Origin of the sequence: Pseudoruegeria sp. SHC-113, from assembly GCF_025376885.1 — a bacterium.
GTDB lineage: Bacteria > Pseudomonadota > Alphaproteobacteria > Rhodobacterales > Rhodobacteraceae > Pseudoruegeria.
Window position 1 is genome coordinate 1 of sequence record NZ_JAHUBR010000001.1, and the last position, 54142, is coordinate 54142.

At 64.4% G+C, this 54142-nt stretch carries 60 protein-coding genes and 1 tRNA gene (1 of these 61 cut by a window edge); 33 read left to right on the forward strand and 28 right to left on the reverse strand.

Annotation, left to right across the window (positions count from 1 at the left end; translation table 11 throughout):
• Positions 1 to 359: 359 nt before the first annotated feature.
• The 7 genes from msrQ to KVX96_RS00035 all read right to left on the reverse strand — a co-directional run bounded on the left by msrQ (position 360) and on the right by KVX96_RS00035 (position 5487).
• A complete protein-coding gene (gene msrQ, locus KVX96_RS00005; RefSeq protein ID WP_261191873.1) occupies positions 360 to 1004 on the reverse strand; it encodes a protein-methionine-sulfoxide reductase heme-binding subunit MsrQ in 645 nt (214 codons plus the stop codon).
• Entirely contained in the window at positions 988 to 1923 is a 936-nt protein-coding gene (gene msrP, locus KVX96_RS00010; protein ID WP_261191874.1) for a protein-methionine-sulfoxide reductase catalytic subunit MsrP, read from the reverse strand. Before msrP ends, msrQ begins: the two co-directional genes overlap by 17 nt.
• A gap of 234 nt (positions 1924 to 2157) precedes the next feature.
• Complete coding sequence (locus KVX96_RS00015; RefSeq protein WP_261191875.1) at positions 2158 to 2805, reverse strand: RluA family pseudouridine synthase; 648 nt, start codon at positions 2803 to 2805, stop codon at positions 2158 to 2160.
• Between the two features lie 42 nt (positions 2806 to 2847).
• Complete coding sequence (locus KVX96_RS00020; protein ID WP_261191876.1) at positions 2848 to 3231, reverse strand: GFA family protein; 384 nt, start codon at positions 3229 to 3231, stop codon at positions 2848 to 2850.
• A complete protein-coding gene (locus KVX96_RS00025) occupies positions 3228 to 3854 on the reverse strand; it encodes a LysE family translocator (protein WP_261191877.1) in 627 nt (208 codons plus the stop codon). The genes KVX96_RS00020 and KVX96_RS00025 overlap by 4 nt, the downstream gene beginning before the upstream one ends.
• Positions 3851 to 4312: a GAF domain-containing protein gene (locus tag KVX96_RS00030; RefSeq protein ID WP_261191878.1), complete on the reverse strand. Its 462-nt coding sequence runs from the start codon at positions 4310 to 4312 to the stop codon at positions 3851 to 3853. The genes KVX96_RS00025 and KVX96_RS00030 overlap by 4 nt, the downstream gene beginning before the upstream one ends.
• Positions 4309 to 5487, reverse strand: a complete 1179-nt coding sequence (locus KVX96_RS00035) for a thiolase family protein (protein ID WP_261191879.1) — start codon at positions 5485 to 5487, stop codon at positions 4309 to 4311. Before KVX96_RS00035 ends, KVX96_RS00030 begins: the two co-directional genes overlap by 4 nt.
• A 116-nt stretch (positions 5488 to 5603) precedes the next feature.
• On the opposite strand from KVX96_RS00035, the gene KVX96_RS00040 reads away from it, so the two are divergent.
• From KVX96_RS00040 to KVX96_RS00055, 4 genes are all read left to right on the forward strand, one after another.
• Positions 5604 to 5942, forward strand: coding sequence for an STAS domain-containing protein (locus tag KVX96_RS00040; RefSeq protein ID WP_261191880.1), 339 nt, complete (start codon positions 5604 to 5606; stop codon positions 5940 to 5942).
• A gap of 19 nt (positions 5943 to 5961) precedes the next feature.
• Positions 5962 to 6423, forward strand: a complete 462-nt coding sequence (locus KVX96_RS00045; RefSeq protein WP_261191881.1) for an ATP-binding protein — start codon at positions 5962 to 5964, stop codon at positions 6421 to 6423.
• A 329-nt stretch (positions 6424 to 6752) separates the two neighbouring features.
• The gene (locus KVX96_RS00050) at positions 6753 to 8333 is read left to right on the forward strand and encodes a gamma-glutamyltransferase family protein (protein WP_261191882.1); all 1581 of its coding nucleotides are present in this window, start codon (positions 6753 to 6755) and stop codon (positions 8331 to 8333) included.
• A gap of 2 nt (positions 8334 to 8335) precedes the next feature.
• A complete protein-coding gene (locus KVX96_RS00055) occupies positions 8336 to 8719 on the forward strand; it encodes a rhodanese-like domain-containing protein (protein ID WP_261191883.1) in 384 nt (127 codons plus the stop codon).
• Between the two features lie 6 nt (positions 8720 to 8725).
• Here KVX96_RS00055 and hspQ read toward each other — a convergent pair whose 3' ends face one another.
• Positions 8726 to 9052: a heat shock protein HspQ gene (gene hspQ / locus KVX96_RS00060; protein WP_261191884.1), complete on the reverse strand. Its 327-nt coding sequence runs from the start codon at positions 9050 to 9052 to the stop codon at positions 8726 to 8728.
• Between the two features lie 294 nt (positions 9053 to 9346).
• Between hspQ and KVX96_RS00065 the strand changes: the two genes are divergently transcribed.
• A complete protein-coding gene (locus tag KVX96_RS00065; RefSeq protein ID WP_261191885.1) occupies positions 9347 to 9928 on the forward strand; it encodes a lytic transglycosylase in 582 nt (193 codons plus the stop codon).
• Here KVX96_RS00065 and KVX96_RS00070 read toward each other — a convergent pair.
• The 5 genes from KVX96_RS00070 to KVX96_RS00090 form a co-directional block, all read right to left on the reverse strand.
• Positions 9925 to 10215 (reverse strand): hypothetical protein, encoded by a 291-nt coding sequence (locus KVX96_RS00070; RefSeq protein ID WP_261191886.1) that lies wholly within the window; start codon positions 10213 to 10215, stop codon positions 9925 to 9927. The genes KVX96_RS00065 and KVX96_RS00070 overlap by 4 nt on opposite strands.
• A gap of 107 nt (positions 10216 to 10322) precedes the next feature.
• Positions 10323 to 10925 carry a LolA family protein gene (locus KVX96_RS00075; protein ID WP_261191887.1) on the reverse strand — a complete coding sequence of 201 codons (603 nt, stop codon included), beginning with the start codon at positions 10923 to 10925 and terminating at the stop codon, positions 10323 to 10325.
• A gap of 65 nt (positions 10926 to 10990) precedes the next feature.
• A complete protein-coding gene (locus tag KVX96_RS00080) occupies positions 10991 to 13984 on the reverse strand; it encodes a DNA translocase FtsK (RefSeq protein WP_261191888.1) in 2994 nt (997 codons plus the stop codon).
• Between the two features lie 14 nt (positions 13985 to 13998).
• Positions 13999 to 15180, reverse strand: coding sequence for an aminotransferase class I/II-fold pyridoxal phosphate-dependent enzyme (locus KVX96_RS00085; RefSeq protein WP_261195341.1), 1182 nt, complete (start codon positions 15178 to 15180; stop codon positions 13999 to 14001).
• Positions 15181 to 15298: 118 nt separating this feature from the next.
• Complete coding sequence (locus KVX96_RS00090; RefSeq protein WP_261191889.1) at positions 15299 to 16630, reverse strand: amidase; 1332 nt, start codon at positions 16628 to 16630, stop codon at positions 15299 to 15301.
• 81 nt (positions 16631 to 16711) lie between these two features.
• Here KVX96_RS00090 and KVX96_RS00095 point away from each other — a divergent pair, with 81 nt between their 5' ends.
• On the forward strand, positions 16712 to 17935 hold the full coding sequence (locus KVX96_RS00095; protein WP_261191890.1) for an FAD-dependent monooxygenase: 1224 nt from the start codon (positions 16712 to 16714) through the stop codon (positions 17933 to 17935).
• Positions 17936 to 17938: 3 nt separating this feature from the next.
• Here the strand turns inward: KVX96_RS00095 and KVX96_RS00100 are convergent, their stop codons facing one another.
• Positions 17939 to 18598, reverse strand: a complete 660-nt coding sequence (locus KVX96_RS00100) for a YggS family pyridoxal phosphate-dependent enzyme (protein WP_261191891.1) — start codon at positions 18596 to 18598, stop codon at positions 17939 to 17941.
• Between the two features lie 115 nt (positions 18599 to 18713).
• A complete protein-coding gene (locus KVX96_RS00105; RefSeq protein ID WP_261191892.1) occupies positions 18714 to 19718 on the reverse strand; it encodes a porin in 1005 nt (334 codons plus the stop codon).
• A 269-nt stretch (positions 19719 to 19987) separates the two neighbouring features.
• On the opposite strand from KVX96_RS00105, the gene KVX96_RS00110 reads away from it, so the two are divergent.
• The 6 genes from KVX96_RS00110 to KVX96_RS00135 all read left to right on the forward strand — a co-directional run bounded on the left by KVX96_RS00110 (position 19988) and on the right by KVX96_RS00135 (position 26155).
• The gene (locus KVX96_RS00110) at positions 19988 to 20461 is read left to right on the forward strand and encodes a DUF3576 domain-containing protein (protein WP_261191893.1); all 474 of its coding nucleotides are present in this window, start codon (positions 19988 to 19990) and stop codon (positions 20459 to 20461) included.
• Positions 20462 to 20536: 75 nt separating this feature from the next.
• Complete coding sequence (gene leuS / locus KVX96_RS00115; RefSeq protein WP_261191894.1) at positions 20537 to 23086, forward strand: leucine--tRNA ligase; 2550 nt, start codon at positions 20537 to 20539, stop codon at positions 23084 to 23086.
• Complete coding sequence (lptE, locus tag KVX96_RS00120) at positions 23073 to 23561, forward strand: LPS assembly lipoprotein LptE (RefSeq protein WP_261191895.1); 489 nt, start codon at positions 23073 to 23075, stop codon at positions 23559 to 23561. Before leuS ends, lptE begins: the two co-directional genes overlap by 14 nt.
• Positions 23558 to 24580 carry a DNA polymerase III subunit delta gene (holA, locus tag KVX96_RS00125; protein WP_261191896.1) on the forward strand — a complete coding sequence of 341 codons (1023 nt, stop codon included), beginning with the start codon at positions 23558 to 23560 and terminating at the stop codon, positions 24578 to 24580. The genes lptE and holA overlap by 4 nt, the downstream gene beginning before the upstream one ends.
• Before the next feature lie 66 nt (positions 24581 to 24646).
• Positions 24647 to 25234: a glutathione S-transferase family protein gene (locus KVX96_RS00130; protein ID WP_261191897.1), complete on the forward strand. Its 588-nt coding sequence runs from the start codon at positions 24647 to 24649 to the stop codon at positions 25232 to 25234.
• A gap of 3 nt (positions 25235 to 25237) precedes the next feature.
• Positions 25238 to 26155 (forward strand): glutathione S-transferase family protein, encoded by a 918-nt coding sequence (locus tag KVX96_RS00135; RefSeq protein ID WP_261191898.1) that lies wholly within the window; start codon positions 25238 to 25240, stop codon positions 26153 to 26155.
• A gap of 3 nt (positions 26156 to 26158) precedes the next feature.
• Here KVX96_RS00135 and KVX96_RS00140 read toward each other — a convergent pair whose 3' ends face one another.
• Positions 26159 to 27331 (reverse strand): TIGR03862 family flavoprotein, encoded by a 1173-nt coding sequence (locus tag KVX96_RS00140; RefSeq protein WP_261191899.1) that lies wholly within the window; start codon positions 27329 to 27331, stop codon positions 26159 to 26161.
• Between the two features lie 66 nt (positions 27332 to 27397).
• Between KVX96_RS00140 and KVX96_RS00145 the strand changes: the two genes are divergently transcribed.
• Positions 27398 to 27697 carry an HNH endonuclease gene (locus tag KVX96_RS00145; RefSeq protein ID WP_261191900.1) on the forward strand — a complete coding sequence of 100 codons (300 nt, stop codon included), beginning with the start codon at positions 27398 to 27400 and terminating at the stop codon, positions 27695 to 27697.
• Between the two features lie 82 nt (positions 27698 to 27779).
• A complete protein-coding gene (locus KVX96_RS00150) occupies positions 27780 to 28145 on the forward strand; it encodes an STAS/SEC14 domain-containing protein (protein ID WP_261191901.1) in 366 nt (121 codons plus the stop codon).
• 21 nt (positions 28146 to 28166) lie between these two features.
• Here KVX96_RS00150 and KVX96_RS00155 read toward each other — a convergent pair whose 3' ends face one another.
• Together KVX96_RS00155 and KVX96_RS00160 are read right to left on the reverse strand one after the other, a co-directional pair.
• Positions 28167 to 28784: an enoyl-CoA hydratase/isomerase family protein gene (locus KVX96_RS00155; protein ID WP_261191902.1), complete on the reverse strand. Its 618-nt coding sequence runs from the start codon at positions 28782 to 28784 to the stop codon at positions 28167 to 28169.
• Positions 28781 to 29548, reverse strand: coding sequence for an SDR family oxidoreductase (locus tag KVX96_RS00160; protein WP_261191903.1), 768 nt, complete (start codon positions 29546 to 29548; stop codon positions 28781 to 28783). The genes KVX96_RS00155 and KVX96_RS00160 overlap by 4 nt, the downstream gene beginning before the upstream one ends.
• Positions 29549 to 29668: 120 nt before the next feature.
• Between KVX96_RS00160 and KVX96_RS00165 the strand changes: the two genes are divergently transcribed.
• The 6 genes from KVX96_RS00165 (at position 29669) to lpxK (ending at position 36025) form a co-directional block, all read left to right on the forward strand.
• Positions 29669 to 31183 (forward strand): DUF2125 domain-containing protein, encoded by a 1515-nt coding sequence (locus KVX96_RS00165; protein ID WP_261191904.1) that lies wholly within the window; start codon positions 29669 to 29671, stop codon positions 31181 to 31183.
• A gap of 135 nt (positions 31184 to 31318) precedes the next feature.
• Positions 31319 to 32665 carry a TldD/PmbA family protein gene (locus KVX96_RS00170; RefSeq protein ID WP_261191905.1) on the forward strand — a complete coding sequence of 449 codons (1347 nt, stop codon included), beginning with the start codon at positions 31319 to 31321 and terminating at the stop codon, positions 32663 to 32665.
• Entirely contained in the window at positions 32652 to 33455 is an 804-nt protein-coding gene (locus tag KVX96_RS00175) for a 3'(2'),5'-bisphosphate nucleotidase CysQ (RefSeq protein WP_261191906.1), read from the forward strand. Before KVX96_RS00170 ends, KVX96_RS00175 begins: the two co-directional genes overlap by 14 nt.
• 79 nt (positions 33456 to 33534) lie before the next feature.
• Positions 33535 to 33780 carry a DUF4170 domain-containing protein gene (locus tag KVX96_RS00180; protein ID WP_261191907.1) on the forward strand — a complete coding sequence of 82 codons (246 nt, stop codon included), beginning with the start codon at positions 33535 to 33537 and terminating at the stop codon, positions 33778 to 33780.
• A 96-nt stretch (positions 33781 to 33876) separates the two neighbouring features.
• Positions 33877 to 35049 carry a 3-deoxy-D-manno-octulosonic acid transferase gene (locus KVX96_RS00185; RefSeq protein ID WP_261191908.1) on the forward strand — a complete coding sequence of 391 codons (1173 nt, stop codon included), beginning with the start codon at positions 33877 to 33879 and terminating at the stop codon, positions 35047 to 35049.
• Positions 35036 to 36025 (forward strand): tetraacyldisaccharide 4'-kinase, encoded by a 990-nt coding sequence (gene lpxK, locus KVX96_RS00190; protein WP_261191909.1) that lies wholly within the window; start codon positions 35036 to 35038, stop codon positions 36023 to 36025. Before KVX96_RS00185 ends, lpxK begins: the two co-directional genes overlap by 14 nt.
• On the opposite strand, the gene KVX96_RS00195 is transcribed toward lpxK, so the two are convergent.
• The 3 genes from KVX96_RS00195 to KVX96_RS00205 are packed head-to-tail and all read right to left on the reverse strand — an operon-like array spanning position 36022 to position 38357.
• Positions 36022 to 37143 carry a CaiB/BaiF CoA transferase family protein gene (locus tag KVX96_RS00195; RefSeq protein WP_261191910.1) on the reverse strand — a complete coding sequence of 374 codons (1122 nt, stop codon included), beginning with the start codon at positions 37141 to 37143 and terminating at the stop codon, positions 36022 to 36024. The two genes, lpxK and KVX96_RS00195, sit on opposite strands and share 4 nt — an antisense overlap.
• Positions 37140 to 37808, reverse strand: a complete 669-nt coding sequence (locus KVX96_RS00200) for a DsbA family protein (protein WP_261191911.1) — start codon at positions 37806 to 37808, stop codon at positions 37140 to 37142. Before KVX96_RS00200 ends, KVX96_RS00195 begins: the two co-directional genes overlap by 4 nt.
• A 12-nt stretch (positions 37809 to 37820) precedes the next feature.
• A complete protein-coding gene (locus KVX96_RS00205; RefSeq protein ID WP_261191912.1) occupies positions 37821 to 38357 on the reverse strand; it encodes a DUF721 domain-containing protein in 537 nt (178 codons plus the stop codon).
• An 81-nt stretch (positions 38358 to 38438) separates the two neighbouring features.
• Here KVX96_RS00205 and mutY point away from each other — a divergent pair, with 81 nt between their 5' ends.
• Both mutY and KVX96_RS00215 read left to right on the forward strand, forming a co-directional pair.
• Positions 38439 to 39488: an A/G-specific adenine glycosylase gene (mutY, locus tag KVX96_RS00210; protein ID WP_261191913.1), complete on the forward strand. Its 1050-nt coding sequence runs from the start codon at positions 38439 to 38441 to the stop codon at positions 39486 to 39488.
• 27 nt (positions 39489 to 39515) lie between these two features.
• A complete protein-coding gene (locus KVX96_RS00215) occupies positions 39516 to 40649 on the forward strand; it encodes an alkane 1-monooxygenase (RefSeq protein ID WP_261191914.1) in 1134 nt (377 codons plus the stop codon).
• 132 nt (positions 40650 to 40781) lie between these two features.
• Here the strand turns inward: KVX96_RS00215 and KVX96_RS00220 are convergent, their stop codons facing one another.
• From KVX96_RS00220 to KVX96_RS00230, 3 genes are all read right to left on the reverse strand, one after another.
• Complete coding sequence (locus tag KVX96_RS00220; RefSeq protein WP_261191915.1) at positions 40782 to 41891, reverse strand: site-specific DNA-methyltransferase; 1110 nt, start codon at positions 41889 to 41891, stop codon at positions 40782 to 40784.
• A 108-nt stretch (positions 41892 to 41999) separates the two neighbouring features.
• A complete protein-coding gene (locus KVX96_RS00225) occupies positions 42000 to 42623 on the reverse strand; it encodes a ribonuclease HII (RefSeq protein WP_261191916.1) in 624 nt (207 codons plus the stop codon).
• Between the two features lie 104 nt (positions 42624 to 42727).
• Entirely contained in the window at positions 42728 to 43204 is a 477-nt protein-coding gene (locus KVX96_RS00230) for a hypothetical protein (RefSeq protein WP_261191917.1), read from the reverse strand.
• A gap of 154 nt (positions 43205 to 43358) precedes the next feature.
• On the opposite strand from KVX96_RS00230, the gene KVX96_RS00235 reads away from it, so the two are divergent.
• The 3 genes from KVX96_RS00235 (at position 43359) to KVX96_RS00245 (ending at position 45547) form a co-directional block, all read left to right on the forward strand.
• Entirely contained in the window at positions 43359 to 43649 is a 291-nt protein-coding gene (locus tag KVX96_RS00235; RefSeq protein ID WP_261191918.1) for a hypothetical protein, read from the forward strand.
• Positions 43627 to 44325, forward strand: coding sequence for a transcriptional regulator (locus tag KVX96_RS00240; RefSeq protein WP_261191919.1), 699 nt, complete (start codon positions 43627 to 43629; stop codon positions 44323 to 44325). Before KVX96_RS00235 ends, KVX96_RS00240 begins: the two co-directional genes overlap by 23 nt.
• A gap of 187 nt (positions 44326 to 44512) precedes the next feature.
• Entirely contained in the window at positions 44513 to 45547 is a 1035-nt protein-coding gene (locus tag KVX96_RS00245; protein WP_261191920.1) for a LacI family DNA-binding transcriptional regulator, read from the forward strand.
• A 172-nt stretch (positions 45548 to 45719) separates the two neighbouring features.
• On the opposite strand, the gene KVX96_RS00250 is transcribed toward KVX96_RS00245, so the two are convergent.
• Positions 45720 to 46388 (reverse strand): DNA-3-methyladenine glycosylase I, encoded by a 669-nt coding sequence (locus KVX96_RS00250; RefSeq protein ID WP_261195342.1) that lies wholly within the window; start codon positions 46386 to 46388, stop codon positions 45720 to 45722.
• Positions 46389 to 46534: 146 nt separating this feature from the next.
• Here KVX96_RS00250 and KVX96_RS00255 point away from each other — a divergent pair.
• A tRNA-Arg gene (locus KVX96_RS00255) sits at positions 46535 to 46611 on the forward strand.
• A 10-nt stretch (positions 46612 to 46621) separates the two neighbouring features.
• On the opposite strand, the gene KVX96_RS00260 is transcribed toward KVX96_RS00255, so the two are convergent.
• Complete coding sequence (locus tag KVX96_RS00260) at positions 46622 to 47575, reverse strand: formylglycine-generating enzyme family protein (protein WP_261191921.1); 954 nt, start codon at positions 47573 to 47575, stop codon at positions 46622 to 46624.
• A 145-nt stretch (positions 47576 to 47720) separates the two neighbouring features.
• On the opposite strand from KVX96_RS00260, the gene KVX96_RS00265 reads away from it, so the two are divergent.
• From KVX96_RS00265 to KVX96_RS00295, 7 genes are all read left to right on the forward strand, one after another.
• Entirely contained in the window at positions 47721 to 48479 is a 759-nt protein-coding gene (locus tag KVX96_RS00265) for a DeoR/GlpR family DNA-binding transcription regulator (RefSeq protein ID WP_261191922.1), read from the forward strand.
• 87 nt (positions 48480 to 48566) lie between these two features.
• On the forward strand, positions 48567 to 49178 hold the full coding sequence (locus KVX96_RS00270; protein WP_261191923.1) for a ribonuclease D: 612 nt from the start codon (positions 48567 to 48569) through the stop codon (positions 49176 to 49178).
• Positions 49179 to 49196: 18 nt separating this feature from the next.
• Positions 49197 to 49820: an LPS export ABC transporter periplasmic protein LptC gene (locus KVX96_RS00275; protein WP_261191924.1), complete on the forward strand. Its 624-nt coding sequence runs from the start codon at positions 49197 to 49199 to the stop codon at positions 49818 to 49820.
• A gap of 11 nt (positions 49821 to 49831) precedes the next feature.
• Entirely contained in the window at positions 49832 to 50332 is a 501-nt protein-coding gene (locus KVX96_RS00280; RefSeq protein WP_261191925.1) for an LptA/OstA family protein, read from the forward strand.
• Positions 50329 to 51114 (forward strand): LPS export ABC transporter ATP-binding protein, encoded by a 786-nt coding sequence (lptB, locus tag KVX96_RS00285; protein WP_261191926.1) that lies wholly within the window; start codon positions 50329 to 50331, stop codon positions 51112 to 51114. The genes KVX96_RS00280 and lptB overlap by 4 nt, the downstream gene beginning before the upstream one ends.
• Before the next feature lie 295 nt (positions 51115 to 51409).
• Positions 51410 to 51985 carry a ribosome hibernation-promoting factor, HPF/YfiA family gene (gene hpf, locus KVX96_RS00290; protein WP_261191927.1) on the forward strand — a complete coding sequence of 192 codons (576 nt, stop codon included), beginning with the start codon at positions 51410 to 51412 and terminating at the stop codon, positions 51983 to 51985.
• A gap of 39 nt (positions 51986 to 52024) precedes the next feature.
• Positions 52025 to 52489, forward strand: a complete 465-nt coding sequence (locus tag KVX96_RS00295) for a PTS sugar transporter subunit IIA (RefSeq protein WP_261191928.1) — start codon at positions 52025 to 52027, stop codon at positions 52487 to 52489.
• 69 nt (positions 52490 to 52558) lie between these two features.
• Here KVX96_RS00295 and KVX96_RS00300 read toward each other — a convergent pair whose 3' ends face one another.
• Together KVX96_RS00300 and KVX96_RS00305 are read right to left on the reverse strand one after the other, a co-directional pair.
• Entirely contained in the window at positions 52559 to 53971 is a 1413-nt protein-coding gene (locus tag KVX96_RS00300) for a nodulation protein NodH (protein WP_261191929.1), read from the reverse strand.
• Positions 53972 to 53974: 3 nt separating this feature from the next.
• Positions 53975 to 54142, reverse strand: partial view of a beta-1,6-N-acetylglucosaminyltransferase gene (locus KVX96_RS00305; RefSeq protein ID WP_261191930.1) — the 3' end only. Its footprint extends 1530 nt past the window's final position; only the last 168 of its 1698 coding nucleotides appear in the window; its start codon lies beyond the right edge, outside the window — the gene reads right to left on this strand; it ends in the stop codon at positions 53975 to 53977.

The following is a 54142-nucleotide window of genomic DNA, read 5'->3' on the forward strand; positions in this document are numbered from 1 at the left end:
CCTTCCAGAAACCTAAGCTTCCGTCCGTTCCGTCCCAGCCCCGAGGCCGCCCCGTCAGTGCCTCAGCGCCGCCGGTGAAGGGGCTTTTACGGACACCCCCAGAGAGTCGCAACACCAAAAAGCATCTTTTTCGCATTTTTTCCTGAAAAAGTTTCCAACCTTTTGTTTTCAAATGATTTCTAAAAGATCATAATAGCTTCGAGCCTCTATCTGTCCTTGTTTTTCCGGGCCATCAGGCCCCGTCGGAACAAAGGCCGGTTGCGACGCTAACATTCCCCACAGGCTTCTCCACAGACTCGCTGCCGGAATGCCCGTGACTCGGTACGCTCAAGCGCCCCGAGTGGAGGAAAACCCGCCTCCTAAGACGTCGAAGGGCCCGGGCTTCTGCGTCGCGGCCAGCGCAGGGAGAGCCGCGTCGCGACCAGTAGAGCAGTCACCGCCAGATAGATCAGCGGCTCGATCTGCCAGCCCTTCACCAGCATCACGTAGTGAACGCCGCCCGCCAGCACCGCGAAATAGGCCAGCTTGTGCAAGCGCCGCCAGGCCGCTGCCCCCATCTTGCGGATCGACAGGTTGTTGGAGGTGATCGCCAACGGCACGAGCATCAGGAACCCGGCCATGCCGATGGTGATATAGGGGCGCTTGACGATATCGGCCCAGATCTGTTCGGGGATCTGCACATCGAGCACGAGCCAGACGAGCAGGTGCAGCAGGATATAGAAGAACCCCACGAGGCCGATTGCGCGCCGGTAGCGCAGCAGGTTGATCCCGGCGAAGCGACGCAGAGGGGTGATGCAGAGGCTCGCGATCAGCACCTGCAGCCCCCAGAGCCCCATCTGGTGCTCCATCTCCTTGACCGGATCCACGCCCAGCCCGCCAGTCAGCCCCTGCCAGAGCAGCCAGGCGGGCGGGAGTATGGCCAGCAGATAGAGCGGCCACGCCGGGATCCGGCGCGTGGCGGCATTGATCCTGTCAGCTAGGCTTGCCTCAGTAGAACGTGGCAAGGTCCATCCCCTTGTAGAGATCCATCACCTGATCGGCATAGCCGTTCATCATCAGGGTCGGCTGGCGCTTGGCGATCAGCCCGCCGCCGACCTTGCGTTCCGTGGCCTGCGACCAGCGCGGGTGGTCCACCTCGGGGTTCACGTTGGAATAGAAGCCGTATTCGCGCGGGTTCGCCATGTTCCAGCTGGTTGGCGGCTCCTCTGCCGTAAGCGAGATGCGCACAATCGACTTGATGGATTTGAACCCGTATTTCCACGGCACCACCAACCGGATCGGCGCGCCGTTCTGGTTCGGCATCGTCTCGCCATAGAGCCCGGTGGCCATGATGGTGAGCGGATGCATCGCCTCATCGAGCCGCAGCCCTTCGCGGTAGGGCCAGTCCAGAAAGCCCCGGCGCTGGCCGGGCATCTCTTCGGGGCGCACCAGCGTTTCGAAGGCCACGTATTTCGCGCCCGGCTGCACGCCGACGCGGGCCAGAAGCTGGTTCAGCTCGAAACCGACCCAGGGAATGACCATCGACCAGGCCTCGACACAGCGGAAGCGGTAGATGCGCTCCTCCATCTGCACGTCCTTGGTCAGATCGGCCAGATCATAGGTGCCGGGATTGTCCACGAGCCCGTCAATCTGCACCGACCACGGATCGGTGGTCAGCTGATGGGCGTGTTTGGCCGGGTCGGTCTTGCCGGTGCCGAACTCGTAGAAGTTGTTGTAGGAGGTGATGTCCTCAAAACTGTTGGGCTCAAGGTCGGTGGACAAGGAGCTCGGCACAGTGTCGATCTTCGTCGCCTGCGCCATGCCGCCGATGCTGCCAAGCGCGGCCGTGGCACCGATCCCGCCAATCAGGGAACGGCGGTTCACGAAAACGTCTTTGGGGGTGACGTCCGCCCAGGTGAGATCGGGTTTGTATGATGTGCGCATGGCTACCTCCGGTGTTTGCCCCACTATTCACCGAAGATAGGGCGGCAGACAAAGCGCCAAAGCCGCGCCTCACGAAGTTGTTTGCAATCGCGAGCGCCGTCGCGGGGGCTCTGCCCCCGCACCCCCGAGGTATTTGGAGCAAGAGGAAAGGGGGCCCTTCATCTTGGTAAAAATATCCGCGGGGTGCGGGGCAGCCAGCCCCGCTCGCGCGCGGCGCAGCCTCGCAAGATCCGTTCAGAACGGAACCGGAGCCCGGAACTGCATGCCCTTGCCGCCGTCCGGATGGCGGAAGCGCAGAGACTCGGCGTGGAGCATCAAGCGCGGCGCGTTGAGGGCTTCGCCTGAGGCATAGAAGGGATCGCCGAGGATCGGGTGGCCGATTTCGCGCATGTGGACGCGGAGCTGGTGGCTGCGGCCGGTCTTGGGAAAGAGGCGCATCCGCGTTGCGCCCTCTTCCCGGCGCATCACCTTCCAGTCGGTGATGGCTTCCTTGCCGGTTTCGAAATCCACTTTCTGCAGCGGGCGGTTGGGCCAGTCCACGATCAGGGGCAGATCTACTGTGCCCGTGGTGCCCTCCACCTGCCCGTAGACGCGCGCCACGTAGGTTTTCTTGGTCTGCCGTTTTTCGAACTGCAGCCCGAGGTGACGCTGCGCGTGGGGCGTGAGCGCAAAGACCATGACGCCCGAGGTATCCCTGTCCAGCCGGTGCACGAGCAGCGCTTCCGGGAAGGCCGCTTGAATCCGGGCGATCAGGCAATCTGCAAGGTGTTCGCCCTTGCCCGGCACAGAGAGCAGGCCGGAGGGCTTGTTGACCACGAGGATCTCGTGATCGTGGTGCAGGATGTCCAGCGGGGTGTCGGGCGGCGCATAGGTATCGTCCATGTGCGCTGGCCTAGCCTTGGGAACGGCGCGGCGCAAGCCGTCTCACGGATGTTGCTCCGGGCCGTCTTCGATCTCGTAGTAGCCCGGCTTGTCGGCCACGTAGATGTGTTTGGCCGTTGTCAGGCCTTCTGGCGCGTCCAGCGTGCCGGAGCCGATGGATGTCATGCCTTCGCCGTCCATGCGCCAGAACAGGCTCGCACCGCAGCCCTTGCAGAAGCCGCGCTCGGCTTTCTCGGAGGAGCGAAACCACACAAGCCCCTCATTGCAGGTAATCCGCAAGCGCGCGTCGGGCACCTGCGTGGCCGACCAATAGTGCCCGCTGGTTTTGCGGCACTGGCTGCAGTGGCAGGCCACAGAGGGGCGCAAAGGCCCCTCGACCTCGTAGCGCACGGCGCCGCAGAGGCAGGAACCGGTGTAAAGACTCATGCGCGCCCTCCCATCGACAGGGCAGTCACGCCCAGCAGAAGCCCATATACCACGAAACACCCCGCCATGATCCGACGAAACCAGAGATTGAGCACTGCCCCCAGCGCTGCGCGGCCCATACCCGCGCCGAGCGCGGTGTAGCCACAATAGGACAGCGCGGTCAGCGTCAGCGCTGTGGGCATGATCGCCCCCATCTGCGACCAGATCGGCACCTCAGGCTGCACGAACTGCGAAAAGGCAGCCAGGTAGCCCGCCACGCTCTTGGCATTGATCGTCGCGATCAGCAGCGCCTTGGTGAAGATGCCGCGCCCCGTCACCCCCCGCACGCGCGGAGGTTTACCGGCGGCCAGCCAGCCCTTGACGCCAAGGCCGATCAGGAAGAGCGCCCCAAGGATCTTCATCGCGAGGAAAAGCTTGGGTGAGGCCGCGATCACCGCCGTCACGCCCGCTGCCGAGAGCAGCAGGAACGCCGTGGCCTGACACAGGATCGCCGCCACACCCCAGAGCGCCCGGCGAAACCCGAACTGCATCCCGTTCTGGATGCAGTTCACCGCATTGGGCCCCGGCGTGACGACGAAGACCGCCCAGAACAGCGCAAAGACGGCCCAGCCCTCGACGCTCATGCGGCCCCGTGGAACACGCGCGCGAGAATCCCGGCGAGCGCCTCGGCATCCGCTTCGGTGAAGGCGCCGGGCAAGTCGCTGTCCAGATCGAAGACCCCGAGCAGATCGCCCTGTCCGTTCCAGACAGGCAGCACCAGTTCGGAGCGCGTGGAGGAGGCGCAGGCGATATGGCCGGGGAAGGCATCGACATCCGGCACCAGCTGCACCTCGCCCGTGCGCGCCGCCGCGCCGCAGACACCGCGCGCAAACGGGATCACGAGGCAGCCGTGCCCGCCCTGATAGGGGCCGATCTTCAGCACCTCATTCCCAACGTTGCGGTAGAAACCCGTCCAGTTGAAGCGGTCATCGCTGTGGTGCACTTCGCAGGCAACGGTGGCCATGAGGGCCACCGCATCCGTTTCGCCTTCGGTCAGGCTGTCGAGCACCTTCCCGAGGTCCGTATAATCCACCCGCGTCATGGGCGTTCGATCGCGATGGCCGTGCCTTCGCCGCCGCCGATACAGATCGCCGCCACGCCGCGCTTGAGGCCGCGCTTTTCCAGCGCGTTCAGCAGCGTCACGATGATCCGCGCGCCGGATGCACCGATCGGGTGGCCCAGCGCGCAGGCGCCGCCATTCACGTTCACCTTCTCGCGCGGCAGGCCCATCTCGTGCATGAAAGCCATCGGCACCACGGCGAAGGCCTCGTTCACCTCCCAGAGATCGACGCTTTCGGCCTCCCAGCCGATCTTGGCCAGCAGCTTCTGGGCCGCCGGGACGGGCGCGGTGGTGAAGAGGCCCGGGGCCTGCGCGTGGCTGGAATAGCCAAGGATGCGGGCCCGAATAGGCAGGCCCTGTGCCGTGGCGGCTTCTTCGCTGGCAAGCACCAATGCCGCCGCCCCATCCGAGATGGACGACGCATTGGCCGGGGTCACCGTGCCATCGGCGCGAAAGGCGGGCTTGAGCGTCGGGATCTTCTCGGGTCGCGCATTGCCGGGCTGCTCGTCCTCCGCGATCACCACATCGCCCCGGCGGGTCTTCAGCGTGACAGGCGCAATCTCGCCCTCAAAGGCCCCGCTCTTCTGTGCTTCGAGCGCGTTTGCGAGCGATTTCAGCGCATAGGCATCCTGATCGGCGCGGGTGAACTGGAAGGCCTCGGCGCAATCCTCGGCAAAGGTGCCCATCAGCCGGCCCTTGTCGTAGGCGTCCTCCAGCCCGTCGAGGAACATGCTGTCCTGCACCTGCTGGTGGCCGATCCGCGCGCCGCCGCGCATCTTGGGCAACAGGTAGGGCGCGTTCGTCATGCTCTCCATGCCTCCGGCGACCATCAGCCCGGCGCGGCCCAGCGCGATCTGATCGGCAGCTACCATGGCGGCCTGCATGCCGGAGCCGCACATCTTGTTGAGCGTCGTGGCGGGCACCTCTTCGCCAAGGCCCGCCTTGAAGCCCGCCTGCCGTGCGGGGGCCTGCCCTTGCCCGGCGGGCAGCACGCAGCCCATCACAATTTCCTCGATCTTCTCCGGCGCGGTGCCTGCATTCTCCAGCGCGGCGCGGATCGCGGCCCCGCCCAGCTCTGCGGCACTGGCCTCCGCGAAGGCCCCCTGAAAGCCGCCCATGGGCGTGCGGGCGGCCCCGACGATAACAACCGATGTCATTTGGTCTCTCCTCTGCAGGCCGTGGCCTGCTCTCTCTCGCTCTCGGGCATACGCATACCGAATGGTAACCTTTGCCGTCTAGCCTTCTTGCCAGATGTGATCATTCGGAGGCTGCAATGCATTTGTCGTCACAAGACGTAGGGGATGTCCGGGTCGTTGCGCTCGAAGAATCGCGTCTCGATTCGGCCGGGGCGCTTGAATTCAAGGAGCAGATGCGCTCGATCGGCTCCGGCGGCCCCGGCCGGGTCATTCTGGATATGGCGCAGGTGCAGTTTCTGGACAGCAGCGGCCTTGGCGCGCTTGTCGCGGTGATGAAGCTGCTTGCCCCGGACGTGAAGCTCGAGGTCGCCGCGCTGGCCCCTGCCGTGGCGCAGGTGTTCAAGCTCACCCGGATGGACAGCGTTTTCAAGGTGCATGACAGCGCCGAAGCCGCCGCCGCGGCGGCTGCAACCTAACACAAGGGCGGAAACCTCCATGGGAGAGACACAGACAGACGGGCCCATCACCCTGCGCATCCCCGGCGATCCGCATTCCGTGCGCGCCGCGCTGGACAGGATCGACGAGGCCCTGCGCGGGGTCACGCAGGATCCGGCGATCTGGGATCAGGCGCAGATCGTCTTGGCCGAAGTGATGAACAACGTGGTGGAACACGCCTATGCCGCGCTGAACGGCTCGATCGAGGTGCAGATCGCCCCCAAGGGCGAAGCCATCAGTTTCCTTGTCACCGATGAAGGCGCGCCGATGCCGGCGGGTGCCCTGCCCACGGGCCATGCCGTCGAGGAGGATACGGCGCTGGACGATCTGCCAGAAGGCGGCTTTGGCTGGCTGCTGATCCGGCAGATCGCGCAGGATCTGTCCTATCAACGGGTCGGCCCCCGCAACGAACTGCGGTTTCGGCTGGATCTGGCAAGCACACCGGAAGGCAGCCATTCGTAGACGGCGCACCGTCTGCGGCAGTCCCCCGGCCGGGTTATTGATCGGCCGGCGGATTTGCCATGCCGGGGGTCGACCAGAGCATTGAGCGCCCCCCAACGAGGCATCGCCCCAATACCGCCACATTCGCTCCGCAACGAGGCCCCAAAGAAGCGCCATACTGATCGCGTAGCTGCTATCTGGCTTCCCCCGGTGCCGTGAGCAACAGCCCCCACCTTTGCGCGCACCGGGGTCCAGATCGCAGATTTCCCCCACAGACTCGCAACTCAAATTGATGTTGAATTTCCCGAAGTGCAGCCTAGGCTCCTGACCGGACGTTGAAGGAGCATGACATGCGGGATTTCCACCTGCCCGGGCGCTCGCCCGTTTTCGCAACCAATGGCCTCTGTGCCACCTCGCACCCGCTGGCGGCGAAGGTCGCCATCCAGATGCTGGAGTCCGGCGGCAACGCCATGGACGCCGCCATCGCTGGCGCGGTGCTGCTTGGGATTTGCGAACCGCAGATGACGGGGATCGGCGGCGATTGCTTCGTGCTTTTGAAGCCTGCCGGGCGCGAGGACATCATCGCCCTGAACGGCTCGGGCCGCGCCCCGGCTGGCTTGAGCGCGGCGGCACTGCGCGCGGAGGGCCACAAGGTCATGCCCCCGCTCAGCGCGCATGCCGTCACCGTGCCGGGCGCGGTGGATGCCTTCTGCCGCCTGTCCAAGGATTGGGGCAAGGCCGGGCTGAAAGCGAGCCTTGCGCCGGCCATCCACTACGCCGAGGCCGGCGTGCCCGTGGCCCCGCGCACCGCTTTCGACTGGGCGCTGGCCGAGGGCGCGCTGCAGGGCGACGCGCGGCGGGACTACCTTTTCGATGGCAAAGCCCCGCGCCCCGGGCAAATCTTCCGCGCCCCGAAGCAGGCCGACGTGCTGCGCCGCATCGCAATGGAAGGGCGCGCCGGCTTCTACGAAGGCGAGGTGGCCGAGGATATGGTCGACTCCCTGCGTGCGCTCGGCGGCAGCCACACGCTGGAGGATTTCGCGGCGACAGCCTGCGAATACACCGAACCGGTGAGCGGTAGCTATGGCGGGATCGAACTGGTTGAACATGCCCCGAACGGCCACGGCGCAACGGCGATCCTGCTGGCCAATATCCTGAAGCATTTCGACATCGCGTCTATGGACCCCTTCGGCGCGCAACGCGCCCATATCGAGGCCGAAGCCGCGAAGCTGGCCTATGACGCCCGCAACCGCTTTCTTGCGGATGCCGATTTCACCACGCGGCTTGCCCATATGCTGGCACCGGAAACGGCCGAAGCACTTGCCGCGCTGATCGATCCGAAACGCGCGATGGCCGATCCCCACAAGTTGAGCGAACAGGTCCACAAGGACACGATCTACATCACCGTTGTGGACAAGGATCGCATGGCCGTGTCGCTGATCTATTCGATCTTCCACAGTTTCGGCTCGGGCCTCGCCTCCGCGAAATTCGGCATCAACTTCCAGAACCGTGGCGCGGGCTTCACGCTGGAGGAAGGCCACCCGAACGAGGCCGGTGGCGGCAAACGCCCGATGCACACGATCATCCCCGGCATGCTGAAACAGGACGGCAAGGTGATCATGCCCTTTGGCGTGATGGGCGGGGCCTACCAGCCCAACGGCCACGCGCGTTTCCTGTCAAACATGGTGGATTTCGGCATGGACCCCCAAAGCGCCATCGACGCGCCGCGCTGCTTCTCTGACGCAGGCGACATGAAGGTGGAGCGCGGCTATGGCGAGGCCGTCAAGGCGGAACTGGCGGAGATGGGCCACAGGATCGTGGACCCGGACACCGCGATCGGCGGCGCGCAGGCGATTCGGATCCATGCAGACAGCGGCGTGCTTGAGGGGGCCTCGGACCCCCGCAAGGACGGCTGCGCGCTGGGGTATTGAGCATGGCCATCACCCCTGTGCGCACGCTTGTGGCGCAAGCCAAGTCCGAAATCACCACCCTGCCAGCGGATGCCGTTCAACAGGCGGTTGCCGCAGGCACCGCGCTCATGGTCGATATCCGCGACATCCGCGAGCTGGAGCGGGAGGGCCGGATCCCCGGTGCCTTTCACGCGCCGCGCGGCATGCTGGAATTCTGGGTCGATCCGGAAAGCCCGTACCACAAGCCCGCCCTTGGCGAAGGGCGGCTTCTGGTACTGTTCTGCGCCAGCGCCTGGCGCTCGGCGCTTGCTGCAAAAACGCTGCAAGACATGGGCGTGGAGAATGTTGCCGAGCTCGACGGCGGCTTCAAAGGCTGGGATGAGGGCGGCCACCCGGTGGAGCGCTAAGCTGGCTCAGTTCAGCTGGAACTGCAGCGGGTAAGCGCCATCGCGGAAATCGCCGAAGAGATCCGGCAGGTCCGGGTGTTCGACCGGGCCGCCGGTGTAATCGGCGATCAGGTTCTGCTCGGACACATAGGCCACGTAATGATCTTGTTCGTTCACGGCCAGCAGATGGTAAAACGGCTGCTCCCGGCTTGGCCGGCTTTCCTCGGGAATGGCGTTGTACCATTCTTCGGTATTTGCGAACTCCGGGTCCACGTCGAAGACGACACCGCGAAACGGATGCTTGCGATGGCGGACAACCTGGCCCAGGTGATATTTTGCACGCGTGGTAATCATTACATTGACCCTCGTTAAGGTTATTATGCCCTTAATCGCGCCCGAGTCCACGCGTGGCCCTAAGATTTCCCCGAAACAAATTGTGGCAAAATTTTGGACAGTTTTCAGCACGCTACCAAAATACCCCAATGATTCCGCAGGTTTCCGAAAATCCTGCGCTCCGGAATGTGGCAATTTCATGGCGCGGCCCGCTTTTGAAAATGTGATCGCCCGCCTATCGGCTTTGCCGTTTTCTTGCGGGCCCCGATGCGGTAGTCTGGAGCCAATAAACATAAAACGAGCAGACAGAGTTACATGAAACGCGTGGTCCTTTTCGCCAGTTTACTGGTCGTTCTGGCCGCGTGCGGTGGGCCGCCCCCGCCGCCGCGGAACCTGAACGACGCCTGTTCCATTGTTAAGCAATACCCGAAATTCCGACGGTCCATGAAGAAGGTCGAGCGCAAATACGGCGTGCCGATCAACGTGCAGATGGCCACCATCTACCAAGAGAGCAAGTTCGTGGGCGATGCGCGCACGCCGCTGCGCTACTCGCTGGGTGTGATTCCGATGGGGCGGCAGTCCTCGGCCTACGGCTATGCGCAGGCGCTGGATGGCACGTGGGATGAATACCTGAAGTCCTCCGGCAATCGCGGTGCCAAGCGGGACAACATCGCCGATGCCACGGATTTCATGGGCTGGTACATGAACCGGACCACCGAGAAACTCGGCATCCCCAAAACGGATGCGCGTAACCAGTATCTCGCGTACCACGAAGGCTGGACGGGCTATTCGCGCGGCTCCTACAAGTCCAAATCTTGGCTCGTGCGCGTGGCCGGAACGGTGGACAGCCGCTCCGACATGTACAAGCGCCAGCTTCAGGCCTGCGGAAAGCTTTAGGGGCGGTAAGCCGCCTCGATTTCCGCCAGTTCACGCCGAAGATCCGCCTCCTGCGCGCGGGTCAGAGCGCGGCGGATCGCAAAGCGGACCGGCCAGCGTTTGAAACGCGGGGCCTCCCAGAGATTGGCGAACAGGTTGCGTTCCTGCCGCTCCCCCCGCCCGTGCGCGGGCGGATCGGCGGAAAACACAAGCTTCAGAACCTGCGCCTGCACCTGTTTGCGGGAAATCACGCCAATTGCGACGCGCCGATCCGGGGCGCTTGCCCCGGCCAATGGATGACTGCTCATACTGCCCTCATATGCCTGCGAAGGGTGTTTCCCCTTCTTGCCCGCAAGCATAGCCCGGCCCGGCCGCATCGCCGCCGGAAATCCCGTTACAGTTTGAGGCAAATGCGTCAGCGGTTGCGCGCCTGCGTTTCCGCCGTGATGTTGAACAGCCGCGCCGAGAGGCTGCCGCCCTTGTTCAGCGCGCCAAGCACAACCGTTGTCTGCACGCCGCTGCCATCGGTCACGATCCACTGGCGCAACTCGGTGGGGCTGCCGGTGAACACGAGCTGGATGTTGCCGTATTGCGGGTTCTCGGGATCCTGCGCGGTGACGATCGTTTTGGGGCCGTCTTCGCGATGGCCGATCACCATACTGCGGCGGGCCAGATCCACGTTCTGCTCAAGGATCAGGTTCAGCGGCGTGCGCTTGAGCGGGTATTGCTCCGGCCCGGTGTTGGACTTGCCATCGAAAATCGCCACCTGCCCGCCACCCGCGATCACCACGGTATTGTCGGGCTGGTTGTACTCGAACCGCATCCGCCCGGGCCGCCGGATATAAAGCTGCCCGGTCGAGATCGTCCCGTCCGGGTTGATCTGGGTGAAATCGGCCTGCGCCGTCTGCAGCGCATTGAGGTAGCGCGACAGCTCCCCAAGGGAGATCTTCGCGGCCTGCGCTTGCGGCGCGAGGAGGGCAAGGGCCAGAGGGGCCAGGAGGAAACTGCGTCTGTTCATAGGGCCTATGTAACCGCTTGGCGCGCAAACGGAAGGGCCTGCGCGCTCACAAAGCGGTGCACCGCCTATTGCTGTTCCGGCACGAGGATCTCGCGCTTGCCGACGTGGTTCGCCGCCGAGATCAGCCCCTCTTCTTCCATCTGCTCCACAAGACGCGCGGCCTTGTTGTAGCCGATGGCCAGCTTGCGCTGGATGTAGGAGGTGGAACATTTGCGATCCTTGATCACCACCGCCACGGCCTGATCATAGAGCGCATCCTCACCGGTGGTGTTGCCACCGAGGCCCAGCACCGCGTCGATGTCGTCGGCCTTGTCCTCGTCCACGCCTTCCACGACGCCGTTCATGTATTCCGGCGGGCCGAAGGATTTGAGGTAGTTGACGATTTCCTCGACCTCTTCATCCGAACAGAAGGGCCCGTGCACGCGGGTGATCTTGGAGCCACCGGCCATGTAGAGCATGTCGCCCATGCCCAGAAGCTGCTCGGCGCCCATCTCGCCCAGAATGGTGCGGCTGTCGATCTTGCTCGTCACCTGGAAGGAGATTCGGGTGGGGAAGTTGGCCTTGATCGTACCGGTGATCACATCCACCGAGGGGCGCTGCGTGGCCATGATCAGGTGAATGCCTGAGGCCCGCGCCATTTGCGCAAGGCGCTGGATGCAGGCTTCGATCTCCTTGCCGGCCACCATCATCAGGTCAGCCATCTCGTCGACGATGACCACGATATAGGGCAGCACTTCGGGGGCGAATTCCTCCGTCTCGAACACAGGCTCGCCGGTATCGTCGTCAAAGCCCGTCTGCACCGTGCGGGAGAACATCTCGCCTTTGGCGAGGGTTTCCTTTACGCGGCCGTTGTAGCCGTCGATGTTGCGCACGCCCATCTTGGACATCTTGCGGTAGCGCTCTTCCATCTCCGCGACGACCCATTTCAGCGCCACGACGGCCTTCTTCGGGTCCGTCACCACGGGGGAGAGCAGATGCGGGATGCCGTCGTAAACCGAAAGTTCCAGCATCTTGGGGTCGATCATGATCAGGCGGCACTCTTCCGGCGACAGCTTGTAGAGCAGCGAAAGGATCATGGTGTTGATGGCCACCGACTTACCGGAGCCGGTGGTGCCCGCGATCAGCAGGTGGGGCATCTTGGCGAGGTTGGCGACGATGGGATCGCCGCCGATGTTCTTGCCGAGCGCCAGCGGCAGCTTCATGTTGCTGTCGCCGAAATCGCGCGCCGCGAGGATTTCGCGCAGCACCACCATCTCGCGGTTTTCGTTGGGCAGTTCGATACCGATCACCGAGCGGCCCGGCACGGTGGAGACCCGCGCGGAGAGCGCCGACATGGAGCGCGCGATGTCGTCGGCAAGGCCGATCACGCGGCTCGCTTTCAGGCCCGGCGCGGGCTCAAGCTCATACATCGTCACCACAGGGCCGGGGCGCACAGAGACAATCTCGCCCTTCACGCCGTAATCATCGAGCACGTTCTCCAGCATCCGGGCATTCTCTTCGAGCGCCTCGTCCGACAGGTGGTGGCGCTGGATCGTGCCGGGGCTGCGCAGCAGCGAGAGCGGCGGCAGCTCGTAGGCCGGGTGGGATTTCGGTTCCAGCTGCAGCGCGGGTTGCGCCTCGGCCTGCGCCTGACGGGAGGGCTGCACCGGCTTGCGCGGCGCGTGCTGGACAACCGGTTTCTGAACCGCGGCAGTCGGGATCACCCGGTTTGCCACCGGGGCCTGCGCCACGGCACCCGGCGCGGGCGTTTGCGGCGCGGGGGCTTCATCGTAGGCGTAATCCTCGGGCATGTAGCCGTCGTCGACATCGTCCGGCTGGTAGCCGTAGTCCTCTACCGCCAGCGGGGCAGGGGCCCGCAGGACAGGCTCTGCCGGGGCCTCAACGGCGGGCTGGGCCTGTACAGGCTTCTGCATGATCAGCGGCTGCGGGCCACGGCCACGGGTGAGCGAGGGCTCAAGGCGGCGGTCGGCCACCAACGGCTGCGTCTGGCGCACGCGGGATTTGATCACATCGGCGATCTTGGCCTTGATGCGCTCATCGCCATCGTCGATGGGCAGCGGCGCTTCGGTCGGCATGACGGGCATCACCGGCGCGGCATGGGCCTTGGGCTGCGCCGGTTTGCGGGCAAACATCCGCCCCAGCATGGAGGGCTTGCGGGGGGCGTCCGGTTCCGGCTCGTCGTCGATCAACTCGAAATCATCGTCCGCGTGCGTCACCGTCGGCTCAGCGCGCAGCACGCGGTGCTCGCCGCGTTTGGCGGGCGCAGTGACCTCGGGCGTGAAGGGAAGGCTGGCCTGCAGGTAGGCGGCTTCCTCGGCCTGAATCTGCGCTTCCTCGGCGGCAAGGCGCGCGGCCTGCTTACGCGCGGCGCGGTTTTCGCGGGCGGCCTGGGCGCTTCTGGCGGTGGCGCGGTAGCCCTTGCGCAGGAACATCATCGTATAGGCATAGGCCAGCACGATCCCCACCAGCACCAGCCGCAGGATTTCGCGCAGTTCGGGCAGGGTAAAGCCCAGTACGAAAAGCGCCATGCCAAAGGTGGCGATCCCCATGACGAAGCTCATCACGTTCAGACCGAAGGTGGCCTTCACCGGCGCAACGCCAAGGACAGCGCCCAGCACCGTATCGCCAAACAGCCCGCCAAGGCCAAAGCTGTGGGTCCAATCGGCCCCCGGCACGTAGGTAGAGGCAAAGACGGCGGCCATGGCAATGGCGATCGGCGCGAAGATCACGCGCGAGAGCGCCCGCTCTTCGCCCAGATGCAGCATCAGGCGGCCGCCCCAGGTGGCCAGCACCAGCGGCAGGCCCCAGGCACCGAAGCCGACGATGATGAACAGCGGCGAGGCGATGGAGGCCCCGAAGCGCCCCAGCCAGTTCTGCGCCGGTTCATCCGTGGCTGTCAGCCAACTGGGATCATCGGGCGTGTAGGAGGCGAGCATCAGCGCAAACAGCACCGCGCAGACAGCAAGCCCGAGGCCCAGCAGCTCCTTGCTGCGCCGCTCAAGGGCAGCCTGCATGTTGGAATCCAGAAGAGGTTCCCGCTGTCTTGCCTGATATGCCATCTTTTTACCCGTCCTCACACGTACAGACAGTCGCGAAGCCTGATCAGCCCGCGCTCCGTTTCTTCTTTCGGGGCGACAAGGGCGACACGAATGTAGCCCGCACCCGGATTATTCCCGTTCACATCCCGGCTCAGGTAGGCGCCCGGAAGCACCCGCACGCCGGTTTCCGTCCAGAGCTTCAGCGCTGCGGCCTCGCCATCGGCGACCGGAAGCCAAAGGAAGAACCCCGCTTCGGGGGAGGCATAGCCCTCGACCCCGGCAAAGATTTCATCGGCCAGATCGAATTTCTCCGCATAGGCGGCACGGTTCTCCACCACATGCGCCTCGTCGCGCCAAACACCTTCGGCCACCCGCTGCAGCGGCAGCGGCAAGGGCGCACCGGCGAAGGCGCGCAGCTGTTTGATGCGTTTCATGTTCTCAGGGCCGCTCGCCACGAAGCCCGAGCGCAGGCCGGGCAGGTTCGAGCGTTTGGACAGCGAATGGAAGATCACCACGCGCTCCGGGTCCGCGCCCATCTCATCCGCGATCTGCAGCGCGCCGGGCGGCGGGGTGCTGCGGTAGATCTCGGCGTAGCACTCATCGGCGAAGATGCGGAAATCATAGCGCTCCGCCAGCGCGATCAGATTGCGCCAGTATGCGGCGTCGGCCACGGCGCCCTGCGGGTTGGCCGGGGAGCAAATATAGGCGATCGTCACCCGGTTCAGCACCTCGGGCGGCAGCGCGGCGTAATCCGGCAGGAAGCCGGTTTCTGCGGTGGCGGGGACGTAAACAGGCTCCGCCCCCAGTGCGAGGCTGGCCACGGCATAGACCTGATAGAAGGGGTTGGGCATCAGCACCACGGGGCGCGCGCCGTTCTTGGTTTCGGGCGAAAGCGCCATGGCGGCGTTATAAAGCCCCTCACGCGTGCCGTTCAGCGCCATTATCTGGGTGTCGGGATCGCAGATCACGCTATAGCGGCGCTCGATCCAGCCCGCGATCTCCTTGCGCAGCTCGGGCGTGCCGTCATTGGGCGGGTATTTTCCGTAGCCATCCACATTGGCAGCCAGAATCGAGGAAACCCAACCGGGAAACGCATGCTGCGGTTCGCCGATTGTCATCATCACGGGATCGCCGCCGGGCGCATGCGCGTCCAGAAGCCCCCGCAAACGCGGAAACGCGTATTCTGGCAGGTTCGAAAACCGCTCGGGAAACACCATAACTGCCTCAGATATCGGGATCATTTCGCCCCGTTTGGAAGGAAGGATAGCCAAAGCCCCGCCGCCGGTCCAGAAAAAGCCAGCGGATTCAGGGGCCGCGCGGGGTTGCCTGTGGCTTTTAGGTCAGCGCCGCTTCGCAGGCCGCGCCGATTCGCAGCAGGCGTTCTTCCTGCATCGGGGCCGCCAAGATCATCAGCCCGCAGGAGGGCGTGCCGGTGGGCAGCGTGAGCCCGCAGAGCCCCATCAGGTTGCCGATGCGCGTGTTGCGCAGCGCCATGAGGTTTTCGCTCACGTAGTAGCTGTGATCGGTGGCGAGCCGCTTGAGGTTCGGCGGCAGGATCGGCGAGGTGGGCAGGATCATCGCGTCATAGCCCGCTGTGGCCTGCAGGTAGGCCTTGCGCAGCTTGCGCAGCCGCGCCCAGGCGGCCACGTAATCGGCCCCGCTGAAACTTGCACCACCCCGGAATCGTTCAAGAATTTCCGGGAACATCTTGTCAGGCGCCGCTTCGATGCGCGCTTTCCAGAGGCCATAGGCCTCGGTGGCAAACAGGATCGCCGAGAGCGAAAGCGCCTCTTCCACGGCAGGGATCACCAGCGGATCGACCTCCGCGCCCGCGCGCTCCAGCCTGCGTCGGGCAGTGGAAAAGCCTTTCGCCGGGGCCTCGCGGATGTCGTCAAAGGCTGCGGTTTCCAGCACCGCGAGCCGCACGCCCGCGAGCGACGCGCCGGAGAGATCCGCCGCCTTGGAGCCGCCCAGAACCGCCAGAATCTCCGCCGCGTCCTCAACGCTGCGGCAGAGCGGGCCGATGGTGTCAAACTGTTCACACAACGGCACGGCCCCTGCCATCGGCAGGCGTCCGAGCGTCGTTTTCAGCCCCACCAGATCGTTCCACACAGCCGGAATCCGCACGGACCCGCCGGTGTCAGAGCCGATGCCTGCCGGGGCCAGCCCAAAGGCGACAGAGGCCGCAGCGCCCGAGGACGAGCCGCCCGAAACGGCCTCGGCATCGTTGATACAGGGCGGCGTGGCGGTGATCGGGTTGTAGCCAAGGCCCGAGAAGGCAAGCTCGGACATATGAGTTTTGCCCAAGCAGCTGAGCCCGGCGGCGGTGGCATTGCGCAAGACTTCTGCGTCGCGCGCGGGCACGCGGCCCGCCAGCAGCGCGGAGCCGGATTCCGTGGCAACGCCTGCGGAATCAAAAAGATCCTTCCACGAGATCGGTACACCGTCCAAGAGCCCAAGCCGCTGGCCGGCCTTGGCGCGCGCGCGGGCCGCCATCGCCTCGGCGCGGGCGCGTTTTGGCGTTGTGCGGGCATAGATGCGGGCCGCATCGGGGTGCGCTTTGATCGCGGCAAGGTAGGCCTCGGCCAGATCCACCGGGCAGATCTCTCCGGCGTCGATGCCGCGCCCAAGGTCGGATGCGCTCCGTTTCAGCCAGTCTCGCCGCATGTCAGCCTCCCGCCGCTTTTGGCTGACCGTAGCGGCAGCACAGCGCATGGACAAGCGCGCCATTCCAGCCATATCTGGGGCATGACATATGACGCCGATATCCTGATCGCGGGCGGTGGGCTGAACGGCCCGGCGCTGGCATTGGCCCTCGCACAGGGCGGGCTTTCCGTGGTGATCGCGGACCCGACTCCCGAAGCCGTACTGGAAGCCGAAGCCTTTGACGGGCGCGGCTATGCGCTGGCGCTGGCCTCACAACGGCTGCTCGCCGCGCTCGGAATCTGGGGCGAGGTGGCAGAGAACAGCCAGCCGATCCTTGAAATCAAGGTCACTGACGGGCGCGCGGGCGAAGGCCCCTCGCCGTTCCTTTTGCATTTCGATCATGCCGAGATGGAAGAAGGCCCGATGGGCTACATGCTGGAGGATCGCCACCTGCGCCGCGCTCTGCTTGCCGCCGTGCGTGCCGCGCCCGGCATCCGGCGCGTTGAGGCCGCCGTGACCGGGCATGAACCAAGCGCAGCGGGCGTTTCGGTGACGCTGGCCAATGGCGAGTCGCTCACCACGCGGCTTCTTGTGGGGGCTGACGGGCGTTCCAGCCAGATCGCACAGCAGGCGGGGCTCAAACGGCAGGGGGCGGATTACCACCAGACAGCGCTCGTCTGCGCGGTGGAGCACGCCTTGCCCCACAATGGGATCGCGCATCAGTTCTTCATGCCCGCCGGGCCGCTGGCGATTCTGCCTTTGCCGGGCAACCGCTCCTCCATCGTCTGGAGCGAGGCCACCGAGGAAGCGGCGCGGATTCATGCGCTTTCGGACGAGGATTATCTGGCAGAGTTGCGCCCGCGCTTCGGCAATTTCCTTGGCGAGATCAGCCTCGCGGGGCCGCGCTTCACCTACCCGCTGCTGCTCACGCTGGCGGAAGCCTTCATCGCTCCTCGCCTCGCGCTTCTGGGCGACGCCGCCCACGGCGTGCACCCAATTGCCGGTCAGGGGTTGAACCTTGGCCTGCGGGATGTCGGCGCTTTGGCCGAGGTTCTGGTAGATGCACGCCGCCGGGGCGAAGACATCGGCAGCGAGGCCGTTCTGCAGCGCTATCAGGCATGGCGGCGGTTTGACACGGCGGCACTGGCGCTGGCGACGGACACGTTCAACCGGCTGTTCTCTAACAACAATCCGCTTCTGCGACTGGGCCGGGACCTAGGCATGGGGGCCGTGAACGCCATCCCTGCCCTGCGGCGCAGCTTCATGCGCGAGGCCGCGGGGCTGACGGGCGATCTGCCGCGCCTGATGAAAGGCCAACGGCTTTAGGCCTTAGCCCTGCGGCGGCACCCGCGCGCCGAAAATGGCGGAGCCAACGCGCACGTGGGTCGCGCCCAAGGCAACCGCGCGCTCATAGTCGCCGCTCATGCCCATCGACAGCCCGGTGACGCCATTGCGCTCCGCGATCTTGCGCAGGAGCATGAAATGCAGCGAGGGCTCTTCTTCCTCCGGCGGAATGCACATGAGCCCCTCAATCGTGAGCCCAAGTGCGCGACATTCTGCGATGAAAGCGTCGGCTTCTGCGGGCAGAACCCCGGCCTTCTGCGGCTCTTCGCCGGTGTTCACCTGCACGAACAGCGCCGGGCAATGGCCCTCTTCCTGCGCGATCCGGGCGATGGTGGCGGCGAGCTTGGGGCGATCCACGGAATGGATGGCATCGAACAGACCAAACGCCTGACGCACCTTGTTGGTTTGCAGCGGCCCCAGCAGGTGTAATTCCACACCGGGAAAGCGCGCCTTGAGGTCCGGCCACTTGCCGGCGGCTTCCTGAACGCGATTCTCACCGAACAGCCGATGGCCCTGTTCCAGAACAGCTTCGATCCGCTCCAGGGGTTGCACCTTGGACACGGCGATCAGCCGCGTTGCGCCTTCGGCGCGGCCTGCGCGTTTTTCCTCAGCACGGATGCGGGTGGTGATTTCCTGCAAGGACATGGGGCGGTCTCCTGTAAGGCGGACTTTCTTGAAGTCCTGCTAAATCAAACCTGCCGCTAAAAGAAAAGAGCGGGCCAAGGCCCGCTCTTTCCGTAACTCGCTAATCCGGGTTGGATTAGAAGTTGAACTTGATACCGAAGTCGGCCTTGTCGTCGTCGTTTGCACGACGGTAACCGCCAACCAGGGAAGCACCGCCGCCCAGGTCGTAGGAAGCGCCAACGCCGTAGGCTTCGTAGTCGGTGCCGGACAGCACGCCCTGGCCTTCTTCATCGTGGTAGAAGGCGGTCAGGGTGGTGGCGCCGAACACGTAGTCGAGCGAGATGCCCCACTGCTGGATCAGGTCGCCGTCGCCGTAGTTGGCTTTGACGGTTGCGTCGCCGAAGGAGGCTTCGCCGCCGATGTACCAGGCGTCAACCGAACCGGAAACGGTGGTCGGGCCAACCGGAGCCAGGCCGATGGTTTGGGTCTCGGTGGACACGGTGATGTCTGCGGTTTCCCAGCCAGCGCCAACTTTCCAGTTGTCACCGGAGTAGGAAGCACCAACGCCGTACACGTTGTCGGTGGACAGGGTGTCGGTGGTGTAGGTACCAGCAGCGAAGTCAGCGGACGTCGTGGTCTCGGAAGAACCAGCCGGCGAACCAGCGGACAGGTAGAAGGCGAACGCGCCGGTGGAGTACTCGTAGAGAGCCTGCGGCAGCGGAGCCAGGAAGTCGGTGTCGCCGTCGCCGTCGGTGTCGGAACCGGACAGGTAGGTCAGCTCGTGGGTGTCGTTCAGGCCGGTGAGGCCAACGCCGGAGATGTTGCCCACAGCAGCTTTAGCAGCGGAGTCAACGTCGCCCATGGAGAGCTTGCCGAAGTCGCCGGAGACGAACACGGAGCCAGCGGTGCCGCCGGAAGCGGAAGAAGCGTTGTCGGCACGGAAGGAGCCGCCGAATGCGATGCCGCCGTCGGTTTCACCGGAGAGGGTGAAGGACACGCGGGCGCGGGAGGTGAACTCTGCGTCGCTGTCGCTATCGTTGAAGATAACGCCGAGACGGCCGTCACCGGAGAGAGCCACGTCAGCGGCAGCAAAGCCGGCCGATGCGACGAGCGCGGTCGTGGCGATAAGAACCTTTTTCATCGTTTTCCCTCGTTTTCTAAAGGTGCGCCTCAATTCAGGGAAATCCGAACTGAGTATGCGGAAGTCTTTCGCTCTTTCGGCCCAGCCATGCAAGCCAAGCATGCGAATTCCACGGATTGGCCCAAATCGTGGTGCAGCTATGCCACACATCCGACACAGGCCTGAAAATCGGGGAAATATAACCCCTTCTATAAGGCAAAGGGGAAAAACCTTGCCCGCCTTCCGGGGCTCCGATAGTAGAAACCTGAACCGATACTTGAGGCAGGTCGATGGCAGTGCAACGGAATCTGGCGGTTTCTCTGGCTTTTGCGGGGCTTACGGCCCTTGCGGCGTGTGGAGCTTCCACTGATCCTGAGGATTACTGGGTAAGGGATGATCCCGTGGGCGGCGCCCCCGGCGAGAGCACGTTCTCCGATCTCTTCCTCAACATCGACGATCCCAACATCACGCTCGAAGTGAACAAGTACATCTGGAACGCGTCTCTGGATGTGCTGAACTTCCTACCGATTCAGTCTGCCGATCCCTTCAGCGGCGTGATCGTCACGGGATTCGGCACGCCGCCGGGCGGAGGCCGCTCCTATCGCGCGACGATCTACGTGCAGGACCCTGCGCTTGACGCCCGTTCGCTGAACGTGGCCCTGCACACGCAATCCGGCCCGGCCTCGCCCGATGCCGTGCGCGCCGTCGAGGATGCCATTCTCACCCGCGCCCGCCAGCTTCGCCTGCGCGATGCCGACCTCTAGACCTCAGGGCACCTTCTGATTAAGACGACGCCGGGCCCTCATGCCCGGCGTTTTCACGTAAAGGACCAGCAGCACATGTCCCGCAGCACCGCATCCGAGATCGAACCGAAGTGGCAGGCCGCCTGGGAGAAGGCCGGCGTGTTCACCGCGAAACGCGATGACGCCAAGCAGAAATATTACGTGCTCGAGATGTTCCCCTACCCGTCGGGGCGCATCCACATGGGCCATGTGCGCAACTACACCATGGGCGACGTGATCGCGCGCTACAAAGCCTCCTGCGGGTTCTCGGTGCTGCACCCGATGGGCTGGGACGCCTTCGGGATGCCGGCGGAAAACGCCGCGATGGCCTCGGGCGGCCACCCCAAGGAATGGACGTATAACAACATCGCCACCATGCGCGACCAGATGAAGCCGCTGGGGCTCTCGATCGACTGGTCGCGCGAGTTCGCCACCTGCGATCCGGAGTATTACGGCCAGCAGCAGAGCATGTTCATCGATTTCCTCGAAGAAGGCCTCGTGTACCGCAAGAACGCCGTGGTGAACTGGGATCCGGTGGACATGACGGTTCTGGCCAACGAGCAGGTCGAGAACGGGCGCGGTTGGCGCTCCGGCGCGCTGGTGGAGCGGCGCGAACTGACACAGTGGTTCTTCAAGATCTCCGATTTCGCCGAGGAACTGCTGGAGGCGCTTGACACGCTGGAAGACTGGCCCGCCAAGGTGCGGCTGATGCAGGAGAACTGGATCGGCAAATCCCGCGGGCTGCAGTTCGGCTTTGAGCGCACCGACGGCGGCGCGCCGATCGAGGTCTACACCACCCGCCCCGACACGCTGATGGGCGCGTCTTTCGTGGGCATCTCCCCGGATCACCCCGTGGCCAAGGCGCTGGAAGCCGAACGCGCCGATGTGGCTGAATTCGTTGCCGAATGCCGCAAAGGCGGCACCACGGAAGAGGCCATCGAAACCGGCGAGAAACTGGGATTTGACACCGGCATTCGCGTGAAACACCCGCTGGACCCGAACTGGGAGCTGCCCGTCTGGATCGCGAACTTCATCCTGATGGACTACGGCACCGGCGCTGTCTTCGCCTGCCCGGCCCATGACCAGCGCGATCTGGATTTCTGCCGCAAGTATGATCTGCCGGTGAAGAACACCTTCTTCCTGCTCGGCGACGATACGCCCGTGGGCAATGAAGCCCTCGTGCCGCCGAAAACCGAAAAAGTGCGTTGGGTGGATCACTTCGCCGGGCTCACCGAGGCCACCGGAGAAGAGGCCATCGAGGTGACGGTCGATTTCGCCGAGAAAGCCGGCTGGGGCACGGGCGTGACGAAATTCCGCCTGCGCGATTGGGGCCTGTCGCGCCAGCGCTACTGGGGCTGCCCGATTCCCGTGGTGCATTGCGAGACCTGCGGCGTGGTGCCGGAGAAGAAGGACAACCTCCCGATTCGCCTGCCCGACGACGTGAGCTTCGACAAACCCGGCAACCCGCTGGACCGTCACCCCACGTGGCGCGATTGCGCCTGCCCTTCCTGCGGCGCGCCGGCCAAGCGCGAGACCGACACGATGGACACCTTCGTGGACAGCTCGTGGTACTTCGCCCGCTTCACCGCCCCGCGCGCGGAAACGCCGACAGATCTGGCCGAAGCCGGCTACTGGATGAACGTCGATCAGTATATCGGCGGCATCGAGCACGCGATTCTGCACCTGCTCTATTCGCGCTTCTTCGCCCGCGCGATGCAGATCTGCGGCCACTTGCCCGAAAGCGCGAAGGAGCCGTTCAACGCGCTCTTCACACAAGGCATGGTGACCCACGCGATCTACATGACTGAAGGCGAGAACGGCCGCCCCAAATACCACTACCCCGAGGAAGTGGAGCTGCGCGACGGCAAGGGCTTCCTGTCTGACGGCACCGAAGTGAAGATCGTGCCGTCTGCCAAGATGAGCAAATCCAAGAACAACGTGGTGGACCCGCTCAACATCATCTCGGCCTTTGGTGCCGACACCGCGCGCTGGTTCGTGCTTTCTGATTCCCCGCCCGAGCGCGACGTGGAATGGACAGCCGCCGGGGCCGAGGCCGCCGCCAAACACCTGAACCGCGTCGCAACGCTGTCCGAAAAGATCGCCGCGATGGAGGCCGGTACCGCGGGCTCCGGCGACGAGGATCTGCTGCGCGCCATGCACAAGGCGATCCACGGCATCACGCAGGACATCGAAAGCTTCGGCTTCAACGCCGCCATCGCCAAGCTCTACGGCTTCACCTCGACTCTCGCCAAATCGCGGGCCGGGGCCGAGGCCCAGCGCGCCGCGATCACGGCGCTGGCGCAGCTGATGAGCCCCTTCACCCCGCATCTGGCCGAGGAAATCTGGGCGCAACAGGGCGGCGAAGGGCTTCTGGCGCAGGCCGTATGGCCGAAAGCCGATCCGGCGATGCTGGTGGAAGATACGGTCACCCTGCCGATCCAGGTGAACGGCAAGCGTCGCTCGGAACTGAAGGTCGCCAAGGATCTTGCGAAAGAAGAGATTGAAAAGCTGGCGCTGGCCGATGAAGCTGTGGTCAAGGCGCTGGCCGGTGGCCAGCCCAAGAAGCTGATCGTCGTGCCGGGCCGCATCATCAATGTCGTCGTTTGACCGCCGCACCCTCCTGATCTCGCTCGCAGGCCTCGCGGCCTGCGGCTTTGAGCCGGCTTATGGCCCAAGCGGAGCCGCCGCCAATCTGCGCGGCAGCATCCTCGTGGATGAGCCGACGGATCGGTTCAGTTTCGAGCTTCTGAAGCAGCTGGAAGAGCGGCTCGGCCAGCCGGTGAACCCCTCGTACGGGCTCGCCATCACGCTGCGGCTGGAAGAAGACGATCTGGCGATCACACAGGATCAAGAGATCCTGCGCTACAACATCATCGGCGAGGCAGATTTCGCGATTCGCAGCCTCGCTACCGATGCGGAGCTGTTTCGCGGCAAGGTGTCCAGCTTCACGGCCTATGCGGCCACCGGCACCACCGTTTCCACCCGCGAAGCCCAGCGCGATGCCTACGACCGCCTGATGGTGATTCTCGCCGATCAGATCACCTCACGGCTGATCGCCTCCTCGGGCAGTTGGCTGACATGAAGCTTTCAGGCCGCGACGCGAGCGCCTATTTCAAGCGCCCCGATCCCGGCAAGACGGGCCTGCTGATCTACGGGGCCGACGCGATGCGCGTGGCGCTCAAGCGGCAGGATGTGATCGCGGCACTGATCGGGCCGCAGGGCGAAGAGGAAATGCGCCTTGCCCGGATCCCAGCCTCAGACCTGCGCAAGGATCCCGCCATGCTCGGCGATGCCATCAAGGCGCCGGGCTTCTTTCCCGGCCCACGCGTGGCCTTCGTGGAAGACGCCACCGACGGGTTGGCGAAAACCATCGAAGGCGCGCTCAAGGATTGGCAGGCGGGCGACGCGCAAGTGATCGTCACCGCAGGCCAGCTCAACGCTCGCTCCTCCCTGCGCAAACTCTTTGAATGCCACAGAAACGCCTATGCCGTAGGGCTCTACGACGATCCCCCCACCCGCGCGGAGATCGAATCCGAGCTGGCCCAAAGCGGCCTGCGCAATGTGGACCGCGCCGCGATGCAGGATCTCGAAGCGCTCTCGCGCGAGCTTGGCCCCGGCGATTTCCGCCAGACTCTGGAGAAGCTCGCGCTCTACAAGCTGGGCGATGAAACGCCGGTGGTGAGCGCCGATGTGCTGGCCTGCGCGCCCGCCTCCACCGAAGCCTCGCTTGATGATGTGCTCAACATCGTGGCCGAGGGGCGCGCCGGGGAAATCGGCCCTGTTCTGGCCAAACTCGAAGCGCAAGGGGTACAGGCCGTGGGGCTTTGCATCGGCGCCACCCGCCATTTCCGCACCCTGCATGCGGCGGCCAGCGATCCCAAGGGGGCAGCCGCCGGCATCGCCCGCGTGCGCCCGCCTGTCTTCGGCCCGCGCCGCGACAGGATGCAGCGGCAGGCGCAGAACTGGGGCATGACGCGGCTCGAAAACGCGCTCAGCCTGCTGACCGACACCGATCTGCAACTGCGCTCCTCCTCCAAGGCCCCCACCATGGCCGCGATGGAGCGCGCGCTGATCCGCCTCGCCATGCTCGCCCGCCGCTGATCGCCACCCTACCGCTTGCAATGGCCGCGCGAATGGGCCTCACTGCTGCAAACAGCGGAGGCCCACGTGTATCAAGTCATTGGAAACACCCGCAGCCGGACGTTCCGGGTGCTCTGGATGCTGGAGGAAATCGGCCAGCCCTACGAACAGATCACCGCCGGGCCGCGCTCTGAGGAAGTCACCGCGCTGAACCCTTCGGGCAAGGTGCCTGTGCTTGTGACGGAAGGGCAGGCCCTCACCGATTCCACGGCCATCCTCACCTTTTTGGCCGACCGCCACGAAGCGCTCACCTATCCTGCGGGCAGCCTTGAGCGCGCCCGGCAGGATGCGTTGACCCATTTCCTGCTCGACGAGTTCGACTCCGTGATCTGGACGGCCGCGCGCCACAGTTTCATCCTGCCCGAGGAACTGCGCGTGCCCACGGTGAAGGACAGCCTGAAATGGGAGTTCGAACGCAGCCAGCACCTGCTCGCCGACAAGCTGGGCGATGGCCCCTTCCTGATGGGCGAGCGGATGACGATCCCCGACATTATCGCCACCCACTGCGGCACCTGGGCGGTGGCAGCGAAGTTCCCGCTCGTGGATGAGAGATTCAGAGCCTATCTCGGCCAAATGCGCGCGCGGCTTGCCTATCAAAGGCTCTCCGGAGGCTGAGCGATGGGCGTGATGATCGACGGCCGCTACCACGCCGAGGATCCCGGCCCGGACACCACCGAAGGCGGTGCCTTCAAACGCGCAGCCTCCACGATCCGGGGTTGGATTACGGCGGAAGGCCCGCATCCGCCTGAGGCCGGGCGCTATCATCTCTATGCCGCGTGGAATTGCCCCTGGGCGCATCGTGCCCTATTGGGGCGGGCGGTGCTTGGTCTTGAAGAGGCGATCAGCGTGTCCTTCGCCCTACCGCGCCGCACCGAGGACGGTTGGGTCTTTGAGACGGAGGGGGCTTTTTCGGACACCGAGTTTGGCGCGAAGGCCCTGCACGAGGTCTACGCCCGCCAGCACCCCGCCTACACTGGCCGGATCACGGTGCCTGTTCTCTGGGACCGTCACGCAGGCGTCATCGTATCCAACGAGAGCGCCGACATCCTGCGGATGCTCAACAGCTTCGTGGCAGGCGAAGGGCTCTATCCCGCGCGGCACGCCGCGGCCATCGAGCGCTGGAACGCAGAGATCTACCCGAAGCTCAACAACGGCGTCTACCGGGCAGGGTTTGCCCGCACGCAGGACGCCCATGATGCCGCGGTGGCCGAGGTTTTCGAGATGCTCGACAGGCTCGATGGCCATCTGGAGGGAAAGAAATACCTCTGCGGCGAAGACCTGACCGAGGCCGATCTGCGGCTTTTCCCCACGCTCGCCCGCTTCGATGTCGCCTATCACTATGCCTTCAAATGCAACATCCGCCGCCTGTGCGATTACGGCCCGCTCTGGGCCTATGCGCGGCGGCTCTACGCGCGCCCGGAAATCGCCGCGACGGTGCGGTTTGACATCTACAAGCAGGGCTATTTCTCGCCCTCTCCCCTGCGCAACCCGCTCGGGATCGTGCCGGCAGGGCCAGAGATAGATTGGTCGACCTAGGCTCTAATCAAGCCATTTCGCGGCGGATTCTCCTGCCCGGAGCCCGGTGGCGAAACACGCCGTCAGCAGGTAGCCCCCGGTCGGCGCTTCCCAATCAAGCATCTCACCGGCGCAGAACACGCCGGGCAGCGCCTTGAGCATCAACCCAGCGTCCAGCGCATCAAAAGGCACGCCGCCGGCCACGGAAATGGCCTCGTCCAGCGGGCGCGGGCCGGCATGGCTAACGGGCAGCGCCTTGATCAGGGCGGCCAGTGCCGCGCCGTCGGGCAACGGGCGGCCAAACTCCTGCAGCAGCGCGATCTTCACCGGATCCAGCCGCAACGCCTTGCGCAGACGGTTGGCGGCGCTGTCCTTGCGGTTTGCCTTCGCTAGCCGCTCCGCGATGCGCGCCGCGCTCCAATCCGGCATCAGATCTAGCGTGAGCGGCGCGCCGTCCCGCAAGGCCGCCGACACGGCATAGATCCCGCCGCCTTCCAGCCCACGCGCCGAAAGCACGAACTCCGCCTGCACGTTCTGGCCTCCCGCGATCAGCGTCGTGCCCTTCACCGGCTGCCCGAAATGGCGTGCCATCTGCGGGCTCCAGTCCACGCGAAACCCCATGTTGGCGGGCCGGAACGGCGCGATTTCCACGCCACGGGCTTCGAGCAGCGGCTTGAAACTGCCGTCTGAGCCCAGCCGCGCCCAGCTTGCGCCACCAGTGGCCAGCACCGTGACATCCGGCGTGAGGCTTTGCGGCCCTGTGGGGGTGTCGAAGGTGAAGGCCGTGCCCTGCCAGCCCGTCCAGCGCCAGCGCGTCCTCAGATCCAGCCCCGCCGCGCCCAGCCGCGTAAGCCAAGCCCGCAGCAGCGGGGAGGCCTTCATCGCCACCGGGAAGACTCGCCCTGAGGATCCAGTGAACAGCGGCGCGCCCAGTTCTTCGGCCCAGCGCATCACGTCCTGAGGGCCAAAGGCGCTGAGAAACGGCTCTAACACAGCCGAACGCGCACAATAGTTGGGCAGGAAGTCGGCGAAATCCTCCGCCTTCGTCAGGTTCAGCCCGCTCTTGCCCGCCATCAGGAACTTGCGCGCGGGCGAAGGCTTTGCCTCGGCCAAAATCACCCGCGCCCCGGCCGCCAGAAGCGGCTCGGCCGCCATAAGCCCAGCGGGCCCTGCCCCGATGATCAGCGCGGTTTTCATGCGGCTTTCCTTGCTTGCCCCGCCGCAGGGCTACATCATCCCAAAGCCCAATGCAAAAGGCCCGCCATGGACGACGCCCCCCTCTGCCCGCTCTGCCAGCGCCCGATCCCGGCACATGCCAAACAGAGCCTGCACCACCTCGTGCCAAAGCTGCGGGGCGGCACCCATGGTCCGACAGTGCTCCTGCACCAGATCTGCCACAACGAGATCCATGCGAGCTTGAGCGAGACGGATCTGGCCCGCAGCTACAACACAATCGAGGCCCTCCGCGCCCACCCCCGGCTGGCCAAATTCATCGCATGGGTCCGCAAACGGCCTGCCGACTTTCATTCCAAGACACCGGGGACGCGACGTCACCGGCCCTAGGCGGGCTTTAGGCTGATCTGGATCAATGGGCACGCGCCCAAGCGCCCCCATATCTGCATGGAACACAGCACAGGAGGCTGACATGGCATTGGACTACAAGGAATTCCCCACCGAAGGCATCGTTGAAATCCGCGTCGACGGAAAGGTGACGCGCGAGGAGTACCACCACGCGGTCAACCAACTCGAAAGCTTCATTTTCGATCACGGCACCGTGCGGCTGGTGGAAATCGTGGAAGATTTCGAGGGCTTTGATTCCAAGATGTTCTGGGACGGGCTGAAGTTCGACATGAAGTACATCCCGAGCATCACCCACTGCGCCGTGGTCAGCGACATCGGCTGGATCGCGCCGCTCTCCAAAGCCGCCGGAGCGCTGCTTTCGACCAAGCTGCGCACCTTCGGGATGGCAGAGCTTGAGGACGCCCGCGCTTGGGTGCGCACGCCCGAGTAAGGCTCTAAACTAGCGTAAATGCTATTGCGCGCGGCACAGATCCTTGATCCCGCGCGCAATCTCGGGCTTCGCGCTCAGCACATCGGCCACCAGCGTGTGGACGGTGGGCATCAGAGCTTCCGGTTCAACAATGCGATCCAGAAGGCCGAAAGAATGCGCTTCCTCGGCCTCGATCTTCTGCCCCGCCATCAGGATCAGCTTAGCCCGCGCAGGCCCCACAAGCGCGGCCAGCCGCGCGGGATCGGACGGCTGGGGCAGGTAGCCGAGCTTCATCACAGGGTAAAACACCTTTGCCCCCGGCACGGCGATGCGCAGATCGCAGGCCAGCGCCATGCCGCAAGCCCCGCCCGCCAGCGTCCCGTTCAGCGCCGCGATCGACAGCCCCGGCAGGGCAGCAATCGCCGCCGACAGCCGCTCCCATTCCGGCGAGACGGACATTTCGGTGGTTTTGATCTCCTCCAGATCGGCCCCGGCAGAAAACACCTTGCCGCGCCCGGTGAGCACGAAGGCCTGCGCCTCCTGTGCCGCTTCGGCGATGTCGGCCAGTTCGGTGAGCATCGCGGATGTGAGCGAATTGGCCTTTTCCGGGCGATTCAGGGTCGCAATCCAGAGACCGCCTGCCTTCTCAAGCTCGATCACGCGGTGAGCCCCAGCGTGGCGCGGATGGTTTCATCCCGCAGGGAGATCTCCTGCCCCAAGTAGGCGTCAGACTCCGGGGTGCACATCCAGAGCAGGCATTTCGCAGGCCAATCCGCCGGGATATGGACGCTGAAATCCAGCTGGCTCACCGGGTTGAGGCCGCTGGCCTTGATCTGCACCTGCATTTCGGTGGCCACCGTGCCCGGCGAAAGCCCCATGATGCGCAGGCCGGCTTCGGCAAGTTCCTTGTGCAGGCAGTCCGTTAGCATCGCCGCGCCAGCCTTGGAGACGCAATAGTGGCTCCAGCCTTCCAGCGCATTGTGCGCCGCGCCGGAGGAGATAGTGATGATCGTGCCGCTGCCGCGCTCCGCCATTGCGCCCGCCACCGCATGCGCGCCGTTGAAGACGCCCTTCAGGTTGATGTCGATCACCTCGCCCCAAGCGGCGGGATCGGCATCGGTAAAGCGGGCGATGGGTTCGATCACACCGGCGTTGTTGATCAGGATATCCGGCACTCCAAACGCCTTCGCCACGTCCGAAATCATGGCTTTCATGCCGGAATAGTCACTGATGTCGAGCGGATAGGCCCGTGCATTCGGTCCGATCTCCTCCGCCAGCGCCGTGATGGCGGCCTCCGAGCGCGCCACCAGCGCCACCTTGGCCCCTTCGCGGGCAAAAAGCCGCGCGGTCTCGGCCCCGATGCCCCGGCTTGCACCGGTGATGATTGCGGTTTTTCCGTCGAGCTGGCCCATGGTATCCTCCATTGTCTGACCCCTGTCCTACGTCAGCAGGAATGCGCTTTCCAGCCCGCTATTCCCCTTGCCAAGCCCGCGCGCCTCGGAAAGACTTCTGACCAAAGCAATTTTTCTGAAAGGGTTTTTGCCATGACACGCCACATGTCTCGCATGATGTTTACAAGCGCCGCTGTTGGCGCGATTTCCGTTTTCTCCGCTTCCGCCGCGCTCGCCGATCTGACGGCCGATGACGTCTGGCAGCAATGGCGCGGCTATATGGAACGCGCGGGCTATGAAGTGACGACGGGCAGCACCGATGCCAACGGCGGCACGCTGACGGTGCAGGAGCTGATGCTGTCGATGGATGTGGAAGGCATGTCCGTTGCCCTGACGATGCCCGAAATCACCTTCCGCGAGAACGGCGATGGCACCGTTGATATCGGCTTCCCGGCCAGCTTCCCGCTGAACATGCAGATGGAAGAGGATGGCGAGGAGGTTGTCATGGCGATGACCTTCACTCACGAAAACCTCGGCATGACGGCCTCCGGCGATCCGGAGAACACCACCTACGACATGGCCGCCGACGCCTTCGGCTTCTCCCTCGACAGCGTGCAGGCAGAAGGCGAAACCTATGAGGACGTGGCCTCGGCCACGATGCAAGGCGTTGCCGGCCAATACGCGCTGACCGCAGGCGAGGTGATGGGCTATCTCTCGGACCTGACAGCGGACTCCTTGGGCTACATGGTCGATTTCGAAGAGGCTGACGGCGCGATCAAGCTTGACGGCACCCTGACGCAGCTCACCTCCAAATCCAGCGGTGCGATGCCCAGCGAGGGCGACCCCGAGGATATGGCAAGCTTCCTCGCCGCAGGCTTCTCGGCGGATGCGACCATGGGGTTTGCAAGCTCCACCTATGCGCTTGAGGGCTCCGGCGAAGGCGAGACATTCGCGATGCAGGGCCAGTCCGGCGCGGGCGATGTGGATGTGACTTTCTCGGAAAGCGGCATCGGCTATGGCGGCGCGCTGAGAGATCTTTCGGTGGCTGTCTCCGGCTCTGAGATCCCGCTGCCCAGCATTGACGTTTCGATGGGCGAATACGGCTTCAACCTGCTGATGCCCGTGTCTAAGAGCGACGCGCCCGAGGCCTTTGCCGCCGCGATCCGGCTGGTGGATTTCTCCGTCTCCGACATGATCTGGGGCCTGTTCGATCCAGCTGGCGTGCTGCCGCGCGATCCGGCGACCGTTGAGCTGGATCTCTCCGGCAAGGCCAATTGGTCTGTCGACATCTTCGACCCGGAAGCCGAAGCCGCGATGACGGGCGATCTGCCCGGCGAGCTGCATGAGCTGATACTGAACGCGCTGCAGGTGAAACTGGCCGGCGCGGATCTGACGGGCACCGGTGCTTTCACCTTCGACAACGCCGACCGCCAAACCTTCCCCGGCATGCCGCGCCCGCAGGGTGAGGTGAACCTGAAGCTCGTGGGCGGCAATGGCTTGCTCGACAAGCTGGGCCAGATGGGGCTGTTGCCCGAAGAACAGCTGATGGGCGCGCGCATGATGCTCGGCCTCTTCGCCCGCCCCGGCGATGGCGCGGACACGCTCGTGTCCACCATCGCGGTGGATGAAAATGGCGGGCTCTTCGCCAATGGCCAACAGCTGCGCTAAGCGCATCCGGCTTTTACTACGCACGCAGGAAGGGGGCCAGCAGGCCCCCTTTTTTCGTCCCACGCCCGCAGCGGGGTTGCGGCAGCGCATGGGGAAAGCTACCTCCGATACAGACCCAGAGCAGACAGGACTCCCATGACAGATCGCCTCGCCGCCCTTACCGATCAGCTCCTGAGCGCCGCCAAGGCTGCCGGGGCCGATGCCGCCGATGCCATCGCCGTGGACGGCACCTCTGTCTCCATCGAGGTGCTGAAAGGCGCTCTGGAACACGCCGAGCGCGCCGAGGGTGTGGATCTGGGGCTGCGGGTGATGATCGGCCAGCGGCAGGCCTGCGTGTCGGCGTCTGACATCAGCGCCGCGACGATTGCCACGATGGCCGAACGCGCCGTGGCCATGGCCCGCGAAGCGCCCGAAGATCCCTACATCGGGCAGGCCCAGCCCGGCGCTTTTGCCACGGATTGGGACGTGGCTGCGTTGGAAATGGCCGATACCGCCGCGGAGCCTTCCGCCGAGGCGATGCAGGCCATGGCGCTGGAGGCCGAGGCCGCCGCGCTTTCGGTCAAGGGCGTGGATCAGGTGCAGGGCGCAGGCACCACCTACAGCCGCCGCGCGATGCATCTGGCCACATCGGTGGGCTTCGCGGGCGGCTATGCGCGGACCGGCACCTCGGTGTCTTGCGTGGCGATCTCGGGCACCGGCGCGGGCATGGAACGAGACTATGACGGCGATTCCCGCACCTTCGCCGCCGATCTGCGCGCGCCGTCCGACATCGGCCGCACCGCAGGCGAACGCGCTGTGGAGCGCTCCGGCGCACGCAAACCGCCGACGGGGGCATACCCGGTGCTTTATGATGAGCGCATATCCGGCGGGCTGATCGGCCATATGCTCGGCGCGATCAACGGTGCCGCCATCGTGCGCGGCTCTTCCTGGCTGCGTGACGCTTTGGGGGAGCGGATCCTGCCTTCCTGGATCACCGTGGAAGAACTGCCGCACCGCGCCCGGATTTCCGGCTCCCGCCCCTTTGACGGCGAAGGGCTTGCAACGCAGGCCCGAAAGATCGTGGATCAGGGGGTACTGACAGGCTGGACGCTGGATCTGGCCACCGCTCGGCAGCTCGGTATGGAGAGCACCGCCAACGCCGCGCGCGGCACCTCTTCACCGCCTTCGCCCAGCGTCTCCAACGTCTCGATGACGCAAGGCAGCAAGAGCCGCGCGGAATTGCTCTCCGAAATGGGCACGGGCCTGCTGATCACCTCGATGATCGGCACCTCGATCAACCCGACGACGGGCGATTATTCGCGCGGGGCCTCGGGCTTCTGGGTCGAGAACGGCGAGATCACCTATCCGGTGAACGAATGCACCGTGGCCGGGAACCTGCGCGAGATGCTTCTGGCCCTGACCCCGGCCAATGACGCGCGCACGCATCTTTCCCGCGTGGTGCCCTCGCTGCTGGTTGAAGGGCTGACGCTTGCCGGGGCCTGATCCGCAAAGCGATCTGGCCCTGCTGACGGAGGCTGCGCTTGCCGCCGGGAAGATCGCCGCGCGCTACTGGAAGAACGCCCCCCGCACGTGGGACAAGGCGCTGGACGCCGGCCCGGTGACGGAAGCTGACCTCGCCATCGACGCCATGCTGCACGACCGCCTGCGCGCCGCGCGGCCCGATTACGGCTGGCTTTCCGAAGAATCCGAGGACGACACCGCGCGGCTCTCCTGCGCACGGCTTTTCGTGGTCGATCCGATCGACGGCACCCGCGCGTTCATCAACGGCTCGCCCACCTTCTCCCATTCGCTTGCGGTGGTGGAAAACGGCTCTGTTACGGCCGGAGTCGTCTATCTGCCGATGCTGGACCGGCTCTTTGCCGCTTCCGCGGATGGCCCCGCCACGCTGAACGGCGAGGTGATCACGGCCAGCCGCGCCAAGGCCGTAGAAGGCGCGACGCTGCTTGCCGCGAAGCCCAATCTAGAACCGCAATTCTGGAAGAGGCGCCCGCCTGCCTTTGAGCGCCACATCCGCTCCTCGCTGGCCTACCGGCTCTCGCTGATCGGGCAGGGGCGGTTTGATGCGATGATCACTTTCCGCCCCACGTGGGAGTGGGACGTGGCCGCCGGCAGCCTGATCGCCGCCCGCGCCGGGGCTACGGTAACAGACGCCAAGGGCAACCCGCCACGCTTCAACACGGCCCAAGCGCAACTTCCGGGCATGATCGCCGCCGCCCCCGCCCTGCATGCGATGATCCTGGCGCAGGCGGAACCATTTGCCACGCCCGGCTGAGCGCCTTTCCCTTCACGCCCTTGGCCGCTTCCTCTATGGTCGCGCCGATCCTACCCCACCTGTTTTCGCGGAGAATTCCATGACCCAACGCCTGCATCTCGTCTTTGGTGGCGAGCTGGTCGATCCGTCCAAGAACGTGTTCAAGGACGTGAACGACATCCACATCGTCGGGATGTTCCCCAATTATGACGCCGCCTATAACGCCTGGAAAGCCGAAGCCCAGCGCACGGTGGACAACGCCCACATGCGCTACTTCATCGCCCATATCCACCGCCTGCGCGACGAGGAACTTGCCGCTTCGGCCACCGAAGAACTCGGCAACTGATCCACGCCCGTGGCGCTGCGCTTCCTGAAATCCCTGCGGGCCCGCCTTTCGGGGCCGGAACCGGCCACGGCAACGCCCCCGTCCAGCCGGCCCCTCGTGGCGCAGCCACCCGCGCCGGGTGCGGAGCGCTGCGTCTGGTTTCATGCGGCGGGCGAGGCCGAGGCTATTTCGGGGCTGGAGCTGCTTCGGCGGCTGCGCGAGGAAGACGACAGCATCCGCTGCGTGCTGACAACGGAAGCGCCGCTGCCCGAGGGGCTGCGCTGTTGCAGTGTCTATTCCACGGTTGAGCATGGGCCCTTGCCGACGGATGGCGTGAAGGATGCGCAAGTGTGGCTTGAAGAGAAAAAGCCCCAGATCCTCATCTGGACGGGCCCCTTCACCCGCGCGGGCCTGCTGCAAAAAGCGCAGCAGGTGGGCGTGCGGCTGATCTTCGCGGAGTCGGCTGACTCCACGCCCAATGGCCGCCGCCGAAAGGACTGGCGCAGCACGGCCACGCGGGCACAATTGCGCCGGTTTAGTCTCATTTACTGCGCGTCGCAGGAAACCGCGCACAGCTACGAGCAGTTGGGCGCGTCCAAGCTTGCCCTGCACGTGAGCGGCGCGCTGGAAGAGGGCTCGATCCACCTTCCGGGCGACGATCTACAGTACCGGGTGCTGAGCAGCGCGCTCGCGGCCCGGCCGATTTGGCTGGCGGGGCGGACAACCGCTTCGGAAGAGGCGCTTCTGTCGGACGTGCACCGGCGGATCACGCGAATGTCGCACCGGCTGCTGCTGATCGTGGCCCCGGACACCGCTGACCGCATGGCCGAGGCCGCTGCCTTCTTCACCGAGGCCGGGTGGCGCGTGGTGCTGCATGAACCGGGGCACACGCCCGCCGAGGACACGCAGGTGCTGATCGGCGCGCCGGAAGATCTGGGCCTGTGGTACAGGCTCTCGCCCGTCACCTTCATGGGCGGCACCCTGAGCGGCACCGGCGGGGCGCATCCTTTCGCGCCTGCCACGCTGGGCTCCGCGATCCTCTACGGCAACCAGTCCGACCCGTTTCAGGCAAGTTATGCCCGCCTCGTGCGCGGCGGCGCGGCGCGGCTCGTGCTCAATGCCGACGGGCTCGAAGTAAACCTGCGCGATCTGCAGGCGGCGGACAAGGTCGCCCAGATGGCCAATGCCGCCTGGGAGATTTGCTCGCGCGGGGCCGAGGTGACGGACAGGATCGTGGCCGATGTGCTGGACCTGCTGGACGGCGTGGAGGTGCAGCATGCGCGCGCCTGACTTCTGGTTCACCCCCCCTGAGGCTCCGGGCTGGAAATCCCGCCTGCTGTCCCCGTTATCAAGGCTCTATTCCCGCGCAACAGCGCGCCGCGTGGCGGGTGAAGCGGAGGGCTACAAGGCCTCAGTGCCCGTGGTTTGCATCGGCAATCTCAACGCCGGCGGCACCGGGAAAACCCCCACCGCCATGGCGCTCCTGATGCGGCTTTCGGCGGCGGGCAAAGCACCGCACATCGTCTCGCGCGGCTATGGTGGCCGAATCGCCGGGCCGATTCACGTGGACCCGCTCACCCACACGGCGGAGGATGTGGGTGACGAGCCCCTGCTGCTCGCCGCCTTCGCCCCCACGTGGGTCGCCAAGGATCGTGCTGCGGGGGTGAAAGCCGCAGAGGCTGCCGGAGCCGGGATCATCCTGCTCGACGACGGGTTTCAAAACCCGGCTGTGCAAAAGGATCTGTCGATCGTCGTGGTGGATGCCGTGAAGGGCTTCGGCAACGGGCGCGTCATCCCGGCGGGGCCGTTGCGCGAACCGGTGCAGGCGGGCCTCGCCCGCGCCGATCTGCTGCTCTCGATCGGCTCAGACTCAGGCCAAACCAGCTTTCAGGAGGCATGGGGCACGGCGATCCCCCTGCCTCACCTTCAGGGCAAGCTTGAGCCCTTGCAGATGGGTATGAGCTTTGAGGGCTTGCGCGTGCTGGCCTTTGCGGGCATCGGCCACCCTGAGAAGTTTTTCGCCACGTTGCGCGGCCTCGGGGCCGAGATCCTGCGCGGTGAAGCGCTGGAAGATCATCAGCCGCTGTCCGAAGCCTTGATGAAACGTCTGGAGCTGGAGGCAAAGGCACTTGGGGCGCAGCTTGTGACAACCGAGAAAGACGCGGTGCGCCTGCCCGATAGTTTCCGCCCCAAGGTGCTCACCGTACCGGTGCGGCTGGAACTGGCAGACTGGGGCCCGCTCGACGCGGCCCTCGCCCAGCTTTAAACCGGCTCGTCTTCGCCCAGTTTCGGTGCCGGGCGGTGCAAGGAAAGCGTGGCATCCGAGAAGCGGATCGGCGTGCGGACTGAGGGCACCCCGTCCAGATCCACCCGCATGTCGCGATGCTGCACCTGCGGATCGGCAAAGACTTCGGCCATGTCGTTGATCGGTCCGGCCGGCACGCCCTGCGACTCGCAGGCGGCCAGAAGATCGGCCTTCAGCCAGCCCGCCATCCGCCCCTGCAGCGCCTCGGTGAGCGCCGCGCGATGGGTGACTCGGGCCGGGTTAGATGCGAATCTTGGGTCCTCCGCCAGCTCCGCACAGCCCAGCAGAGCGCAGAGCCTTGCGAACTGGCCATCATTGCCAACGGCGATGATCAGGAAGCCATCGGCGCAATCAAACACCTGATAGGGCGCGAGATTGGGATGGGCATTGCCCATGCGATTGGGCGCTTGCCCGGTGGCGAGGTAGTTCATCGCCTGGTTGGCGGTGATCGCCGTCGCCACATCGAGCAATGCCATGTCGATCTGCTGGCCCTCGCCCGTCACGCTGCGCTGGTGCAAGGCGGCCAAGATGCCGGTGACGGCATAGATCCCGGTAAACACATCCGTCACCGCCACGCCCACCTTCTGCGGCTGGCCCGAGGGCTCGCCGGTGATGGACATCAGCCCGCTCATGCCCTGAATGATGTAATCGTAGCCGGCGCGATGAGCGTAGGGGCCATTCTGCCCGAAGCCGGTGATCGAACAGTAGATCAAGCGCGGATTCAGCGCTTTCAGGCTCGCGTAATCCAGCCCGTATTTCGCCAGCCCGCCAACCTTGAAATTCTCGATCAGGATGTCGGCGTCCACCACCATCTCCCGCACGCGGGCCCGCCCTTCCGGTGTGCGGAAATCCACCACGACGGAGGCCTTGCCCCGGTTGCAGCCGTGGAAATAGGCCGCCGATGTATCGCCTTCGCGCTCGATGAAAGGGGGGCCCCATTGGCGGGTATCGTCGCCTGCCGGGCTCTCCACTTTGATCACCTCGGCACCCAGATCGGCCAGCGTCTGACCGGCCCAGGGGCCGGCCAGAATACGGGCAAGCTCAATGACCTTCAGCCCCGCGAGGGGTGCTGCGCTCATTCGCCGAGCTTGGAATCAAGCAGGGCCGAGAAATCGGCGTAGTTCATGTTCGATTGCTTCTCGCCGTCCACGATGAAGGAGGGCGTGGAGCTGATGTCATCGGCCTTGGCGTTTTCCTCGAACCACGCCACCAGCGCCTGCGCTTTGCCGGCGTCCTGCATGCAGGCATCGAGCGCTTCGCCGTCGATTCCTGCCGTCAGGCCGATCTTGCGCAGGTTCTGCGCGATGGTTGCCGGATCGCCGGAGGCTGTCCACTCCTTCTGGCCTTCGTAGATCAGATCGGTGATCCCGAAGAAGCGCATCTCGCCGCCGCAACGGGCGACCATGGAGGCCCAGAGGCCGAAGCGATCAAAGTAGACTTCGCGGTAGACGAATTTCACTTTGCCGGTGTCGATATAGTTCTTCTTCAGCTCCGGCAGCACCGCCTTGTGGAAGTTGGCGCAGTGGGGGCAGGTGTAGGAGGCGTATTCGATCACGGTCACGGGCGCATCTTCCGCCCCCATTACCATCTCGACGATCTCCACGTTTTCCGCGGCCGATTGCGCCGTTGCGGCCCCGAAGGGCGCGGTGAAGGCGGTCGTCGTCTGGCTCGGCGTGGTGGCATACCATGCGGCACCGGCGATCAGGGCGGCGGCCAGGGCGGCCAGGGTCAGCTTGCGTTGCATTTTCATGCCTCTTCAGTTGTTCGAATTGCGTGTGATGACATTGGCACCGAGCCGCTCCAACGCGGCGCGCAGGCCCTCATCGCCCACGGCGCGCGTGGTTTCCTGCGCTTGTGCACAGGCCTGCGGGCTGGGGGCGGGTTTCTCGGATTTCGGCGCGCCCTTGAAGGCGACTTGGCCTTCCGCAAAGCCCGTGGGCGCGGTTTGCGTGATGTGGACACGGGAGATGGCGGCATAGCCGTAGCAGGCGTTGACCTTCTCCACGATGCGCGGCAGCTGGGCCTGCAGCATGGGGGCCTGCGCGCCGGTGGTGAGGACGGTGAGCGTGGCGCCAAAGCCGCCGCGCCCGTAGCCGATCTTCACCGGGCGGGCCATGGCGGCAAGATCCTCGCCGACGATCTCTTCCCAATGGGTGAGCAGGCGGGCCACGGCAAAACCGCGTGCCTCGGTGGCTTTGCGGATCTGGCCCTGCAACAGGCCAGAGGTGCGCTCAAAGCCGCGCATCCGCCGTGTCGGCGGCTTGTGCCCTTGGGTCTGTGCCTGCTTTGCCATCTGTCTTTTCGACTCCTTGGCGTTATCTTAACGCGGGCCGAGGCAGGCACCAGCGAAATAGAAAAACGGGGTGGATAAACAATGCGTGAAACGGCCAGCGCCGAGGGGCTTCTGGAGTGGTACGATCGCCATGCGCGGGATCTGCCGTGGCGGGTGCCCCCTGCCGAGCGCAAGGCGGGCGTGGCCCCGGATCCGTATCGCGTCTGGCTGTCGGAGATCATGCTGCAGCAAACCACGGTGGCCGCCGTTCGAGACTATTTCGCCCGGTTTACCGCCCGCTGGCCCACGGTGGAGGCGCTGGCAGCGGGGGAGGATGGCGAGGTCATGGCCGAATGGGCGGGGCTTGGCTACTACGCCCGCGCCCGCAACCTGCTGAAATGCGCCCGTGCGGTGGTGGCCGATCACGGCGGGCAGTTTCCGGCCGATCACGCCGCCCTCCTGAAGCTTCCCGGCATCGGCCCCTACACGGCCGGTGCGATCTCGGCCATTGCCTTTGACCTGCCCGAAGTGGTGGTGGACGGCAATGTGGAGCGGGTGATGAGCCGGCTTTTCCGCGTGGAAACGCCGCTGCCCACCGCCAAGCCGGAGCTGACAGCGCTTGCGAAGGGAATGACGCCTAAGGCCCGCCCCGGCGACTATGCGCAGGCGGTGATGGATCTTGGCGCAACGATCTGCACGCCGCGCAGCCCAGCCTGCGGGATCTGCCCATGGCAAGGGCCTTGTTTGGCGAGAAAAGGCTCTGTTCAAGCGGAATTGCCCCGGAAACTGCCCAAGAAGCCCAAGCCGACGCGCTATGGGGCCGTCTTCATTGGACAACGCGCTGACGGTGCCGTCCTCGTGGAGCGCCGCCCGGAGAAAGGGCTGCTTGGCGGCACTTTGGGCTGGCCGGGCAGCGCTTGGGAGGAGGCGGAACTCCCCGTGCACGAGGCCCCTGCCCCCGGTGACTGGGCCGAGCTGTCGGGCGAAGTGCGCCACACCTTCACCCATTTCCACCTGATCCTGACGGTGCACGCCGCCACCTTGCCGATGGGCACGAATCCGTCGCAGGGATATTTCCTTGAAAACTCCGCGTTTTCGCCGTCGGATATGCCAACCGTCATGCGAAAGGCCTATGAGCTGGCCCAAAGCTGAAACCGGGCTGAAACAGGAGCGCCTCAGATGCTGACCGCCGATCAACTCCGGCTCTGGCAAAACACCCTGCCGTTCTGGATTTCCCTCACCGTGGTGCCACTCGCCCTCCTCGGCGCAGGGCTGGGCGGCGGCTGGGTGCTGATCCTGCCCGTTTACGGCTGGGTCGTGTTCAGCCTGCTCGACGCGCTGACCGGGCTGAACGAGGAAAACGCCGATCTCGACACGCCGGAGGAGGATCTCTTCTGGTATCGCTTCATCACCATCATCTGGTTCCCGATCCAGTTCTGCGTGATCTTCGCCATGATCTGGTGGGTAACCCATACCGAACACCTCGGAACGGCAGAGACACTGGCGCTGTTCTTTGGCGTGGGCGTGATCTCCGGCACCATCGGGATCAACTACTCCCACGAATTGATGCACCAGAAACCGGCCATCGAGCGCTGGATGGGGGATCTGCTGCTTGCAAGCGTGCTCTATAGCCATTTCCGCTCCGAACACCTTCTGGTGCATCACCGCTACGTCGGCACGCCGCGCGATCCGGTGACGGCGCGCTACAACGAGGGCTTTCACCGCTTCTTCCCCCGCGTCCTGCGGCAATGCCCGGAATCGGCGTGGAAGGCCGAGGCCGCGATGCTCGCGCGCAAGGGGCTGCCTGCCTTTCACCCGAGCAACCCTTTCGCCCGATATGCGCTCCTGCAGGCCGGCTTCCTGCTGCTGGCCTTCCTGATCGGCGGCTGGATCGGTGTGCTGCTGTTCTGCTTTCAGGCCTTCGTGGCGATCTGGCAGCTGGAGCTGGTGAATTACATCGAACACTACGGGCTGACGCGCAAACATCTGGGGGAGGGCAAATATGAGCATGTCCGCCCGCATCACAGCTGGAACGCGGCGCAGAAGGCGTCGAACTGGCTACTGATCAACCTGCAGCGCCACTCCGATCACCACTACAAGCCCAACCGCCGCTTCCCGCTCCTGCAAACCTACAGTGCCGAGGATGCACCGCAGCTGCCCTACGGCTACCCAATCATGACGGCGCTGGCGATGGTTCCCCCGGCCTGGCGGCGCTACATGAACCCGAAAGTGCGCGCGTGGCGGCGGCAGTATTACCCCGAAATTGACGATTGGTCGGCCTATAAGGCCGGGACGAATCCACTGCCGCGGTAGATCATCACGAAGCCGGGCAAAAAGACACTCAATCAAAACGAAAAAACCCCGCCGTTAGACAACGGCGGGGAAGTAGGTGCCTAGAGTCAGGCCACAGGCACCGGCGGTAACTTTGTTGTTCTGAAATCAGGATCAGTTGGCGCGATCACCCATTTCCGCGCGGATCTGCTGGCGGAGGTTGTCGATCGGGACGGTCTTGCCGTCTTGCTTGTAGCACCAATAGGTCCAGCCATTGCAGCTGGGCGCGCCTTCCAGCGCCGCGCCGACCTGGTGGATCGAGCCAGACGCCTTGCTCGCCGCAAGCGTGCCGTCGGCGCGCACTTTCGCGCTGTAGCGGCCGTTCATGCTGCGCAGCTCGTCGCCCGGCGCAAGCAGGCCGCGCTCCACGAGCTGGCCGAAGGGCACACGCGGCTGCGCGCGTTTGGAGGTGCTCACCTGCAGGCTCTCCGCATCATAGCGGCGCACCTTGGCAATCCGGCGCTCGGCCAGCTTGCGATAGGCGTCCTCGCGCTCGATGCCGATGAAATCGCGGCCCAGTTTCTTGGCGACGGCCCCTGTGGTGCCCGTGCCGAAGAAGGGATCAAGCACCACATCGCCCGGGTTCGTCGCCCCGATCAGAACGCGATGCAGCAGGCTTTCGGGCTTCTGCGTGGGATGGGCTTTGTCACCGTTGGTGTCTTTCAGGCGCTCATGGCCGTTGCAGATCGGCAGAACCCAATCGCTGCGCATCTGCACACCTTCGTTCAGCGCCTTGAGTGCCTCGTAGTTGAAGGTCGCCTTGCTCTTTTCTTCTTTGGAGGCCCAGATCATCGTCTCATGGGCATTGGTCAGCCGCTTGCCGCGGAAGTTCGGCATCGGGTTGGACTTGCGCCAGACCACATCGTTCAAGATCCAGTAGCCCGCATCCTGCAGCGCCGCGCCGACGCGGAAGATGTTGTGGTAGGAGCCGATGACCCAGATCGCGCCATTGGGCTTCAGGATACGGCGGGCGGCCTGCAGCCACGCCTTGGTAAACGCATCATAGGCGGCGAAGGAATCAAACTGATCCCAGTGATCGTCCACCGCATCGACCTTGGAGTTGTCGGGCCGGTGAAGCTCACCCTTGAGCTGAAGATTATAAGGAGGGTCGGCGAAAATCAGATCGACGGACTCTGCCGGCAGACTGTTCATCACGTCGATGCAATCCCCGGACAATATCTGATTTAAAGGGAGCTCAGGAGCCCCTTTTGCGCGTGTTTTCATCTTTTACTGCCTCGATAGTCGGCACTCTTTTGGTGCCATTTATTGTGGATAAAGATGAGACACTGGGGATTCTTCGTCAATTTCTTTTTTAAAACAGGGCCTTATGATTTAGCCTTGATACAAGATATTGTGGATAGGTTTGAACGAACGCCTATGGTGTGGGGTCAACCCGTTTTTTTCCAAAGCGGCCAGATGTTGCTTCGTGCCGTAGCCCGCGTTGCGCTCCCAGCCGTAGCCGGGGTGCTGTTGCGCCAATCCCACCATGATGCGGTCACGTTCCGTCTTGGCCACGATAGAGGCCGCCGCGATCGACAGGCAGCGCCCGTCGCCTTTCACCACGGCCTCTGCCGGGGCCTGCAGCCCGTCGGGAATCCGGTTACCGTCGATCAGCAGGTGATCGGCCTGCACCGCCAGCCCCTCCACCGCACGGCGCATCGCCAGCATGGAGGCCTGCAGGATGTTGATCCTGTCGATCTCTTCCACGCTTGCATGGGCCACCGAAACCACAGCCACCTCCATCAGCGCCTCATAAAGCGCCTCGCGCTTCTTCTCCGAAAGCTTCTTGGAATCGTTGAGCCCTTGGGGGATGCGCTCAGGGTTAAGAATCACGGCGGCGGCCGTGACGGGGCCGCAGAGCGGGCCACGGCCCACTTCATCCACTCCGGCGATCGCGCTGCGGCCCAGCGCCATCGCGGCGCGCTCGAAACTGAAATCGGGTGCTGTTTGTACCATGCCCCCGTTAAGCCCCGACTGCCGCGCAGCTGCAATGAAAAAGGGCGGGGTTGATCCCCGCCCCCCGGCGCTTGGGTGCGCCGTGCTGCTCGACTTGGAAAGCGTCAGTTGCGGGCCTGATGCCAGAAGCCATAGCGGCGCAGGCAGCTGGGCTCATAGACGTTGCGCTTGCCATCGCGGAAGGTGTGAACTTTTTTCAGGCATTGCTTCGGCAGCTGGTTTTCATAGCGGTAGCTCTGGCGCAGGCAGGAGCGGGAATAGCCGCGATAGGTGCCGTCCTTGCCGCGAAAGGTGGCAAGGCAGCTCGTAGGCAGCAGCTTGGTGCCCTTGCCCGGCTTCCAGGTCTGCTCGCGGTCGCGGTAGGGCGTGTAGGGCAGCGGCGAAGGGCCGGGGCGCTCGGCCTTGCGGCGCGGCGTGTCGTCATTGGCATCGGCAATCGCGCTGCCGATCACAAAGAGCGCCGTCGCCCCCAGCAGGATCTTGGCGATGTCGTCTGAATCGGCGGCCCGGGCTCTTCCGGCGTTCACCGAGGTCACGATCAGCGTGACGATGGCGATCAGGGTGATGAATGTCTTGTTCATGGCGGTGCTCCTATAAGGGTTGGATCCGGCCCAGGTGGCCTGTGTGAGCCCAACCTGCCCGACACCGCGAAAGACAAACAATATCAGCCACTTGTTACTACATAACCGGCGAATGTCATTGCATAACACGCCGCTTTGGCCCCATGTTCCCCCCATGAAACACACGCTCACCCTCTCCCTCGCGCTGCTGCTGGCCACTCTGGCTGCCCCTGCCAGCGCCGCCTGCTACGCCGACTACAAGGCCAAGCAGGACAATCCGCTTCGGCTGCACTACGGTGTGGCCAAACTGCCCGATGACGCCTGCTCCAAGACGCAGGCCGCGGATGTGCTGGCCAAAAAGCTGTCCAAGGACGGCTGGAGCCTGCTCAACGTGATCTCCGTCTTCGACGATTCGGGCCTTGCGGCAAAACGGGAGAACGCCGGTGACTTCTACCTCCGCTACTGACCTGCGCCGGTCCGCGGCCCGCGTGCTGAGCCTTGGGATCGGGGCCGTCGTTGTGCTGCTCGCGGGCGTTGCCGGCTTTCTGCTGCTCACTTTGCCCAGCGCCAATGCCTTCAATGAGAAGGTGGAACGGCTCTTCGTGGAAAACGACGATCTGACGTCAAACGCCGAGATCAAGCTGCTGGAGATCCTCGCCCAATCGGGCACTGCCTTCTCCGATACACTGAGTTCCTACCGGATGGTGATCTTCGTGCTTCTGGTTTTCGCCGCGATCATGCTGGTGGCCACGGTGATCTTTCTTTTTGCACTGCTGGTGCTGAACCGCCGCATGGGGGAGATCGAGCGCTCCGGCATTCAGGTGAATTCCCTGCTGATCAGTCGCGAGGAAAACACGGTTTACCTGAACAACATGGAGTTCAAGCTCACCGCCGCCGCCATCGAAACGCTTGGCATCCTCGCCGAAGCGCGGCTGGATGAGGAAGTGCTGAACGGGGTGCAGATCGAGGCGATGGTCTCGGGCAAATCCGAGGCCGATTGCGACGAGGCCGCCGGGGCCACGCGCATCAAGCGCCTGCGCGATGCGCTGGGAAACCAGATCGTGAGCGAACTTCTGGTGAAAACCATCGCCAGACGCGGCTACCTGCTCGCCATCGACAAAGACGTCATCCGGATGATTTGAGAAAAAGTAAGGGGGAGCGTTTTTGGCCCACCGCTCCCCCTTGTGATCCGTCAGCGTCGAGAGAAAGAGAGCTTGCAGGACGCGCCGGATTATCTGTTAGCGCAAACATAACAGGCGACAAGCGCTTGGACAAGGGCTTATTTGCCGCTAACAATGGGATACGCGCGTTTGTCGGGAGCAAGACGATTTGAAAAACGGTGACACGGCCGAGACCACACGATCCCTGACCCTGCGGGATGTTTCCGAAGCCTCCGGCGTGAGCGAGATGACCGTCTCCCGCGTGCTGCGCAACCGGGGCGATGTGTCCAAGGACACGCGCAAGAAGGTGCTCGATGCCGCCAAGCGGCTGGGCTACGTGCCCAACAAGATCGCGGGTGCGCTGGCCTCCAAACGGGTGAACCTTGTGGCGGTGGTGATTCCGTCGATGTCCAACATGGTGTTTCCCGAGGTGATGTCCTCCATCACGGCGGAACTGGATGACACCGAGCTACAGCCGGTGGTGGGCCTGACGAATTACATCCCGGAGCAGGAAGAAAAGGTACTCTACGAGATGCTCTCGTGGCGGCCCTCCGGCGTGATCGTGGCCGGACTGGAGCACACCGAGGCCTCCCGCGCCATGCTGCGCAATGCGGGCATCCCCGTTGTCGAGATCATGGATGTGGACGGCGATCCGATCGACACCGCCGTTGGCATCTCCCACCGCCGGGCCGGGCGCATGATGGCGCAGGCGATCCTGAAAGCGGGCTATGAGCACATCGGGTTCCTCGGCACCAAGATGCCGCTAGACCACCGCGCCCGTAAACGCTTTGAAGGCTTCACGGAAGCTTTGGCGAAAGCGGGATGCGAGATCGAAGATCAGGAGTTCTACTCCGGCGGTTCCGCCCTGAAGAAGGGCCGCGAGATGACGCAAGCCATGCTGGAGCGCTCGCCGGAGTTGGATTTTCTCTATTTCTCCAATGACATGATCGGCGCGGGCGGGCTTCTGTACCTGCGCGAGCAGGGCATCGACGTGCCCGGCCAGATCGGCCTTGCCGGGTTCAATGGCGTGGAGCTACTGGACGGCCTGCCCCAGCAACTGGCCACGATGGACGCCTGCCGTACCGAGATCGGCGCCATCGCCGCCCGGATCATCGCAGGCCGCACCGCGGGTGAAGAGGATGATTACGGCCAGCGCGTGGAGCTGACGCCGAAAATTCAGTACGGCCAGACGCTGAAGCGGTAGGTCGATCCGCGCCTAAGGTGCTTTTCTGACTCAAAGGCGGTGGGGGCTCTGTTCAGCACCGCCTCCACAAATATATTGCCGGCAAAGCCGGCCAGCCCCCTCCCCTTTCCCCGGGAGGGGGCTTTGCCCCCACCCAGGCTATGGGGCTGTCCCCAAACCAGCCGAAGCACGTTCACCCACAACTCATCGCCAGCACCCGACTGATTTCCGTCAGCGACCGCCCGCTTTCGGCCTTCCAGCCGTTGAACGCCTCCTGCACCGCCACAAGCGCCTTTTTCGACGTCGGCGGTTTGTCGATCACCCCTTCCGCGATCAGCCGTGCCACCACATCGCGCGACAGGATGAAGCTCTCCTTGCCCATCATCCGCAGCATGTATTGCCCCGAGGTGCCGCCGAGCCGAGAGCCCTCCTTCTTGATCAGCGCCAGAAGCCCGATGTAATCCTCCGACGGCCAGTCCGCGAAACAGCGCGCTGCACTGCCATGGCCGCGGGCGAGATCCAGAAGGAACACGGCATTTTCCTGGACCGTGCGGATCTTGGTGCCATTGCGCACGATGGCGGTATCGGTGAGCAGGCTGTCGAACCATGCGTCATCCATCATCGCGCAGGCGCCCGGATCGAACCCTTTGAAGGCCGTCTCGAAACCGGGCCATTTCGCCTCGATCACCTTCCAGCTGAACCCGGCCTGAAACACCGCCTTCGTCATCTGCGAAAGCCAACGATCATCGCCAATCTGCGCCAGTTCGGCAGGCGATTTTGGCGGCGTGAGCTGCGCCACAACGGCCTGCACCCCCCCGTGCCGATTGCCGGAAATTTCGAGTATTTCGTCAAACGTGCGCATCATGCCCCCCCTCGGCTCTCCATCCGGTGCCAGCTTACCCCAGCCCGCGCCCCGGTCAGCCCCCGAAATTTCGCATGCCTCCCAAGCGCAGGCGCGTGGCGGGCGGTTTACAGCGGCCTTGAGTTTGTGACACTACAGGCACGCGTGGCCCCGTGGCTCAACTGGATAGAGCAGCCCCCTCCTAAGGGGCAGGTTGCAGGTTCGAATCCTGCCGGGGTCACCAGCCCATCACGCTAATCAGGCCAGACCACCCGGAAGCCCTGATGGGTCGTTGTGCTGTCGGGCGAGGACCCCGTGCGCGCGGCGATTCGGTAGCGGTAGCAGTAGCTTGCGTGGCAGAGGAAGGAGCCGCCCTTCATCAGCTTATAGCCCTTCATCGCCGCGAGCTGTGCTTTCACCTCTTTCTTCAGCGAGCGGATGGTGAAGGCATCCGCCGTCCATTCCCAGGTGTTGCCCACCATGTTGGAAAGCCCGTAGCCGTTGGGCGCGAAGCTCTGCGCCGGGGCCGTAGTGAGAAAGCCGTCGGCGGCTGTATTCACATGAGGGAAGCGGCCCTGCCAGATGTTGCAGGGCTGATGACTTGTGTCATCAGGCTCGGCCTCGCCCCATGGAAAGCGCACGTCGCCCAGCCCGCCGCGCGCGGCGTGTTCCCATTCGGCTTCTGTGGGCAGACGTCCCCCGGCCCAGGCGGCATAGGCGCGGGCGTCGTTCCACGAGACATGCACCACCGGGTGATCGGCATGCCAGCTTGCAGCCCCTGTGCCCGGCCCATTGATGTTGCGCCAGTCGGCTCCGTCCACCCGGCGCCACCATTCGGCCCCCGACACCCCTTGCGTGTCGGGGTAGCCCTCCGGCACCTGCTGCCAGAACACGAAAGACCAGCCGAAGCGCTCGGCTTCTGTCACATGGCCCGTGGCCTCCACGAAGGCGGCGAATTGCGCGTTGGTGACGGCGGTTGCCCCCATGCGAAACGGCTTGATCTTGCTGCGCCGCAGGGGCGCTTCCCCGTCCACGGGTAGTTCGGGGCGGTTGGTGCCGATCAGGCTTGCGCCACCGGGAATGGCCACGGCCTGCGCTTTCAGCGCGTCGCGCAGGGCTTCGGGGGCCGGTTGCGGCGCAGGCGCGGCCTCACCCCCGCGCCCGGCAGCGGGCGCACAGCAGGATTTGGCGGCTGTATTATCGGTCATCTCGGGTTCACGCTTCAGCTTCGCGCCGCACTCTAGGCGCAGCGGGGAGCGAAGGCGAGGCCGCTTTCGTTTTCGTTTTCCCTTGATGCGGCGAACGGAAACGAACAGGTTGGCGCTACCAGAGACAGCCAAGGCACCGGAACAGATGGTCCAGAATTTCCGCGAACCGCAGATCCTCGAAATCGCCCGCACAGAGGGCAAGGTAAAGGTCGAGGATCTGGCCCGCCGGTTCGACGTGACGGTGCAAACGATCCGGCGCGATCTTTCGGATCTGGCTGAAGCGGGCAAGCTTGAGCGCGTCCATGGCGGCGCGGTGCTGCCCTCCGGCGTGTCCAACATCGGCTACGAGGATCGGCGCGGGCTCAACAGCGATGCGAAATCCGGCATCGCCCGGCTCTGCGCGCAATGCATCCCCGACGATGCCTCGCTGTTTCTCAACATCGGCACCAGCACCGAGGCCGTGGCGCGGGAGCTGCTGCACCACAAGAACCTGCTCGTCGTGACCAACAACATCAACGTGGCCAATATCCTTGTGGCCAACAGCGCCTGCCAGATCATGCTCTCGGGCGGCATGCTGCGGCGCTCCGATGGCGGGCTGACTGGCGATCTCACCACGCGCACCATCGAGCAGTTCAAGGTGGATTTCGCCGTCATCGGCTGTTCGGCCGTGGATGAAGACGGCGATCTGCTCGATTTCGATGTGCAGGAGGTCGGCGTGTCCAAAACCATCATCCGACAGGCGCGCACCACCTTCCTCGTGGCCGATCACTCCAAGTTCACCCGATCTGCCCCGGCGCGCATTGCCTCGCTCGCCGATGTGGGCGCGGTGTTCTCCGATGCGCCGCTGCCCGGCGATCTTGTGCAGAAATGCGCCGATTGGGGCACCGAGGTGCATATCGCTTAAGTCCCCACCCCGGCCATCAGTTGAGTTTGCGCCCCCAAAGGCTTATCTCCGCTGCAACGTGATCCTCACAGGGGAAGGCCCGGGCCAGTGGCGAACCATCTTTATCAGGGCGATCTGCCGGACGGTCTGGATTTGGGCCCCATCGTGGCAATCGATTGCGAGACAATGGGCCTGAACCCCCACCGGGACAGGCTCTGCCTCGTGCAGCTGTCCGGCGGCGACGGCCATGCCCACCTCGTGCAGATCGCCAAGGGCCAGACGGAGGCACCAAACCTCTGCCGCCTGCTGGAAGATCCCGACGTTCTGAAGCTCTTTCACTTCGGGCGGTTCGACATCGCGGCCATGTACAACACCTTCGGCGCGCTGGCCGCGCCCGTCTATTGCACCAAGATCGCCGCCAAGCTGATCCGCACCTACACCGACCGCCACGGGCTGAAGAACCTGCTCACCGAATATCTGAACGTGGATATCTCCAAGCATCAGCAAAGCTCGGACTGGGGTGCGGAGAAACTGACGAAGGCGCAGCTCGATTACGCCGCGAGCGATGTGCTCTACCTGCACCGGCTTAAGGCCGAACTGGATCAGCGCCTGCAGCGCGAAGGCCGTGCCGAAATCGCGCAGGCCTGTTTCGATTTCCTGCCCACGCGGGCCAAGCTCGATCTGGCCGGCTGGCCCGAGATCGACATTTTCGCCCACTAGCCGGGGCCGGGCAGCGCCATGCAACGGCCATCGGACGGCTACTCCCGCTTCATATCGCTCGCGAAGGTGCTGCTGCCCCTCGTAGCACTTGGGCTGCTGGCCACGCTCTTCCTGATTTCCGCGGAGCGCGAGGAAAGCGCAGGCATCCCCTATGCCGACGTGGAACTGGAAGAGATCGCGCGCGAACAGCGCATCAAGGCTCCGAAATTCTCCGGGCTCACCAGCGACGGCGCCTCCGTGACGCTTTCGGCCGATCTCGCACGGCCTAAGGGCAGCGACGGCCGCTCGCTGGAGGCCGAAGGGCTGACGCTTGTCTGGACTAGCCCGGACGGCAAACGCGTGGATGTGATCGGCAAGGAGGGCTCCTACACCTCCGGGCAGACCCTTGCCGAGCTGCACGGCGGCGTGGAGATCCAGACGTCGGACGGGATGCTTGTGACCACGGATGTGCTGGAGGCGGATCTGGGCACCACGCGGCTGCACAGCCCCGGCGAGGTGCGGGCGGTGGGGCGCATGGGCACGCTGGATGCCGCGCAGATGGAGCTGATTCAGAAGGGCGCGCAATACGTTATGGTTTTCAGCGGCGGGGTTAAGCTGGTATACGATCCGAACCAGAGTGCAGTTGGGGTTGTGGAACAGTGATTGGGTCAGGAATGCGGTTTTCAGCCACGTGTGTTGCGGCTCTCTTGCTGCTGGCCTCCCCCCTTGCCGCGCAGGGCACCCAGATCGGCTTTGGCGGGTTTCAAAGCGACACCAGCCAGCCCGTGGATGTGGCCGCCGATCAGCTTGAGGTGGATCAGGCCAGCGGCGCGGCCGTGTTCACCGGCAACGTGCTTGTCACACAGGGCGAGATGACGCTTTCGGCTGAAAGCCTGCGCGTTGAATATGCCGCCGCCGAGGGCGATACCCCCGGCGGGATTTCCCGGCTTCTGGCCAAGGGCAAGGTCGTGCTTGTCAATGGCGCGGATGCCGCCGAGGCCGATGAGGCGATCTACACCATCGCCACCGGCACGGTTGAGATGCAGGGCAATGTGCTGCTCACCCAAGGCCCCAACGTGATTTCATCCGAGAAGATGACGGCAAATCTGGAGACCGGCACCGCCCGGCTCGATGGCCGCGTGCGCACCACGCTCAAGAGCAGCCAATCGGAATGACAGACGCCCGCGCCCTGCAGGCCGAAGCGCGCGCGCGCGAAGCCGCCACGCCGCCCGAAAAAGGGCTTGTCGTGCGCGCCCTGCGCAAGAGTTACCGCAAGCGCACGGTGATCCGGAACGTGGATCTGCACCTCGATCAGGGGGAAGTGGTGGCCCTGCTCGGCCCCAACGGATCGGGCAAGACGACGTGTTTCTACACCATCGCGGGCCTTGTCACGCCGGAAGGCGGGCAGGTTCTGATCGACGGACGTGACGTCACGCTGCTCCCGATGTACCGCCGCGCCAAGCTCGGCATCGGCTACCTGCCGCAGGAAGTGTCGATCTTCCGGGGCATGTCGGTGGAGGAAAACATCCTCGCGATCCTCGAAGTCTCTGTCTCTGGTATTCACAAACGCCGCGAACGGCTGGACGATCTGCTGAGCGAGTTCTCCATCAGCCACCTGCGCCGCGCGCCCGCCATGGCGCTTTCGGGCGGCGAACGTCGCCGCGTGGAAATCGCCCGCTGCCTGGCCGCCAATCCGAAATACGTGCTGCTGGACGAACCCTTCGCCGGGGTCGATCCGATCGCCGTGGGCGAGATTCGCGGCCTCGTGGCCGATCTCAAGAATCGCGGCATCGGCGTGCTGATCACCGATCACAACGTGCGCGAAACGCTGGAGATCGTGGACCGCGCCTATATCCTGCACGATGGCGCCATTCTGATGAGCGGCACCACCGAAGAGGTGGTGCAGGATGAGAACGTCCGCCGGGTCTATCTTGGTGAGAGTTTCAGCATCCGCTGATCCGGCCCGCCTTTCTGCGCTGCAGCAGATCCTTTTTCTTTTTCCTTTGTTTTCAGCATTTCAGCCGCTTTCCGCACTGCGTCATCGCCGGAAACGATTGACAGCCCCCCGGAATCTGACGCCAAATATCGGTATGGACAGGCTCATTTCCAACGGCCGGCTTCGGAGAGGCAGCAGTGCACGTACGGCGCTGCGTCCCATCCTCACAAACAAGGTGAACCACCCGGCGACAGCCCGGAAGTGGGGGCTGAACGTCAGCGCCTGACTGTCCTGTATTTGGAACGAAGGAGGTTTCATGCGGTACCAAATCAGTGGAAAGCAGATCGATATCGGCAACGCGCTTCAGCAGCATGTTGAGGCAGAGCTTGGCGGGGTTGTGGCAAAATATGCCGAGCGCCCGACCGAGGCCGTCATCGTCTTTTCCAAGAACGCACACGAGTTTGTCTGCGAAACCACTGTCCACCTGTCCACCGGCCTCACGGCCCAGGCCCGCAACCACGCAACCGAGATCTACGCCGCCTTTGATGGCTGCGCCGACAAGATGGAAAAGCAGCTGCGCCGCTACAAGCGCCGCCTGAAGGACCATCACCGGGAGCGTTCACAGCCCGTTGAACTTTTTGGCGCATCCTCCTATATCCTCGCCTCGTCCGAGGATTCGGGCGACGGGGAGCCAGACTCCCTGCAGCCGATGATCATCGCCGAGATGGAAACCAAGGTTCCCGAGCTCTCGGTGGGTGAGGCGGTCATGCAGATGGAAATTGGCGGCGCGCCCTTGCTGGTGTTTCGCAACGAAGGCAACAACGGAATAAACGTGGTGTACCGCCGCGACGACGGCAACATCGGTTGGATTGATCCTCAGAACGCGACTTAACGCGCGCCACGCGGATCGCAGGCAACGAAGCGAAGGCACATGGAACTATCGAGCATATTGAAGTCCGCGGCCGTGAAGGTCGTGTCTAATGCATCCTCGAAGAAACGGATGTTCCAGGATCTCTGTGACGTGGCCGAAAGCTGCTACGGCATTCCTTCGCGGGATGCCGTGGAAGCCCTGCTTGAGCGGGAATCGCTCGGTCCGACGGGCGTGGGCAACGGCATTGCGCTGCCCCATGCCCGGATGGACGGGATCGAACATGTGGTCGGCGTGTTCCTGAAGATGGACAAGCCGCTGGATTTCGAATCCGTGGATCGCAAACCGGTGGATCTGGTCTTCGCCCTTTTCGCGCCTGTGGATTCCGGCGTGGAGCACCTGAAGGCGCTGGCGCTTGTCTCCCGCACGATGCGCGATCCGGCCATCTGCGCCAAACTGCGCGCCAACGACGATCCGTCCGTTCTGCACGCAATTCTGGTGGCGGATGCTGGGGCTCAAGCCGCTTAGGCTTCCCGAGCCAGAAAGATCAGACAAGCCGCCTTTCCGGGCGGCTTTCTTATTTCTGAAAAGCGTCGCTCAGCGTTTGTCCCAGGGCTTGAACCCATAGGCGAGGTAATCCCGCCCGTAGACATCCTTGCAGAGCTTCTCCAGATCCGCATCGTAGATCTCGGCCAAATCCGGCCCCTTCGCAGCCTCTTCTGCAAGCCGCGGCGCATCGATCCCCTGCTCCGCCGCCAGATAAGCGAGGCCCAACTCCAGTGTTGCTTCGCGGATGATCAGATCCGGCGCGATCACCTGTGAGAACCCGTGGATCACGGCGGCCTGCGTCGCGAAGGCGGGATCCATTCGCATCGGCGTCTGCCCCGCAAGGTTGGCCTTCACGAACTTCAGAAAAGCCGCAAAACAGGCGCGGTGATCCTCCGGCGACAGCGCCACGCCTTCTTCGGGCATAGGTGCCTCAAAGGCGCGGCCCAGATAGCCGCGGATCTCCAGAAACGCGCCTTCCCCGGTGGGCAGGATGCGTTCGCAAAACACCCGATGCGCGCGCGTCAGCGGATGGGAAACAACCGTAAACCCCCGATGCGCCTTGTTGCGGCGCAGCCATTGGCGCAGATCCTTCTGCGTCATGCCGGTGGTGAGCCCCTCCGCCCCCGCCAAGGCCTCCATCCAGCCGCGCACGCGGGCCGTGGGCCCTGCCGGGATCGGCTGGAACAGAAGTGGCGGCTCCTCGGCGGCCAGATAATTCGGTACACCCGCATTGCGCGCCGGCTCGATCTGCGGGGCCACGCCCAGCCCGTAGATGTCGAACCGCGCCAGCGCCGCCTCCATCTCGTCTGCGTTCTTCACCTTGTCGCGCAATGAGCCCGGATTCTGCCGCTTGAGGTTCTTCTGCAACTCGGGCAGCGGGGCGGCCGCGCCAAGATAAGCCCCGAGCCCGTTGATCACCTCCAGCGACTGCAGATCGCTGTAATCCACCCAGAAGGCCCCCTGCCCGGTTTCCTGCAGCGCATTGCGGATCATCGCGTGGAAGGCGGCGTTCTCGGACTGGAAGCGCTGGAACTCCGCCGCATCAAAGCGCACCTGCGCCTCGCGGTGGTGCTTCACGTTGGTGAGCTTCCACTGCCCGGTTTCCTGCGCGATCTTCCAGCTGACATAGCTTTCAAGCGTGTTGCGCGTGAGCACGATCTTGGCGCAGGCCGGATCGCCCAGCACATGGGCAAGGATGCGCGGATCGTGATCGTGGAAGAAGCGAAAGCCCGGCACCACGCCGCTTTCCGCCCGCATCGCGGCCAGCAGGCGCAGCGGATCAGCGTCGCGCTGCGCGGCCGTCAGCCCGAGGAGCGTGTCGCGCTTGGGATAGCCGATGAAATGCGGGTTGTAGGCCTCGCCGTGGCAGGTGAGATCTGGGAAGGCGTTGAGGTTGGATTCAAGGAAGTTCGAACCGGTCCGCATCCCCGCTAGAATGACGAAATAGGAGAACCCGCCCATGGGTTACTTCACCAGGTAGGGTTTGCGACGGCTGGATTTGCCCGGCGTGGGATCGTTGCCCACCGGGAAATCCCCCATCAGATAGGGGTGCATACCCTGGTTCTTGAGGTTCTGCAGGAACTGGCCGAAGCCCGTGAGATCAACCATGCGCGGCGCTTCGTTGAGGCGGCG

What these genes read in the sequence shown, in the direction of transcription:
- KVX96_RS00260 (WP_261191921.1), bottom strand. Translation starts at nt 47,575, where the DNA reads ATGACCGATAATACAGCCGCCAAATCCTGCTGTGCGCCCGCTGCCGGG.
- KVX96_RS00110 (WP_261191893.1), top strand. Translation starts at nt 19,988, where the DNA reads ATGGCAGTGCAACGGAATCTGGCGGTTTCTCTGGCTTTTGCGGGGCTT.
- holA (WP_261191896.1), top strand. Translation starts at nt 23,558, where the DNA reads ATGAAGCTTTCAGGCCGCGACGCGAGCGCCTATTTCAAGCGCCCCGAT.
- KVX96_RS00160 (WP_261191903.1), bottom strand. Translation starts at nt 29,548, where the DNA reads ATGGAGGATACCATGGGCCAGCTCGACGGAAAAACCGCAATCATCACC.
- KVX96_RS00040 (WP_261191880.1), top strand. Translation starts at nt 5,604, where the DNA reads ATGCATTTGTCGTCACAAGACGTAGGGGATGTCCGGGTCGTTGCGCTC.
- lptE (WP_261191895.1), top strand. Translation starts at nt 23,073, where the DNA reads ATGTCGTCGTTTGACCGCCGCACCCTCCTGATCTCGCTCGCAGGCCTC.
- KVX96_RS00280 (WP_261191925.1), top strand. Translation starts at nt 49,832, where the DNA reads ATGCGGTTTTCAGCCACGTGTGTTGCGGCTCTCTTGCTGCTGGCCTCC.
- KVX96_RS00145 (WP_261191900.1), top strand. Translation starts at nt 27,398, where the DNA reads ATGGACGACGCCCCCCTCTGCCCGCTCTGCCAGCGCCCGATCCCGGCA.
- KVX96_RS00065 (WP_261191885.1), top strand. Translation starts at nt 9,347, where the DNA reads ATGAAACGCGTGGTCCTTTTCGCCAGTTTACTGGTCGTTCTGGCCGCG.
- KVX96_RS00070 (WP_261191886.1), bottom strand. Translation starts at nt 10,215, where the DNA reads ATGAGCAGTCATCCATTGGCCGGGGCAAGCGCCCCGGATCGGCGCGTC.
- KVX96_RS00045 (WP_261191881.1), top strand. Translation starts at nt 5,962, where the DNA reads ATGGGAGAGACACAGACAGACGGGCCCATCACCCTGCGCATCCCCGGC.
- KVX96_RS00225 (WP_261191916.1), bottom strand. Translation starts at nt 42,623, where the DNA reads ATGGTACAAACAGCACCCGATTTCAGTTTCGAGCGCGCCGCGATGGCG.
- KVX96_RS00200 (WP_261191911.1), bottom strand. Translation starts at nt 37,808, where the DNA reads ATGCAACGCAAGCTGACCCTGGCCGCCCTGGCCGCCGCCCTGATCGCC.
- KVX96_RS00100 (WP_261191891.1), bottom strand. Translation starts at nt 18,598, where the DNA reads ATGTCCTTGCAGGAAATCACCACCCGCATCCGTGCTGAGGAAAAACGC.
- KVX96_RS00135 (WP_261191898.1), top strand. Translation starts at nt 25,238, where the DNA reads ATGGGCGTGATGATCGACGGCCGCTACCACGCCGAGGATCCCGGCCCG.
- KVX96_RS00295 (WP_261191928.1), top strand. Translation starts at nt 52,025, where the DNA reads ATGGAACTATCGAGCATATTGAAGTCCGCGGCCGTGAAGGTCGTGTCT.
- hpf (WP_261191927.1), top strand. Translation starts at nt 51,410, where the DNA reads ATGCGGTACCAAATCAGTGGAAAGCAGATCGATATCGGCAACGCGCTT.
- KVX96_RS00080 (WP_261191888.1), bottom strand. Translation starts at nt 13,984, where the DNA reads ATGGCATATCAGGCAAGACAGCGGGAACCTCTTCTGGATTCCAACATG.
- KVX96_RS00265 (WP_261191922.1), top strand. Translation starts at nt 47,721, where the DNA reads ATGGTCCAGAATTTCCGCGAACCGCAGATCCTCGAAATCGCCCGCACA.
- KVX96_RS00090 (WP_261191889.1), bottom strand. Translation starts at nt 16,630, where the DNA reads ATGCGGCGAGACTGGCTGAAACGGAGCGCATCCGACCTTGGGCGCGGC.
- KVX96_RS00105 (WP_261191892.1), bottom strand. Translation starts at nt 19,718, where the DNA reads ATGAAAAAGGTTCTTATCGCCACGACCGCGCTCGTCGCATCGGCCGGC.
- KVX96_RS00300 (WP_261191929.1), bottom strand. Translation starts at nt 53,971, where the DNA reads ATGGGCGGGTTCTCCTATTTCGTCATTCTAGCGGGGATGCGGACCGGT.
- leuS (WP_261191894.1), top strand. Translation starts at nt 20,537, where the DNA reads ATGTCCCGCAGCACCGCATCCGAGATCGAACCGAAGTGGCAGGCCGCC.
- msrP (WP_261191874.1), bottom strand. Translation starts at nt 1,923, where the DNA reads ATGCGCACATCATACAAACCCGATCTCACCTGGGCGGACGTCACCCCC.
- KVX96_RS00165 (WP_261191904.1), top strand. Translation starts at nt 29,669, where the DNA reads ATGACACGCCACATGTCTCGCATGATGTTTACAAGCGCCGCTGTTGGC.
- KVX96_RS00075 (WP_261191887.1), bottom strand. Translation starts at nt 10,925, where the DNA reads ATGAACAGACGCAGTTTCCTCCTGGCCCCTCTGGCCCTTGCCCTCCTC.
- KVX96_RS00030 (WP_261191878.1), bottom strand. Translation starts at nt 4,312, where the DNA reads ATGACGCGGGTGGATTATACGGACCTCGGGAAGGTGCTCGACAGCCTG.
- KVX96_RS00055 (WP_261191883.1), top strand. Translation starts at nt 8,336, where the DNA reads ATGGCCATCACCCCTGTGCGCACGCTTGTGGCGCAAGCCAAGTCCGAA.
- KVX96_RS00140 (WP_261191899.1), bottom strand. Translation starts at nt 27,331, where the DNA reads ATGAAAACCGCGCTGATCATCGGGGCAGGGCCCGCTGGGCTTATGGCG.
- KVX96_RS00250 (WP_261195342.1), bottom strand. Translation starts at nt 46,388, where the DNA reads ATGCGCACGTTTGACGAAATACTCGAAATTTCCGGCAATCGGCACGGG.
- KVX96_RS00015 (WP_261191875.1), bottom strand. Translation starts at nt 2,805, where the DNA reads ATGGACGATACCTATGCGCCGCCCGACACCCCGCTGGACATCCTGCAC.
- KVX96_RS00050 (WP_261191882.1), top strand. Translation starts at nt 6,753, where the DNA reads ATGCGGGATTTCCACCTGCCCGGGCGCTCGCCCGTTTTCGCAACCAAT.
- KVX96_RS00020 (WP_261191876.1), bottom strand. Translation starts at nt 3,231, where the DNA reads ATGAGTCTTTACACCGGTTCCTGCCTCTGCGGCGCCGTGCGCTACGAG.
- hspQ (WP_261191884.1), bottom strand. Translation starts at nt 9,052, where the DNA reads ATGATTACCACGCGTGCAAAATATCACCTGGGCCAGGTTGTCCGCCAT.
- KVX96_RS00180 (WP_261191907.1), top strand. Translation starts at nt 33,535, where the DNA reads ATGACCCAACGCCTGCATCTCGTCTTTGGTGGCGAGCTGGTCGATCCG.
- KVX96_RS00215 (WP_261191914.1), top strand. Translation starts at nt 39,516, where the DNA reads ATGCTGACCGCCGATCAACTCCGGCTCTGGCAAAACACCCTGCCGTTC.
- KVX96_RS00230 (WP_261191917.1), bottom strand. Translation starts at nt 43,204, where the DNA reads ATGAACAAGACATTCATCACCCTGATCGCCATCGTCACGCTGATCGTG.
- mutY (WP_261191913.1), top strand. Translation starts at nt 38,439, where the DNA reads ATGCGTGAAACGGCCAGCGCCGAGGGGCTTCTGGAGTGGTACGATCGC.
- KVX96_RS00095 (WP_261191890.1), top strand. Translation starts at nt 16,712, where the DNA reads ATGACATATGACGCCGATATCCTGATCGCGGGCGGTGGGCTGAACGGC.
- KVX96_RS00150 (WP_261191901.1), top strand. Translation starts at nt 27,780, where the DNA reads ATGGCATTGGACTACAAGGAATTCCCCACCGAAGGCATCGTTGAAATC.
- KVX96_RS00170 (WP_261191905.1), top strand. Translation starts at nt 31,319, where the DNA reads ATGACAGATCGCCTCGCCGCCCTTACCGATCAGCTCCTGAGCGCCGCC.
- KVX96_RS00275 (WP_261191924.1), top strand. Translation starts at nt 49,197, where the DNA reads ATGCAACGGCCATCGGACGGCTACTCCCGCTTCATATCGCTCGCGAAG.
- KVX96_RS00035 (WP_261191879.1), bottom strand. Translation starts at nt 5,487, where the DNA reads ATGACATCGGTTGTTATCGTCGGGGCCGCCCGCACGCCCATGGGCGGC.
- KVX96_RS00220 (WP_261191915.1), bottom strand. Translation starts at nt 41,891, where the DNA reads ATGAAAACACGCGCAAAAGGGGCTCCTGAGCTCCCTTTAAATCAGATA.
- KVX96_RS00085 (WP_261195341.1), bottom strand. Translation starts at nt 15,180, where the DNA reads ATGGTGTTTCCCGAGCGGTTTTCGAACCTGCCAGAATACGCGTTTCCG.
- KVX96_RS00195 (WP_261191910.1), bottom strand. Translation starts at nt 37,143, where the DNA reads ATGAGCGCAGCACCCCTCGCGGGGCTGAAGGTCATTGAGCTTGCCCGT.
- lpxK (WP_261191909.1), top strand. Translation starts at nt 35,036, where the DNA reads ATGCGCGCGCCTGACTTCTGGTTCACCCCCCCTGAGGCTCCGGGCTGG.
- KVX96_RS00205 (WP_261191912.1), bottom strand. Translation starts at nt 38,357, where the DNA reads ATGGCAAAGCAGGCACAGACCCAAGGGCACAAGCCGCCGACACGGCGG.
- KVX96_RS00025 (WP_261191877.1), bottom strand. Translation starts at nt 3,854, where the DNA reads ATGAGCGTCGAGGGCTGGGCCGTCTTTGCGCTGTTCTGGGCGGTCTTC.
- lptB (WP_261191926.1), top strand. Translation starts at nt 50,329, where the DNA reads ATGACAGACGCCCGCGCCCTGCAGGCCGAAGCGCGCGCGCGCGAAGCC.
- KVX96_RS00235 (WP_261191918.1), top strand. Translation starts at nt 43,359, where the DNA reads ATGAAACACACGCTCACCCTCTCCCTCGCGCTGCTGCTGGCCACTCTG.